The organism is Arenibaculum pallidiluteum, assembly GCF_017355985.1.
Classification (GTDB): Bacteria; Pseudomonadota; Alphaproteobacteria; order Azospirillales; family Azospirillaceae; genus Arenibaculum; species Arenibaculum pallidiluteum.
Genome location: NZ_JAFIQU010000006.1, coordinates 221,828 through 276,519, shown reverse-complemented (window position 1 = coordinate 276,519; position 54,692 = coordinate 221,828). Strand labels below are relative to the sequence as shown.

Below are 54,692 nucleotides of genomic sequence, written 5' to 3'. Positions count from 1 at the left end.
CGCTCCGGCGAGAAATGGCCGAGGTCGATGCCGCGGTGGATCAGCCGGATGCGCCCGGGGTCGACGGCGTAGTTGGCGAGGATGTGGTCCCGGATGAACTCCGAGATCGCGATCACCCGCTCCCCCAGCGCCATCACGGAGTTGTACCGGCGCTTCAGCTCGCCCTTGAAGTTGTAGGGCGCGTGGAAGGTCGTCATGAAGGGGACGGAGGCCCGGCGCGCGGCCAGCCAAGCGCTCCAGGCCGGCGCGCGCGAGCGGGCATGGACGATGTCCACGCCCTCGTCACGGATCAGCGCCTCGAGCTTGCGGGCGTTGCGCAGCATGGCGACGGGGTTCTTGGCCTTCAGCGGCAGCGTCACGTGCCGCACGCCATGGCGCTCCAGCTCGCGCACCATGGGACCGCCGGCCGAGGCCACGAGCGGGACGGCACCCGCCTGGGACAGCGCGATCGCCACGTCGACGGCGCCGCGCTCGGCGCCGCCCGTCACCAGGCTCGGCAGCACCTGGAGGATGACCGGGCGCCGGCCGGGCGCCGGCTTGCCGGCCTGTCCGCCCGTGATATGGTGCGCGGCCTCGCTCATGGATGGGTTCTCATGACAATGGGATCGGAAGCGCCGGGTTCGGGAAAGGCGGCGGAATTTACACTCAAGCGCGGCGATGCGACCATAGCCTTCCGCAGGACCCCCGGGCGCGGGCCCGGCCTCGTTTTCCTCGGCGGCTACCGGTCCGATATGACCGGGACCAAGGCCCTGGCGCTGGAGGCCCACTGCCGCGCGCGCGGACGCGCCTTCCTCCGCTTCGACTACCAGGGCCACGGCGCCTCGGGCGGGCGGTTCGAGGACGGCACGATCGGAAGCTGGACCGAGGATGCGCTGGCCGCGCTCGATGCCGAGACCGAGGGGCCGCAGATCCTGGTGGGATCGTCCATGGGCGGCTGGATCATGCTGCTGGCAGCGCTCGCCCGCCCGGAGCGGGTCGCGGGGCTGGTCGGCATCGCCGCCGCGCCCGACTTCACAGAGGACCTGATTTGGGACCTGCTGCCGCCGGACCAGCGCGCCCGCATGCTGGCCGAGGGCCGGATCGAGGAGCCCTCCCAGTACGGCGAGCCGCTGGTCTACACGCGCGCGCTGGTCGAGGACGGTCGCCGGCGCCTGCTGCTGCGCGCGCAGATCCCCTTCGCGGGCCCGGTGCGGCTGCTCCATGGCCAGCGCGATCCCGACGTGCCCTGGCAGACCGCGCTCCGCCTCGCCGAGCGCCTGGACGGCGAGGACGTCACGACCGTCCTGGTCAAGGACGGCGACCACCGCCTCTCCCGCCCCCAGGACCTCGACCTGCTGTGCCACACCGTCGACGAGGTGCTGGGCCGCGTCGGGGCCGGCTGAGGGCGTCGACGGAGCCACCATGCCATCCGCAATCCTGCCGGCCCTTCAGGGCTTCTCCCTGGGCGCCGGCCTGATCGTCGCCATCGGCGCGCAGAACGCCTTCGTGCTGCGCCAGGGGCTCAAGCGCGAGCACGTGCTGCCGGTGGTCCTCGTCTGCATCCTGGCCGATGGGCTGCTGATCGCGCTGGGCTGCGCTGGCTTCGGTAGCCTCGTGGCGGCCCGTCCCGAGCTGCTGGCCGCGGTCGGGCTGGGCGGCGCGGCGTTCCTGGCCTGGTATGGGCTGCGGGCGCTGCGCAGCGCGATGCGCCCGGGCACGCTCGTCGCGGGCGGGCCGCAGCCCATCGGGCTGGGCCGGGCGCTCGCCACCGTCTCGGCGCTGACGCTGCTGAACCCGCATGTCTATCTCGACACGGTGGTGCTGCTGGGCGGCATCGCCGGGCGCTTCGCGCCGGCCGAGCGGGTGTCCTTCGCGGGCGGGGCCGTCGTCGCCTCGACGGTCTGGTTCCTGGGGCTCGGCTTCGGCGCGCGGCTGCTTGCGCCCGTCTTCGCCCGGCCTGCCGCTTGGCGCGTCCTGGACCTCGTGATCGCCGCGGTGATGCTGACGCTGGCGGCACTCCTTCTGGCCGATACGCTCTCCTGACGCGTGCTGCGCCGCCGTTCCACGCCTCTTGTCGGACGGGGCGGGCGACCCCATCTCGGTTGCCACCCCCGGTCCGGGCCCCTCTGGCACGCGCGCCCCGTCCAGCGCGCCTGTGATGTCGGACTGCTCCACGAACCGTTGGTTCCTTCGCCGGCGGGGGCGAAGACCGTGAAGCAGGAACCGTCCCGATGGACGTCAATCTCATGCTCTGGCTCGGCTTCGCCGCATTCATCGGCGTGCTGCTGGCCTTCGACCTCGGCGTCTTCACGAAGAAGGCGCAAGCGATCTCGGGCCGCGAGGCCCTGATCCGCTGCGGCGCGTATTTCGCGCTGGCCATGATCTTCAACGCCGGCCTGTTCTGGTTCCAGGGTTCCGAGAAGGGCCTGGAGTTCATGACGGGCTACCTGATCGAGTACAGCCTCAGCCTCGACAACATCTTCGTCATCGTCCTGATCTTCTCCCACTTCGCGGTGCCGGCGCGCTACCAGCACCGCGTGCTGTTCTGGGGCATCCTGGGTGCCCTGGTGATGCGCGGCGTGCTGATCGTCGCGGGCACGGCCCTGATCCAGGAGTTCCACTGGGTCATCTACGTCTTCGGCGCCTTCCTGGTGTTCAGCGGCATCAAGATGCTGCGCTCGGTGGACGACGAGCCCGACATCGAGAACAGCCGCGTGGTGCGCTACGTCCGGCGCCGCTTCCGGATGACCGAGGGCTACGAGGGGCAGAGCTTCTTCGTGCGGCGCAACGGCCTGCTCTACGTGACGCCGCTGTTCCTGGTGCTCGTGATGATCGAGCTCACGGACCTCGTCTTCGCGGTCGATTCGATCCCGGCGATCTTCGCCGTCACCACGGACCCCTTCATCGTCTGGACCTCGAACGTCTTCGCGATCCTGGGCCTGCGGGCGCTGTACTTCGCCCTGGCCTCGATCATCCACCGCTTCCACTACCTGAAGTACGGGCTTTCGCTGGTCCTGGTGGCCATCGGCGTCAAGATGCTGCTGGCCGATGTCTGGGCGGTGCCGACGGCGCTGGCACTGGGCATCACGGCGACGCTGATCGGCGGGTCGATCGTGCTGTCGCTGGTCAAGACGGCCGGCGAGGGATCCGCGTCGCGGCACGCCTCACCGCCTACCTCCCGGCTCGGCCGGGAGGCGCATGGCGAGGCCGCCGCGGAATAGCCCGCGGCGCAGGCGGTGGCTCAGCGCCGCCGCCTGCGCCCGCGCCGCCGCCCCGGGCCGGCAGGCACAGCTTCAGAGAAGCCCGAGCCGGGAGAGTTCCATGCGTAGCGCCTCGGGCAGCTCGTCACCGCCGACGGCGCCCGTGTCGGGCGGCGCTGCCTCGGCGGAGAGATAGCGCCAGCCCTGGAACGGCCGCATGGGCCGCAGTGCCGTCGCGACCAGCCCCGCATGGTCGAGCACCAGCCGGCAGCGCCCGATGCCGTCGGCGCCGACCACCGGCCGGATCGCGGTGATGCGCTGGCGGACCTGGATCGCCCCGCGGATCACCCAGTAGAGCGAGCCGCCCTCCAGGATCTCGGCGGAGCGCCTCGGCGTCGAGCGCGTGGTATGTGTCTGCTCGTAGGTCTCGCCGCGCGCCAGGGCGGCGTCGCGGTTCTCGGCGATCCAATCCCTGAGATCGGCGATGGAATCGCAGCCGACGCAGAGCTTGACGAGGTGGAGTGGCATGGCGGAGCGGCAGCGTCGCGGCCCGGGCACCGCCTGTCAACAGCGCGGGCGCATGGATGCTTGATCGCGCCTTGATCCCGAGGGGCCCGCCCTATATGGTGCCGCTCCTGCGCGGGAGGGGTGGCCGAGTGGTTGAAGGCGCTCGCCTGGAAAGCGGGTATACGGTGTTGAGCCGTATCGTGGGTTCGAATCCCATCCCCTCCGCCACATCATCACCATGACCGGCGGTGCTTCGGCACCATGAACGGCCGTATTCCGGCAGCGGGCTCCGCCGCCTCTTGATCGGTCGCGCCGACTGGGCGAGAAACGGGCATTGGTTCCGATGCCTGCGAAGAAGCCCCTGGTCGCCGTTCCCGCCCCAATCGACAGCCTGTCCGCCGCCGAGGCACGCCGCGTGGCGATCGCCGCGCAGGGGCTGGCCGAGGCACGTCCGCGCGGCGCCCCGGGCGCCCGGCACCTGCGGCGCGTGCTGGCGCGCATCGGCCTGCTGCAGATCGATTCCGTCAACGTGCTGGCGCGGGCCCATTACCTGCCGCTGTTCTCGCGCCTCGGCCCCTATGCCCAGCAGGTGCTGGACGAGGCCGCCTGGGGGCCGCGCCGCCGGAGGCTGCTGTTCGAGTACTGGGCGCACGAGGCCTCGCTCCTGCCGCTGGAGACGCAGCCCCTGCTGCGCTGGCGCATGGAGCGCGCGGCGCGCGGCGAGGGCATCTATGGCGGTCTGGCACGGTTCGGGCGCGAGCGCCCGGACTACATCGCCGCCGTGCTGGCCGAGGTCGCGGCGCGCGGGCCGTTGAGCGCCGCCGACCTGTCCGAGGGCGGTCGCGCCTCGGGATCGTGGTGGGGCTGGAGCGACGGCAAGCGGGCCCTGGAATGGCTGTTCTGGGCGGGGCAGGTCACCACCGCCACCCGGCGCGGCGCCTTCGAGCGCGTCTACGACCTGACGACGCGCGTGCTGCCCCCCGCGATCTCGGCCGCGCCGACCCCGCCGGTCGAGGAGGCCCAGCGCGCCCTGCTGCGCATCGCGGCCGGCGCCCTCGGGATCGCCACGGAGCGTGACCTGCGGGACTATTTCCGGATGGAGCCCGCCGAGACGCGGGCGCGCCTGGCCGAGCTGGTCGAGGCCGGCGCCCTCCTGCCGGTCCGGATCGAGGGCTGGGACCAGCAGGCCTATCTGGACCCCGGCGCGCGGGTGCCCCGCCGCGTCGCGGCGCGGGCCCTGCTGGCGCCCTTCGACCCGCTGGTCTGGGAGCGCAGCCGGGCCGAGCGGCTGTTCGGCTTCCGCTACCGGCTGGAGATCTACACGCCGGCGCACAAGCGCGAGCACGGCTACTACGTCCTGCCCTTCCTGCTGGGCGAGCGGATGGCGGCCCGGCTCGACCTCAAGGCCGACCGGGGCGGGCGGCGCCTGCTGGTCCATGCCGCCCATGGCGAGCCCGGTACGCCGCCGGCGCGGACCATCCCGGCCCTGGCCGGGGAGCTGCACGCCATGGCGCGCTGGCTCGGGCTCGAGACCGTCGTGGTCGCCGATGCCGGCGACCTCGCCCAGCGCCTGCGCGCGGCCGTCGCCGCCCCGGCGGTGCTCGCGGATCCCGCGATCCCCAGCGGGGCGTAGGCCCGTCCGGCGCGTCTACTTCGGGACGCCTCGGGCCTCAGGCCGCCCCAGGCGTCAGGATGCCTTGCGCGCCGCCAGCGCGATGCGCCGGGCCGAGCCGCTGGCCACCACCTGGCCGCCATAGCTGCGCACGAATTCCCGGCCCGCCGGCAGGGCCGGCTCCTCCCCCTCGACCAGCACGTCCGGCCGCAGGGTCCAGATCGCCTCGGCCGAGCCCTCCTCGTCCAGGAGGAGCACGCGATCCACGAGATCGAGCGCCGCGAGCGTCGCGGCACGCACCTCCTGCGGCTGCACCGGCCGCATGGCGCCGCGCCGCCGGCGCTGCGCCGCGTCGGCCTCGACCCCGACGACCAGGAAGTCGCAGGCGGCGCGGGCGCGCTGGATGCGATCGACCTGGTCGGCGTCCAGCAGGTCGAACCCGCCCTCCATGAAGCCGATCCGCCGTCCGGCGGCTCGGCAGCCCTCGGCCAGGGGGCGCAGGGCGCCGGCCGCCACGAGCTTGGCCCCGTCCTCGATCCGTCCGGCCCGGCGCAGCATGCCGAGGATGTCCTCGGCCGAGGCCGCGGCCATGCCGCGCCGGCCACCGGCGCAGGCGGCGGCGGCACCCGCGATCACGGCCGCATCGGAGGCGTCGGCGCCGATCGCGAGGGCGGCCGCCATGGCCGCCGACGCGGACTCGCCGGCGCCGGTCGCATCGAACAGCGCGTCCGGATCGGGGGCGATGCGCACCGGTTCTCCCTCGCGCGGGACGTAGAGGGTGCCGCCGTCCCCATGGGCGACCATCACCGCCTGAACCGCATGGCCGGTCATGACCAGCCGGGCGGCGGCGGTCAGGTCCGCCTCGGTCTCGATCGCGAGGCCGCTCGCCCGCCGAAGGGCCGCCGGCGAGGTGCGGAGGACGCGGCAGGGGGAGTAGAGGCCGAGTTCGGCCCCGTGGGGCTCCGCGATCACCGGGCGCTCGGCCGCGGTTGCGATCACCATCAGGCGCGCCAGCACGTCCCGGCCGAGAACGCCGAGGCCGCGGTCTGCGATGACGACGGCGTCGAAATGGACGATCACCCGGGCGACCCAGGCGATCAGGCGTTCGGCCGCGGCCGACGGAACCTCGCCGCCGCCGTGGTCGATGCGGAGCAGTGTCTGGCTGCCCGATAGGACCCGTTCGCGCACGGGCGTCGCATAGCGCTCGTGCTGCACGACGCCGTCGGTGTCGATGCCGCGCGCGCCGAGGGCGGCCAGCAGCTCGCGCCCGGCGGCGTCGGTGCCGGTGACGGTGGCCAGCGCGCATTCCACGCGCAGCGCTTCCAGCGCGCACAGGATCGCCGCCGCCCCGCCGGGATGCGCCTGGGACGAGACCCGGTTCAACAGCGGCACGGGCGCCTCGGGCGCAAGCCCCGCCGGCGCCCCCGTGACCTCGCGCTCCAGCGGCGCGTCCCCGATCACGAGGACCCTGGCCGAGGCCAACGCGTTGACGAGAAGGGCGAAATGGGCGGCGCGGTGGGACATGGTTCGACCCTGCGGACAGATCACCGCCGAATCTTAAGTGGGACCGCCCCGCAGGCGCGCGCGCGCAGCCGGGCGAGCACCGGGTGCGCCGCGCCGCTGCCTCGAAGGATAGCGCACCTATCCGGCCGTGCCGCACCGGAACCGAAGGGGGGTGGCGGTCCGGCCCCTTCCCGTCGCCGGGTGCGGGATCGTTTCGAAACTTGAACGAGTGGCCGCGCTCGCCATATGTCTGGCGGGAGCGCCGGTCCTTTCCGGGCTTCCGGATCCCTCGCGGGACCCCTGCGGTCCCAGTCGGAACCCTCCCGTCTCCGGCCTGCTGCCGCGCCGCCGTTTCCCCCCTCGGTGCGCAGGCGCTGCCGGCGGCGGGAGGGGGATCCCTTCGGCGCCTCTTCGAGCCCCCTTCGAGCACGTGGGCCCGCGCAGATCCCCTCAGCCGCCCTTGCCGCCGGGATCCCGGCGGCCTGCCGGGACCGACAGCAGCGCCAGGACCTCCGGCAGCATGGACCGTAGGAAAGCGTCCCGGCCATCCTCGCCCGCCAGGCCGTCGAACTCGCCTTCGAGCGCCAGTTGGGCAAAGCCGTGCACCATCGACCACGCGCCCAGCACGCCGGCCAGGCCGGGAGCGTCCAGCGGCCGGTCCGGGCCGAGGCCCGTGATCTCGCGGATCGTGGATTCGAGCGTGGCGAAGGCCGCGCGCCCGGCCGTCTTGAGCCGCGGGTCCTCGGTGCGCAGCCGCCCGTTCCGGAACATCAGCTGGAAGCGGGCGGGGTAGGCCAGGGCGAAGCCGACATAGCCGACGCCCTGCTCGCGCAGGCGCGCCTCGGGATCCGCGCCACCGCGCCGGTTCCCTTCCTCGAGGCGCCGGGTCAGCTCCTCGAAGCCGAGGATCGCGACCTCTGTCAGCAGGCCGGCGACATCGCCGAAGTGGTGCGCGGGCGCCGCCGGCGAGACGCCGATGCGCCGGGCCGCCTCGCGCAGGGTGAACCCTTCGACGCCCTTCTCGCCCAGGATCTCCTCCGCTGCGCCGACCAGAGCGGCCCGCAGATCGCCATGGTGATAGCGCTCCCGCGGGCGGCCGGGGCCGCTGCCGCTCTGTCGGCCGGAGCCTGTGCGCCCGCCCGGGTCCGAAGGGGGATCAGACCTGTCCATCGGATATCTTGACGCTGTTCAGTTTCGTCACCAGACTGATCCTGACGCTGTTCAGATAGCGGAGGGATCATGCTAGCGGATCTGTTCCAGGCGGGAAACGTGCTCGCCCTGCTCGGATGGTCGGCGCTGATCATCGCACCGCTGTTGCCCCGGTTCCGCCTCCGCCTGCAGCAGGCCGCGGGGCTGGTCCTGCCGGCGCTGCTCGGCCTTGCCTACCTGGTCCTGGTGGCGGCGTTCTGGTGGCGGGCCGAGGGCGGCTTCGGCTCGCTCGCCGAGGTCCGCAGCCTCTTCGATACGCCGGGCATGCTCGTCGCGGGCTGGTTCCACTATCTCGCCTTCGACCTTTTCGTCGGCGGCTGGATCGTGCGGGAGGGGGCGCGCTCCGGCATCCCCCACCCGATCCTCGTCCCGAGCCTCGCCCTGACGTTCCTGTTCGGGCCCGCCGGCTTCCTGCTGTTCCTGCTGACCCGCTCCGTCCTCCCCCGCAGCGCCGCTCCGCAAGCGCAAGGAGGCTGACCCATGTTCCCGTCAACGTCCCCGTCCGTCCTCGCCGGCACGGCGCCGCGCGCGCTCCTGCCGGCACAATGGGCCCGGCTCACGGCCGAGATCCTCCGCCGCCAGCGCGTCCTCGGCTGGTTCGGCCTGGCGCTCCTGGCGCTGCTCCTTCCCGCCGCCGTCGCGTGGCTCCTGGACGGGCGCACGCTGGATGGCGTCGCCGTCTGGACAAAGCCGATGAAGTTCCTGGCCTCGGTCGCCCTGTTCTCGCTGACCATGGCCTGGTTCTTCGGCTATCTGCCCGAGGAGCGGCGGCATAGCCGCACCATGCGCCTCCTTGTCGGCGTGCTCGTCGCGACGGCCAGCTTCGAGATCGCCTACATCGCCCTCCAGGCCGCGCGGGGCGAGGCGTCCCACTTCAACCGCAGCACGCCGTATCACACGGTCATGTACGCGCTGATGGGCATGGCGGCGCTGCTGCTGACGGCGACGGCGCCCCTGCTCGGCCGCGAGATCGCGCGGCATGGCGACCGCAGCCTGGCTCCTGCCTTCCGCCTCGCGGTCGTCCTGGGCCTCGTCCTGACCTTCGCCCTGGGCGCGACCGAGGGCCTGTTCATGAGCGCGCAGCCGGGCCACGGGATCGGACCCTCATCCGCGGGAGCGGCGCTGCCGGTCGTCGGCTGGTCCACGGTCAGCGGGGACCTGCGTGCCGCGCATTTCCTCGGCATCCACGCGCAGCAGATCGTGCCCGTGGCAGGCGCCGCCTTCGCGCGGCTCGTCCCGCGCCATGCGGTTCCGGCGGTCTGGGCCTTCGCCGCCACCTACGCGGTTCTGACGGTCCTGGTCTTCGTCCAGGCGCTGATGGGGCTGCCGCTGTTCGCCATTTGACGGCGCGGGCGCCTGCGCTGCCTAGCCGTTCGCTCCGCCCGCCGGCAGCGCGGGCGCGGCGCCGGGCGCGAAGGCCGGCGGGTCGCGGCGCACCAGCACCGTCAGCACCAGCAGGGCGGGAAGGGCCAGCGCCGCCGAGAGCGTGAAGAAGCCCGGCCAGCCGAGCTGCTCGGCGGCAAGGCCGCTGGTTGCCGCCACGCTGTGCAGGCCGAGCGCCGCCAGCGAGGAGAGCAGCGCGTACTGGGTCGCCGTATAGGCGGCGTTGCACAGGCTCGACAGGTAAGCGACGAAGGCCGCCGTGCCCATCCCGCCGGAGACGTTCTCCACCAGCACCGTCGCGATCAACCAGGGAATCTCCGGGCCGGCATGGGCCAGCAGCACGAACATCATGTTCGAGACCATCTGCAGGAGCCCGCAGAGCATCAGGCTGCGCAGGATGCCGATGCGCCCCACCAGCAGGCCGCCGACCACGCCGCCGCCGATGGTGGCCCAGATGCCGAAGACCTTCGTCACGTTGGCGATGTCGATCTTGGTGAAGCCGGTCTGGATGTAGAAGGTCGCGCTCATCACGCCGGCATAGGCGTCGCCGAGCTTGTAGAGCGCGATGAAGAGCAGGATCAGCACCCAGTTCCTGCGGGTCATGAACTGCCGGAACGGCGCCACCACCGCCGAGTGCAGCCAGGCCAGCGTTTCGGCGCGCCGGCCGCGCAGGGCCGGCCGGGCCGCGAGCCAGTCCGCCACCCCGGCCTCGATCGCGCGGGATTCCGGCGTCGCGGCGGCGCCGGGCTCGCGGTTCAGCAGCATGGTCAGGACGCCGATGCCCATCAGCGCCGCCATCACGGCATAGACCGTTGACCACGGCAGCACCGAGGCCAGGTAGAGCGCGCCTGCGCCCGAGGCCAGCATGCCGAAGCGATAGCCCAGCACCACCGCGGCGGCGCCCGCGCCGTATTGCGGCTCGTCCAGGATCTCGACCCGGAAGGCGTCGACCACGATGTCCTGGCTCGCCGACAGGAAGGCGACGACCAGCGCCATGGCGGCCGTCCACCACAGGCCCGCGACCGGGTCGGTCTGCCCGATGGCGAGCAGCGCCGCCGCCAGCAGCACCTGGATCAGCACGGCCCAGCCGCGCCGGCGGCCAAGCGTCGCCGTCAGCCAGGGCAGGCGCAGCCGGTCGATCAGCGGGGCCCAGACGAACTTGAAGCTGTAGGGGATCGAGATCAGGGCGAAGAGCCCGATCATGGCCCGGCTGACGTTGCTCTCGGTCAGCCAGACGTTCAGCGTCGCGCCCACCAGGGCCAGCGGCAGGCCGCTGGCGAAGCCCAGGAACAGGATCGCCAGGATCCGGCGGTCGAGATAGACGGCGGCACTCTGGCGCCAGGCTCGGAACGACAAGGCGGGCCCTCTTGGCGGGATTAGCCGCCGAGCCTAGCCCGACATGGTTAAGGATTTCCAGACGGCGCGCGGAGGCGCCGGCCTATTCGGCAGGCGGGACAGGGCGCGCCCCGGCGGGCTGCATCGCCGCCCGGTCGCGAAGGAGGTCCCGGATCTCCGCCAGCAGCACCTCGCCCCGGGGCGGTGCCGCCGGGGCGGCCTCCTCGGCCCGGCGGAAGCGGTTGACCTGCCTGACCAGGATGAACAGCGCCGCCGCGACGATCAGGAAGTTGATCACGGCGTTGATGAACTTGCCGTAGTTGATGGTGGCGGCGCCCGCGGCCTGTGCGGCGGCGAGGCTGTCGAAGGTCCCGCCCGAGAGGTTCACGAAGTAGTTGGAGAAGTCGACGCCGCCCAGGATCCAGCCGATGGGCGGCATCAGGATGTCGGCCACCAGCGAGTTCACGATCCCGGTGAAGGCCGCGCCGATGATGATGCCGACCGCCAGGTCGATCACGTTGCCGCGTGCGATGAAGTCGCGGAACTCCTTGAGCATGCGTGCCTCCCCGCGGTGTCTGGCGGAAAGGGTATCATGGTCGTCCCGGGGCTGCCCCGGCTCAGGCGAACAGGTCCCGGTGCTCTTCGCGCAGGAGGTTCTTCTGGACCTTGCCCATGGTGTTGCGCGGCAGCTCCTCCGTGAAGAATACGCGTTTCGGCACCTTGTAGTTGGCGAGCTGCTCCTTGCAGGCGGCGATCACGCCGGCCTCGGTCACATCGCCGCGGCCGGGCCGGCGCAGGACCACCGCAACGACAGCCTCGCCGAAATCCGGATGCGGCACGCCCACGACCGCGCTCTCGACGACGCCGTCGAGCGCGTCGATCACGGTCTCGACCTCCTTGGGATAGACGTTGTAGCCGCCGCAGATCACCAGGTCCTTGGCCCGGCCCACGATGTGGACATAGCCCCGGGCATCGACCTTGCCGACATCGCCCGTGATGAAGAAGCCGTCCGGGCGGAACTCGGCCCGGGTCTTCTCGGGCATGCGCCAGTAGCCGCCGAAGACGTTGGGGCCCTTCACCTCGATCACGCCGATCTCCTCGGGGCCGAGCACGCGCGCGGTCTCCGGGTCGGCGACGCGCAGCTCGACCCCGGGCAGCGGGAAGCCGACGGTCCCGGGGATCCGCTCGCCGTCCAACGGGTTGGAGGTCAGCATGCCGGTCTCGGTCATGCCGTAGCGCTCCAGGATCGCGTGGCCGGTGCGCTGCTGGAACTCCCGGTGCGTGTCGGCCAGCAGCGGCGCCGAGCCCGAGATGAAGAGCCGCATGTGCGCCGCCGCGGCGCGGTCGAGCCGCGAGTCGCCCAGCATGCGCGTGTAGAAGGTCGGCACGCCCATCATCACGCTGGCGCGCGGCAGCAGCCGGAAGACCTCGTCAATGTCGAACTTCGGCAGGAACAGCATGGCGGTGCCGTTCAGCAGCACGCAGTTGGTGGCGACGAACAGACCATGGGTGTGGAAGATCGGCAGGGCGTGCAGCAGCACGTCCTCCGGGCGCCAGCCCCAGTACCGGTGGAGCGTCAGCGCGTTCGAGGCCAGGTTCGCGTGGCTCATCATGGCGCCCTTCGAGCGCCCGGTGGTCCCCGAGGTGTAGAGGATCGCCGCGAGATCCGAAGCGGACGCGGCGACGGTCGGGAATTCGGGGGCGAGCCCCGCGGCGCCCTCGGACAGCGTCCCGCCGCCGTCCGGGCCGAGCGTCAGCACATGGGCGACGCCCGCCTTCGCGGCCGTGGCGGCGAAGCCTTCCTCCTGGCCGGGCGGGCAGACGAAGACGCGCGGCTCGGCGTCGGTCAGGAAGTACTCGATCTCGGCGCGGGTATAGGCGGTGTTGAGCGGCAGGTAGATGGCTCCTGCGCGCAGGCAGGCGAGATAGAGGAAGACGGCCTCGGGCGACTTCTCGACCTGCACGGCGACCCTGTCGCCTTTGGCTACGCCGAGCTCGGCGAGCAGGCGCGCGTAGCGCCCCGAGATCGCCTCCAGGTCGGCATAGGCATAGGCGCGGCCGTCTCCGGTCTCGATGAAGCTGCGGCCCCGATCGGCCGGGAACCGGCTGCGGAACAGGTCGTAGAGATTGTCGCTCATCTCATCCTTCTCCGGGACGCGGGCGCATGTCCTCCGCCGCGGCGACGTTAGTGCGAGATCGAACCGGACGGAAGCCCGTCCGGATCGGCAGGGCACCCGCTCTCTCCAAGCTCCCTTGTCCCCAACCTGCCTTGTTCCAATCTGCCTTGCCCCAACCTGCCTTGCCCCCAAGTGGTCACGCCGGGCGGCGACGGGGCGGGACTAGGGTCCGGCACTTTTCCGGTCGCAAAGGCAGCATCCTCCCCCATGTCCCTGTCCATGCCCCGTTCCGCCGCGTCTCCGAGCCCCGTCCTCGCGCTCGTCCCGCTCCTGTCGAGCCTGGGGCTGCTGGTGCTGGGCTCGGGCCTGCTGGGCACGCTGCTGGCCGTGCGCATGGACCTGGAAGGCGTTCCCGTCGCGCGGATCGGCCTCGTGATGGCGTGCTACTCCGTCGGCTTCGTCGCCGGGACCCTGACGGGTCCGGGGCTGATCGGCCGGGTCGGGCATGTGCGCGCCTTCGCGGCACTGGCCGCCGTCTTCGCCTGCGTCGCGCTCGCTCATCCGCTGCTCGTCGACGAGTTCGCCTGGGCCGGCCTGCGGGCGCTCGGCGGCTTCGCCGCGGCCGGGCTCTTCACCACGGTCGAAAGCTGGATAAACGGCGGCGCCACCAATGCGGACAGGGGGCGCCTGCTGTCGATCTACATGACCATCAACTATCTCGCCTATGCGGGCTCGCAGCTCCTGCTCGGCTGGGTCGATCCGGCGGGGATCGCGGCCTTCAGCGGGATCGCGATCCTGGTGGCGCTGTCCCTGGTGCCGCTGGCGCTGGCCCGCGGCGACGGCCCGCGCGAGGAGCGGCCCGTGGGCCTGGGGCTCCGGCGGCTCCTGCGGATCTCGCCCCTGGGCGTCGTCGGCTGCTTCGGCGCCGGCCTGATCGGCGGCGCCTTCGGCGGCCTCGCCCCGGTCTACGCGCGGACGCTGGGCGGCGGCACCGGCGACGTCGCCGGCTTCATGGCGACCGCGATCGTCGCGGGCTTCGCGTTCCAGATCCCGGTCGGACGCCTGTCGGACCGGTTCGACCGGCGCAGCGTGTTCCTGGCGCTCGTGATCGGCGTGGCGGCGGCCTCGGCCGGGCTCGCGCTGCTTGGCCCCGCGCAGAGCGGCTGGCTGCTGCCGCTCCTGGCGGTCTATGGCGGGCTGGCCTACTGCGTCTATCCGACGGCGCTCGCCCATGCCAACGACTTCATGCGTCCGGCCGAGATCGTTCCGGCCTCGGCCGGGCTGCTGCTGACCTTCGGCGCCGGATCCGTGCTTGGGCCGCCGGTGGCCTCGGCCGCCATGGCCCTGCTGGGGCCCGCCGGGCTGTTCTGGAATGCCGCCGCGACGGCGGGGCTGCTGGCCGCCTGGACACTCTGGCGCATGACGCAGCGCGCGGCCCTGCCGCTGGAGGAGCAGGGGCCATTCATCCCGCTGCCACCCGCGGCCACGGCGCCCGCGCTGGAGCTGACGTCCCGTGCCCCCGCCGAGCCCGTCGACCCGTCCGATCCCACGGATCCCTCCGACCCCACCGATCGCGGCGACGACGGGGATCGCCGTGGCGACGATCTCCTGCGCGCGGCCGAGTAGGCCCGCTCGCACCTGTTGCGGATCGGCCACGATCGGCGGGTGAGACGGAACCGGCGCGCCGCGCGTTGTCCCGTCTTAAATCCTTGCGCGCTATGCTTCGAAGGCCGGGTCCGGGTTTCACAGGGCACCCGGCGAAAGGACGGCCGGCCGTGCGATGCTCACCGATCCTTCGCGGGACGCGGATCCCAGGAACCGTGCTTGTCCTGGTGGCGCTGCTTTGGGCGGTGCTGCCTGGTCTGGGCGCTGGGCTCGCGGCGGCCCAGGACATCCGGTTCTTCCGGATCGGAACCGGCACGACCGGGGGCACCTACTTCCCCATCGGCGGTGTGATCGCCAACGGCATCAGCAATCCCCCAGGCTCGCGCCCCTGCGAGCGCGGCGGAAGCTGCGGGGTGCCGGGCCTGATCGCGGTGGCGCAGGCCACGGAAGGCTCGGTCGAGAACATCTCCCTGATGACGCGGGGAACGCTGGAATCCGCCCTCGTCCAGGCCGATATCGCCTACTGGGCGCATACCGGGACCGGACCCTACAAGGGGCGTCCCCCGGCCTTGGAGCTGCGCACCATCGCCAGCCTCTATGCCGAGGCCGTCCATCTGGTGGTGCGCGCCGACGGGCCGATCCGCACCGTCTCCGACCTCAAGGGCAAGACCGTCTCGGTCGGCGAGGAGGGGTCGGGGACCCTGGTGGACGCACGGCTGGTGATGCAGGCCTATGGGGTCGCCGAGAAGCAGCTCAAGGCCCGGTACCTGCGCCCCGGCCCGGCCGCCGACGAGCTTGCCGAAGGACGCATCGACGCCTTCTTCCTGGTGGCGGGACCGCCCGCCGCGGCCATCGCCGACCTGGCCCAGCGCATTCCCATCCGCCTTGTTCCGATCTCGGAGAAGCCGGCCGACGAGCTGCTTGCCAAGCAGCCCTTCCTGGTGTCCAGCACGGTGCCCGAGGGCACCTACGAGGGGGTGGCGGCGACGCCGACAGTGGCGGTCTCGGCGCAGTGGATCGTGCGTGCCGATGTCAGCGATGAGGTCGTCTACGGCCTGACCAAGGCGCTCTGGCATCCCAACATGGCCCGGCTGCTGAGCAACGGCCATCCCAAGGGCCGGCAGATCATGATCGCCGGCGCGACCGCCGGGCTCGGGGTGCCGCTGCACCCCGGGGCCGAGCGCTACTACCGCGAGGCGGGAATCCCCATGGACACCGATTCCGCCGTGCCTGCGGGCCCGGGCGAGCCGCCGCCGGCCAAGCCTTGATCCTTCCGGGATCCCGCGGGGCCGCCACCCGGCCCCGTGCCCGGCGTCACTTCGCGCGCTTGAGGGCCGCGACGCCCGGCAGGTCCTTGCCCTCGAGCCATTCCAGGAAGGCGCCGCCGGCGGTCGAGACATAGCTGAAGGCCTCCTCGACGCCGGCGCCGGCCAGTGCCGCGACCGTGTCGCCGCCGCCCGCCACGCTGAGCACGCGGCCCGCCCGGGTCAGGGCGGCCACGGTCCCCGCCACCGCGTTCGTGCCGGCATCGAAGGGCTGGATCTCGAAGGCGCCGAGCGGGCCGTTCCAGACCACGGTCCGGCAGCCCTGGAGCTTCAGGGTCAGGTACTCGACCGTCGCCGGGCCGACGTCCAGGACCATGGCGTCGGAGGGGATTTCGTCCACGGAGACGGTCTCGCTGGGGGCGCCCGCCTCGAACTTGCGCGCGACCACGCCGTCCCGCGGCAGCACCACCTCGCAACCCGCCGCCTCGGCCGCGCGCATGATGGCGCGGGCCTGGTCGGCCATGTCCTTCTCGGCCAGCGAGGCGCCGACGTTCACGCCCTTGGCGAAGAGGAAGGTATTGGCCATGCCGCCGCCGAGGGCGAGCAGGTCCACGCGCTTCACCAGGTTGCCGAGCAGGTCCAGCTTGGTCGAGATCTTGGCGCCTCCCACCACGGCCGCCACCGGGCGCTCGGGCTTCTCGAGGGCGGCCGAGAGGGCCTTCAGCTCGGCCTCCATCAGGCGGCCGGCGGCGGCCGGCAGCACATGCGCCAGACCCTCGGTCGAGGCGTGCGCGCGGTGCGCGGCCGAGAATGCGTCGTTGACGTAGAGATCTCCCAGCGACGCCAGGGCCTTGGCGAAGGACTTGTCGTTGGCCTCCTCCTCGGGATGGAAGCGCAGGTTCTCGAGCAGCAGCACCTGCCCGTCCTTCAGCGCCTTCACGGCCTTCTCGGCATCGGGGCCGATGCAGTCGTCGGCGAAGGCCACGTCCTGGCCGACCGCCTTCGACAGGGCCGGAACGACGGGGCGCAGGGAATACTTGTCGTCGCGGCCGCCCTTGGGCCGACCGAAATGGGACAGGACGACGACCCTGGCGCCGCGGCCCGCGAGCTCGGTCAGGGTCGGGGCGAGCCGGTCGATCCGGGTCGTGTCGGTGACCTTGCCGTCCTTCGTCGGAACGTTCAGGTCGGCACGCACCAGGACCGTCCGTCCGGCCACGTCGAGGTCGTCGATCGTCTTGAAGTCGCTCATGCGCGCCGTCCTTCGTTCGGTCCGGGCCGCCGCGCCCGGCGGGCGCAACCAACCACAGGCCGCGCAGGTTTTCAACCGGGCGGGAGGGAGTTCGTGCACCCGGGCCGGACGGCGCGAAGGGGTTGCCACCGGGCCGGTGCAGCCCGCATCGGAACACGAGAGGGAGGCGGCATGATTGGTCCGTCGGAGCGACTCGCCTATCGGGTAGGGCAGGCCGTCCGGGTGTCCTGGTTCCTGGGTCAGTACGCGCTCGCGGCCCGCTTCGGCGGGGCCGAGTCGGTGCCACCGGCGTCTGGCCCGGCTCCCGGCGCGGGGACGCTGCTCGCCGAGCTGCGTGCGCTGCTGGCGCGCGACCTCGCCAATGTGGAGGCGGGCTACTACCGCATGCCCCACGACTTGGTCGTCTCGCCGCTGAAGGTGCTGCGCGAGACGGCGCTGTTCCTGGGAGACCTGCCCGCGGTGGCGCGGCGCCGGCGCGCGCGGGACGGGCTAGAGCTGCGCGCCGAGGATGCCGGGCGGGGGCTGCCGGCCTATTACCGGCAGAACTTCCACTTCCAGACCGACGGCTATCTCAGCGACCGCTCGGCCGAGCTCTACGACCATCAGGTGGAGGTCCTGTTCGGCGGCGGCGCCGACGCCATGCGCCGGCAGGCGCTGCCGCCGATCGCGCGCTGGCTGGAGGGGCGCCGCTCGTCCGACCTCGTGCTGCTCGACGTTGCGGCGGGCACTGGGCGCTTCCTGACCTTCGTGAAGGACAACTGGCCGCGGCTCGGCACGGTCGCGCTCGACCTCAGTCTGCCCTACCTGCAGGCCGCACGGCGCAACCTGGCCCCGTGGCGCAGGGCCGGCTTCGTCCAGGCCCCGGCCGAGGCGATGCCGCTGGCCGACGCCTCCGTCGACATCGTCACCTGCATCTTCCTGTTCCACGAGCTGCCGCGGGGGGTCCGGATCCGGGCGGCAGCCGAGATCGCGCGCGTGCTCAGGCCGGGCGGCCTCGCCGTGATCGTCGACAGCATCCAGACCGGCGACCGGCCGGAGATGGACGGCCTGCTGCGGCGCTTCCCCACGGCGTTCCACGAGCCCTACTACGCGGAATATCTCGGCCATGATCTCGCAAATATGTTCACTGAGCTTTCACTTGAGCAGGCCAGCTCGGACATGGCCTTTCTTTCGAAGGTCCTGACGTTCGTGAAGACGAGCGGGGGCGGGGGACGGCACCCGGCTTGACGATGATCTGAAGAAGCCACAGATTCCCGCCCGGGCCGGGCAAAGGTCGGCGCAGGGACGGAATCCGAATGACCGACAAAGAGGTCGAGCTGAAGCTCCGCGTCCGGCCGGACGACCTGGGGAAGCTGGCGGGCGTGCCCGTGCTGGCCAGTGGCGGGCCCGGCTCCAGCGGCAAGCTGCACAGCACCTATTTCGACACCGAGGACCTGCGGCTTCACCGCCGCGGCGTCTCGTTGCGGGTGCGCCGCCAGGGCCGCCGCTTCGTCCAGACGGTTAAGCTCGGCGGTGCGCCGACCGGAACCCACCTCGCGCGCGGCGAATGGGAGACGCCGGTGCCCGGGCCCGCTCCCGACCTGGGCCTGCTGCCGGAGGGCGCGGCCCGCGCCGAGCTGGCGCTGGTGACCGCGGACGAGCTGCGCCCCGTCTTCACCGCGGAGGTTCGCCGGACCACCCGGACGCTGAGCGGCAACGGGGCGGAGATCGAGGCGGCCATCGACCGTGGCGAGATCCGGCGCGCGGACGGCGCGGCCGAGCCGGTGGCCGAGCTGGAGCTGGAGCTGAAGGCCGGGTCGGCGCTGGACCTCTATGCCGTCGCGATCGCTGTCGCCGAGTCGGTGCCGGTCCGCGTCGAGACGCGGACGAAGTCTGACCGCGGCTATGCGCTGGCGGCGGACGCGCGGCCTGCGGCCGTGAAGGCGCGCCCGGTGGAGATCGCCGCCGACGCCTCGGTCGAGCAGGCCTTCGAGGCCATTCTCCGGAACTGCCTTTCGCAGGTGCTCGCGAACCAGCACGCGGCCGAGGCCGGCGCGGCCGAGGGCATTCACCAGATGCGGGTCGGGCTGCGCCGCATGCGCTCGGCGCTGGTGCTGTTCAAGCGCTTCCTGCCGCCCCAACAGCTTGCCGAGCTCGGGGCGGAGGTGAAGTGGCTCGCGGGCGAACTCGGCGGCGCGCGGAACTGGGACGTCTTCCTGGATCAGCTCCTGCCCCCGGTGGAGGAGGCGCTTCCGGGCAACCCCGCCCTGGCCGCGCTGCGCGCCGAGGCCGTGGCCGCGCGCGAACGCGGCCATGCGCGGGCGCGCGCGGCGATCCTGTCCCAGCGCTGCACCTTGCTCCTGCTCCGGTTCGGCGCCTGGCTCGAGGCGCGGTCCTGGCGCCGCCAGGAGGTTTCCGAGGATTCTGCCACGCTGATGCAGCCGGTCGGTGTCGTGGCCGAGGCACTGCTGTCCCGCCGCCAGCGCGCAGCCCGGCGCCGAGGCAAGGGCTTTGCGCGGCTGGCGGCGGGCCCGCGGCACGAGCTGCGGATCGCCCTGAAGAAGCTGCGCTATGCCACCGAGTTCTTCCGTCCCCTCTATTCCGAGGACGGCAGGGCCGTGAGCCGGTACCTGCGCCAGCTCTCCGCCCTGCAGGACGCGCTGGGGCACGCCAACGACGTCGCGACGGCAGGCGAGCTGCTGGCCGAACTGGAGGCCGCCTCGGGCGATCGGCTTCCGCTTCCGGCGCGCACTGGCAGCGGACTTGTGGTCGGATGGCACGCACGCGGCCTCGTCGACGGCGAGCCGGAGCTGCGCGCCGCCTGGGACGACTTCGCGGATGCGAGGCCCTTCTGGTCGCGCCACAGGACGTAGGATAGGCTCGGCCGATGTTCACGATCCTTGTCGCCAACATCAAGGGTGGCTGCGGGAAGACGACCATCGCGACGCACATCGCGGGCGCCTTCGCCAATGCCGGGCATGCGACGCTGCTCGCCGACGCCGACCGCCAGCGCTCCAGCCTCGGCTGGATCGAGCGGCGCCCGGCGACGGCGCCGCCCGTCCGCGGCCTCGACTGGTCCAAGGAGACCGTCGAGACCCCCCGTGCGGCGCGGCTGGTGATCGACGCGCCTGCGGCGCTGCGGACCCGCCAGATCGAGGAACTCGTCGACCTCGCCGACGTGGTCGTCCTGCCGGTGCTGCCCAGCGCCTTCGACGAGCAGGCGACCCGGCGCTTCCTGCGGAAGCTGGACGAGCTGAAGGCCATCGCGAAGCGGCGCAAGGGCGTGGCGGTCGTCGGGAACCGGCTGCGTGCCAACACGCGCTCGGCCGAGCGCCTGGACCGGTTCCTGGACGGCGTCGGGCACGGCGTTGTGACGCGGATCCGGGACGCGCAGCTCTATGCCGAGCTTGCGGCCAGCGGCCTCACCCTCTTCGACCTCAAGGCGAAGCGCGTTCAGGAGCCGCGTGCCGACTGGCAGCCGCTGCTGGCCTGGATCGACGACGCGGCGGGATGAGCCTCCGCCGCGCCATCGCCCCGCCCGCGAAGCCCGCCAGCGCCGCAAGCAACGGCCCCACCGGCAGGTCGGCCAGGGCCGAGGCGCCGAAGCCGCCATGAACGACATCGCCCCGGGAGGGCTCGAACAGGTTTCCTTGCCGTGGCGCGGTGCGCGGCGAGCGGCCGAGCCCGTACTCCATCACCATGGCCGTGAGCCGGTCCGTGATGTCCGGGGCGATGCCGCTCGCGAGCCGTGCGGCCTCGATGCCCAGGCCGATGCGCAGCGACGGGCGCGGGGCCTCGGCGAGCGATACCATGGCTTCGGCCACCCTCTCCGGGTCCAGGACCGGGCCCCCGGGGCGCAGCTCGCGCCCGGTCCGGTTGCCGGCATGGCGCAGGCCCGGCGAATCCACCACCGTGGGATAGAGGCCGCAGATATGGACGCCCCGCATATGGGCGAACTCCTGCCGCAGGCTGCGCGTGAACCCGTCGAGCCCGAACTTGGCCGCGGCGTAGGAGGCGGCGTAGGGCGGCGCCAGCCAGGCGCCGACCGAGACCATGTTGATCAGCACGCCCTCGCCGCGCTCGGCGAAATGGGGCAGCACCGCATGGGCGCCGTACATGGCGCCCAGCAGGTCGATCTCGACCACGCGCCGGTGCTCCTCCATCGGCGTCTCGTGGAAGCGGCCGATCAGCCCCGTCCCAGCATTGTTGATCCAGACGTCGACGGTCCTGAAGGTGGCGAGCGCCGTGCGCATCAGCCTGCGCATGTCGGCGATCTCGGTCACGTCGGCGGGCACGGCAATGGCCCGCGCCCCCAGGCGCGTGCAGTCCTGAGCGGCCTGCTGCAGCGGTGCCGCCCTGCGCCCCGCCAGCACCAGCCGCGCGCCGCGGGCGGCGAAGGCCAGCGCCGCCGCGCGGCCGATTCCGCTGGAGCCGCCGGTGATCACCACGGTCCGATTCCTGAGGTCGCGCATGCCCGTTCCTTTCCTCGCCCTTGGCGCTCACCCTGGGCCCTCTGCCCGGGCACGCGTGCCCGGCCTGCTGCCGTCTGGCGTCCAACAGGCCAGGCGTGCAAAGGGTGCCGCGCGCTCAGGCGGCGGCGATCAGGAACAGGCGGCGGAAGGGGAAGAGGGTCGTGCCGTCGGGACGCTGCGGATACGCCGCCCGCAGGCGCGCGCGCAGCAGGGTCGTGAATGCCTCGAACTCGGCCGGGGCGAGCGCCTCCTGGACCGGGACCAGCGTCGTGCCCAGCATCCAGGTCAGGACGGCATCCTCGCCCTCGAGCACCTGCAGGTATTCGGTCTCCCAGATCTCCAGCCGGCGCGCCAGCGGCGCCAGCGTGTCGTAGTAGAATTCCGGCGCGTGCACCGGCGCGGGGCCGCCGAACTCGCCGGCAAGCCGGTCGCGCCAGCGCGGATCCTCGGCCACCGTGCGGACGGCCTGGTGCGAGGGGGCGGCGAAGTTGCGCGGCATCTGCACGGCCAGCACGCCACCCGGCGGCAGCCAGCCCATCATGCGCGGAAAGAGCGTGCCGTGGTCCGGCAGCCAGTGCAGCGCCGCATTGGAGACCACGAGGTCGGGCGGAGCCTCGGGCGACCAGCCGTTCAGGTCGGCCTGGATCCAGCGGACCCGCGAGGGGACCGCGGCGGCCTGGGCGAGCATCGCGGGCGAGGCGTCGATGCCGGCCACGGCGGCCGCGGGCCAGCGCTCGGCCAGGCTGCGGGCGAGCGCGCCGCCACCGCAGCCGAGGTCGAGCACCTGCCCGGGCGTGACCGGCGGCAGGGCCGCGACAAGGTCCTGCGCCGGACGCGCGCGCTGGGCGCGGAACCGGTCGTAGGTCCCAGGATCCCAGGCCAAGCTCAGTGCCCGCCCTGCTCGGCTTCGTCGAACGCGCGGCGCATCACGTAGAAGACCGCCAGTACCGCGATCACGAAGACGGCAAGCCCGGTGTAGTAGAAGGTCGTGTCAGCGGCGTGCGAGGCCATGATCAGTCCCAGCAGCGCCAACAGGCCCAGAAGGACTCCCGCGATCCACTTTCCCATCTTCATCTCTCGTTCCCCCGTCTGTTTCGGCCGACCTTTTATGAGATAGCGGCTGCGCTGGCAATGGATCCGCCCCGAGGCGTTCCGTCGCGGGAAGCTCCAGCGCGAAGACCGTGCCGCCGGCCCCGCTGGCGACAAGGCGCAGCTCGCCGCCATGGGCGCGCAGGATTTCTCGCGCGATGGCGAGGCCCAGCCCGACGCCGCCCTTGCGGGCCGAGCCGGCGAAGGGCGTGAACAGGTTCTCGCGCGCCCGGGGTGGGAGACCGGGGCCGTCGTCCTCGACCGTCAGCACCGTGCGCCCATCGACGCCGGGTCGGATCCCCACGGCGACCCTGTGCGCGCCGGCCTGGAAGGCGTTGCGCCCGAGGTTCAGCAACGCGCGGTGGAGCTGGCCGCGGTCGGCCGGGAGCACTGTGCCGGGCGGCGCCGCGACCTCCCAGCTCCGGTCGGGTTCCTCGCGGGGAAGCAGCTCGGTCCCGACCTCGCGGGCGAGCTCGGCCAGGTCGACCGGGCTCAGGGACAGCGGCACGGCGCCGTCGCGGGTATAGGCGAGCGTCTGCTCGCACAGCTCGGCCGCCTGGTCCAGCGCGCGCATCAGGCGGGGCGTCACGCGCCGGACCTCCGGGTCCTCGCTGATCGCCAGCCGCTCCGAGACGATCGCCGCGGTGGCCAGGATGTTTCGGAGATCGTGGTTGATCTTGGTGACGGCCGTCCCCAGCGCGGCCAGGCGCGCCTGCTGGCGCAAGGCGGTGCGCACGGCCTCCTGCATGGAGGCCAGCTCGCGTTCGGCCGTGCCGACCTCGTCGCTGCGCCCGCTCGGCACCGGTGTGGCCGCGGGGTCGTCGGGCGCCTCGCGGAAGGCCACCAGGCTCGCCGTGATTCGGCGCATGGGGCGCACCAGCAGGGCGTTCAGGCTCAGGAACACCAGCGAGGCCGTGATCAGCGAGATCACGATCGAAAGCAGCAGGATGCGCCCCGAGAAATCGAGCAGCGCCGTCGCCAGCGGCGCCTCGTCGAGGGTCAGCGTCACGGTCGCCCGGCTGTCCTTGGGAGACTGGCCGACGACGCGGATCAGGCTCCGCTCGGGCTGGCTGACCAGCACCAGGACCGCGTCGGCGATCAGCCGGACCGCGCCCGCCGTCCGCAGGTCGACCAGCCGCGGCTCTTCGCGCGCCGCGGTCTCTCCCGAGGTCTCGCCCAGCATCAGGACGCGGTCGCCGGGAAGCTGCAGGTCGACCATGCGTGCGCCCGCGATCGCCAGGAGCTGCATCTGCAGCTCCTTGGTGACCATGTTGCCCGGCGCGGCCTGGACAGTCAGCGCGGCCAGGTGCCCGGCCGCCAGCCGTTCCTCCAGCCAGCCGACCCGGAAGCGCGCGATGGAGGGCAGGAAGATCAGCACCTCCGCCAGCATGACGAAGGCGATCGTCAGCAGCAGCAGCTTGGCTGACAGGCTGCGCGCGGGCAGGGGCGGGGTCATGCGCGGGATCGTAGCAGAACCTTCCGGCCCTATCCCAGGCGCGCGAGCAGGCGGACGAGGCCGCGGACGCGGGGCCCGAACAGGCGGTCCTCGAAGAAGGTGCCTGCCGCCTGCCGCGAGGCCTCGCCCAGGGTCGGATAGGGCGCGAAGATCTGCGCCATGGCGCCGATCCGAAGCCGGTTCTGGATCGCCAGTACCCAGGGCTGGATGTCCTCGCCGGCATGCTCGCCCAGGATCGATGCGCCCAGGATCCGCCCGCGTGGCGTCACCACCGCCTTGACCCCGCCATGGGCTGCTCCCTCGGCGCGGGCGCGGTCGTTCCCGGCGAAGGACGCACGCAGCACGCGCACCGCGCCATGCTCGGCCCGGGCGCGCGCCTCGGTCAGGCCGACCTGCGCCAGCTCTGGTCCGGTATACGTGACCCAGGGCAGGGCGCGGTAGTCCACGCGGGCCGGAAGTCGGAACAGCGCGTTGCGGATCACGATGCCCGCATGGTAGCCAGCGACATGGGTGAACTGGGGCCCGCCGGCGACGTCGCCGACCGCGAAGACGCGTCGGTTCGTCGTGCGCAGCCGGTCGTCGACCCGCACGCCCCTGGCGGCCAGGGCGATCCCCGCGGCCTCGAGCCCGAGCTCCTCGACATTGGGGCTGCGGCCCGCCGCCACCAGGAGATGGCTGCCCTCCACGGCCTCGCCGCCGGGCAGGTGCACGGCGATGGCGCCCGCCCGCCCTGCGACGCGCGTCGCCCGGGTCCCCTCCAGGATGCGGATGCCCTCCGCCTCGAGCTGAGTCTTCAGGGCCGCCACATGCTCGGGCTCGTCTCGGGGCAGCAGCGTGCCGGACTGGATCACCGTCACCCGCGAGCCCAGCCGGCGGTGCGCCTGGGCCATCTCGAGCCCGACGGGGCCGCCGCCGATCACCACCAGATGGTCCGGCAGGTCGGGGTTCCCGAAGACCGTCTCGTTGGTCAGGAAGGGAACGGCGTCCAGGCCCGGGATGTCCGGCACGGCCGCCCGGCTGCCGGTCGCGATCACAAAGCGCCGGGCCTGGATGGCGAGGCCCCCGGCCTCGACCCTGTCGGGCGCCGTGAAGCAGGCGCGCGCCCGGATCACGCGCACGCCGAGGCCTTCGAAACGCTCCTGGCTATCATGGGGCGCGATGGAGGCGATCACCCCCGCCACATGCCGACGCACCCGCGCGAAATCCACCTCCGGCGGGCCCGCATCGATCCCCAGCCGGGCCGCCTCGCGTACGGACCGTGCCGCCTTCGCCGCGGCCAGCAGGCTCTTCGAGGGGACGCAGCCGGTGTTCAGGCAGTCGCCGCCCATCTCGCCCTTCTCGATCAGGACGACCGATGCGCCCAGGCGCGCAGCTCCTGCGGCCACGCTCAGCCCTCCCGAGCCGGCCCCGATCACGCAGAGATCGCATCGCACTGCAGTGCTCACGGAGCACTCCGGCCGGCCTTTAGCCTGCGGTAGAGGATCGGGACCAGCGCAAGGGCCGCGAGGCCCAGCAGGGGCAGCAGCACGCCGGGCCGCAGCAGGATGCCCGCATCGGGCGTTTCCCCGGCCTCGAAGACAGTGCCGAGGCCGGCGCCAGCCGATGCGAAGGCCAGCGTACCCGGCACGATGCCGATCGCGGTCGCCGCCGCATAGGTGCCGAGCCGCACGCCCAGGAAGGCGGGGACAAGGTTCACGAGCCAGAACGGAAACAGCGGCACCAGCCTGAGGACCAGGAGGTAGGAGAAGGCGTCGCGCCGGAAGCCCTCGGCGAAGCGGTCCAGAGAGGGGCCGGCACGCCGGCGCAGCGCGCCGCCCAGGGCGGTGCGCGCCGCCAGGAAGACGGCGACCGCCCCGAGCGTGCCGCCGATCACCGAGCAGGCCGTGCCCGCCGGGATTCCGAAGAGGAAGCCGCCCGCCAGCGTCAGCACCGTCCCGCCCGGCAGCGACAGGGCGGTGGCCGCGGCGTAGGTCAGTACAAAGGCCCCGGCGGCCAGCGGCCCGTGGGCCTCGACCCAGGCGAGCAGGGTTCCGCGATGCGCCGCCAGCGCCTCGAAGCTCAGGAGCCGGTGGAGGTCGAGCGCGAAGACGACCGTGACGGCCGCCGCGGCGGCCAGCAGCGGCCAGAAGCGGATCCAGCCCGCCCGGCGCTGCTTCCTGTGCCCCTCCTCGGCCGCGATCATTATCTGCTCCGTCCTGCGTCCCCGGGCCTTCCCTGGGATGGTGGGATCCCCGATGCGCCGACGCCAGTCACCTTCCCGTGAGGAACGCGGCCCGGAGGGTCGGCTTGGCGGGCAGGGTTCGGTTGACTCGGGGGGCTGCCCCCCGTATACAGCGGGCTTCCTTCGAGAAGACCCTCATCCGGAGTAGTGTGCCGTGAAGCGCACCTATCAGCCCAGCAAGCTCATCCGCAAGCGCCGTCACGGCTTCCGCGCCCGCATGGCGACCGTCGGCGGCCGCAAGGTCCTGGCAGCCCGCCGCGCCAAGGGCCGCAAGCGCCTGTCGGCCTGACCTCCGATGCCGCCGACCCCGCGCCGGCCTGTCCTGGGGCGGCTCAAGCGGCGGCCGGAATTCCTTGCCGTCGCCGGGGCCCGCCGCAAATGGGCGGCGCCCGGCCTGATCCTTCAAGCCCGCGCCCATGACGATCGCCAGCGCCCCGAGGCCGGCGAGCCGTCGATCCGCGTCGGCTTCACGGCCAGCAAGAAGGTCGGCAACTCGGTCGAGCGCAATCGCGCGCGCCGCAGGCTGCGCGCCGCTGCGCGCGAGGTCCTGGCCAGCGAGGCCGCGCCCGGGCACGACTATGTCCTGATCGCGCGCGGCGAGACGCTGCGCCGCGGATTCGCCGATCTCAAGGCGGATATCGCCAAGGGCCTGGAGCGCCTGCGCGCCCGCAAGCCCGCAGCCCAGGCGCCCGATGGCGCGGCCGGGACCCTCCGGGGCGATGCCTCGGGGGAGCGCGGGACGGACGGGAGCGAGGGGCAGGGCCGGCCGGCACCGAAGCCCGCCGAGGCGTCATGAGCCCCGCCGCCCGACTGATGTGGCTCGCCGTCACGCTGTACCAGTGGACGCTGTCGCCCTTCATCGGCCGGCAGTGCCGATACCTGCCGACCTGCTCGGCCTACGCCAAGGAGGCGCTGGAGCGACACGGCGCCTTGCGCGGAGGCTGGCTGACCGTTAAACGGATCGGGCGCTGCCACCCCTGGGGCGGGCACGGCTACGATCCGGTGCCGCCTGCAGGCGGTGCGACCCCATCCGACACGTCCGGGACCGCCGCGGCCCGATGACGGAACACCCCGCGATCCGGCCCCCCGGCCGGGCCGCTGCCAGGGACGAGACCGTATTCCCATGACCGACCAGCGCAACCTGATCCTGGCGATCGTCCTATCGATCCTGATCCTGCTGGGTTTCCAGTGGTTCTACGAGGCGCCGCGCCAGGCGCAGCAACAGGCCCAGCAGGCCCAGCAACAGGCGACCGAGGCCCCGACCCCGGGCGCGAGCGGACAGGCAGCCGCGCCGGCCGGCGCCCCCGCGGCATTCGCGCCGCGCCCGCGAGCCGAGGTGCTGGCCGCGTCCGAGCGCGTGCGCATCGACACGCCCCGGCTCCACGGCTCGATCTCCGCGACGGGCGGCCGGATCGACGACCTGACGCTGGCGGACTACAAGGAAACGACGGAGCCCGGCAGCCCCGAGGTCACGCTGCTCTCGCCCTCCGGCACTGAGCACCCCTACTACGCCGATTTCGGCTGGGTCCCCGCCGGCGGCTCCGCCGCGCCTGCGCTGCCCGGCCCCGAGACGCGCTGGACGGTCCAGGGCGGCCCCCTGGGGCCGGAGCGGCCGGTCACCATGACCTGGGACAACGGCCAGGGGCTCGTCTTCGAGCGCACGGTTTCCGTTGACCGCAACTTCATGTTCACGGTGGTGCAGAGGGTGCGCAACACCGGCGGCCAGCCGGTCGCGCTGCACCCCTACAGCCTGGTCAGCCGCCACGGGACGCCGCACACCTCGGGCTACTACATCCTGCACGAGGGGCCGCTGGGCGTGATCGGCGGCACCCTGCGCGAGGTTAAGTACAACGATCTCGCGGCCAAGGAGGCGCCCCAGCCCGCCGAAACCACCGGCGGCTGGATCGGCATCACGGACAAGTACTGGCTGGTCTCGCTGGTGCCGCCGCAGGACCAGCCCTCGACCCTGCGCTTCGTGCACAGCCAGCGCGACGGCACCGACCGCTACCAGGTCGACATGCTCGGCCAGGCAACGACCGTGCAGCCCGGCGCCACCGCCGAGTTCACGACCCGCGTCTTCGCGGGCGCCAAGGAGGTCCGGCTTCTGGACGCCTATGGCGACCAGCTCGGCATCCCGAACTTCGACAAGGCCGTCGACTTCGGCTGGTTCTACTGGCTGACCAAGCCCTTCTTCTATGCGCTGGACTATCTCGCGCGGCTGTTCGGGAACTTCGGCATCGCGATTCTGGTCTTCACCGTCTTCGTCAAGGCCGTGTTCTTCCCGCTGGCCAACAAGAGCTACCGGGCCATGAGCCGGATGAAGGCGCTGCAGCCCCAGATGAAGGAGCTGCAGGAGCGCTACGCCGACAACCGCGAGCGCATGAGCCAGGAGCTGATGGCGCTCTACAAGCGGGAGAAGGTGAACCCAGTCAGCGGCTGCCTGCCGATCGTGATCCAGATCCCGGTGTTCTTCGCGCTCTACAAGGTCCTGTTCGTCACCATCGAGATGCGGCATGCGCCGTTCTTTGGCTGGATCCACGACCTCTCGGCTCCGGACCCGACCTCGATCTGGAACCTGTTCGGGCTGCTGCCCTGGGGCACCGGGCCCGCCATGATCGCCATCGGCCTGTGGCCGCTGATCATGGGCGTCACCATGTGGCTGCAGCAGAAGATGAACCCGGCGCCGCCGGACCCGATCCAGGCGCGCGTCTTCATGCTGCTGCCCATCATGTTCACCTTCATGCTGGCGTCCTTCCCGGCCGGGCTCGTGATCTACTGGTCCTGGAACAACCTGCTCTCGGTCGCCCAGCAGTGGCTGATCATGCGCCGCGAGGGCGCCCGCACGGCCCGGGCGGCGACCTGACGGCATGGCCAAGCCGACCGGCATCGTCCCGAGCCTGCAGCCCGGGGCCACGGGCGAGGGCAGCGACGGGATCGAGGCCGGCCGGCTGCTCTTCGCGGCGCCCTGCGACTTCTTCTGGGGCGCCGCGACCCTCGAGCACATTCCGGAGGCTCGGCTGCCCGAGGTCGCGTTCTGGGGCCGTTCCAACGTCGGCAAGTCGAGCCTGATCAACGCCCTCACCGGGCGCAAGACGCTGGCGCGGACATCGAACACGCCGGGCCGCACCCAGCAGATCAACTTCTTCGACCTCGGCGGGCGGCTCGCCTTGGTGGACCTGCCGGGCTACGGCTACGCCAAGGAAAGCAAGACCAAGGTCGCCGACTGGAACGAGCTCGTGCGCGATTACCTGCGTGGCCGCGTCGAGCTGCGCCGGGCGCTGGTGCTGATCGACTCCCGGCACGGGCTCAAGCCCAACGATATCGAGATGATGGGCATGCTCGACAAGGCGGCGGTGCCCTACCAGATCGTGCTGACCAAGGCCGACAAGGTGAAAGCCTCGGCGCTGGCCAAGGTCCGCGAGGAGACCGCGGCAGGTCTGCGCAAGCACACCGCAGCCCATCCCGAGGTGGCGGTCACCAGCGCCGAGAAGGGGCTCGGCATCGCCGAGCTGCGCGCCAGCCTGGCGACCCTGGCCGAGCCCGCGCCGAAGCCCCAGGACGCCGGCTGAGGCAGGTCGCCACCGGCGCCTCGTCCTAGCTGAACACGCCGTCGATCACCTGGGCGATCAGGTGGCTCGCGATGCCGACCAGGACCAGCTCGGTCCCGATCCGGATCCACTCATGCCCGTCCACCACGGGAAGGCGCACCAGCAGCGGCTGCGGCACGGACTGCCTGGCGATGCCGGGAGGCAGCGGCTTGCCCCGCGCGAGATTCTTCCGGATGCCCGGCGGCAGGGGCTTCGCTCCGACGGAAAGGGTTTGCGTCTGGCCGCCCAGCAGGGCTGCGATTACGGCCGCCGATGCGCCGCTGCCGAGGATCCGGTCGGCATCGGGCCCATATGCCCCCGCCTTCGGCTCGATGCGTCCGCCATGGGCCGGCAGCGTCGCGGCGCCCTCGGGCCCGCCCTTGCCGCCTCTGCCGGGATTGCCCTTCCCGGAATTCCCCTTTCCGGGGTTCCCGTTGCCGTGGCTGCCCTTGCCTTCCACGAAGTCGGGACGGCCGGCCCCGTCGGGCTTGGCCAGCGACGGCGAGGCGGACAGGGCAACGGACACGGCCAGAACGGCTGCGAGGCAGGCTCGTGCCGCGGGCCGGTTTTGGTAGGGCATGCGATCTCCTTCGACGCGCCGGCGCGTCGCCGGCTGCTTGCACCATACCCGAAAGTACGGGCACGGCCGCGACAGCCGTCACATCCCTAGGGATGAAATGCGCCTGTCCGCCCTGCGTCAGTTGATGGACCCGGCGTCAGTTGAAGGCCTTGTGCAGCCAGAGGTGCTGCAGGTTCACGGAATAGAGCGGCTGGTATTGCCGCAGCCCGTCGAGGGAGGCGACCTCCGGCACCAGGTTGTCCAGCACCAAGGTGCCCCGGGGCGTCCGGACCGCGAGGACGGCGTGGATGAGGTCGCGGCCGGTGTCGTTGACCACCAGGATCCGCATCTGCTCGGCCGCGACCCCCAGTCGCAGCAGCGAGAAGAACTTGGTGATCGCGTAATCCTCGCAATCGCCGCCGCGCGCCAGGAACTGCCCCGGCGTTGCCCAAAGGTCGGAGACGCCGTAGTTGTCCTCGTCGCTGACCCAGGGAGCGGCGTTCACGAAGGCGTTGACGGCCTCGATCTGGTCCTCCAGCGGCTTGCCGCGCAGCCGGTTCACGGCCTTGTGCCATGCCCGCAGGGCGTGGCTCGGCGGGGTGGAGGCCTCCTGGTCCAGGCGGACGGTCAGCGAGGACCACTGCGCCAGCCTGTCGGCGGCCCAGACCCGCGGGGCCCCGGTCTCGGCGCGGCCGTCGGGCGGGTCGGGCACCACCACGCCCAGGGCGACCTGTTCGGCAGCGCCGGCGTCCGGTCGCACGGCCAGGGCGGCGCACAGCAGCGCTGCGCACAGCATAATTCCGCCCCGAAGGACCCTGCGCATCCTTCCGCCCCCGAAAACGACACAACCGGTAGCGGCACAACGCACAGGAAGGGCCTGAAGATCGGCTATCCCCCGAGAGGGTAGATCCGGCGCCTGCGGATTACGCGCCGCCACATGGCCCCCCTAGCGGGGGAGGGGGCTTTCAACTAGAGTGCGCCGCCATGAGCGCACCCATGGAAACGATCGCCAACGTGTCCAGAGATGAGTGGCTGGCGAAGGCCCGGACCCTGTCCGAGGCGCTTCCCTATATGCGCCGGCATGCCGACCGGACCTTCGTCATCAAGTATGGCGGGCACGCCATGGGCGATGACGGGCTGGCGGAGCTGTTCGCCCGTGACGTCGTCCTGCTGAAGCAGGTCGGGATCAACCCCGTGGTCGTGCACGGCGGGGGGCCGCAGATCGGGCAGATGCTGGACCGGCTCAAGATCCAGAGCTCGTTCATCGACGGGCTGCGCGTCACCGACGCCGCGACCGTCGAGATCGTCGAGATGGTCCTGTCGGGCTCCATCAACAAGCAGATCGTCGCCGCCATCAACAAGCAGGGCGGCTGCGCGGTCGGCCTGTCCGGCAAGGATGGCCGCCTGATCGTCGCGCGCAAGCTGCAGCGCACGGTCCGCGATCCCGACAGCAACATCGAGAAGCTGCTGGACCTCGGCTTCGTCGGCGAGCCCGCCGAGATCAACCCGGGGATCCTCGGGACCTTCGGCCGCTCCGACCTGATCCCGGTGATCGCCCCAATCGGGCTCGGCACCGACGGCGAGACCTACAACATCAATGCCGACACCGCCGCCGGGGCCATCGCCGGCGCCGTGGGCGCCACGCGATTCTTCCTGCTGACCGATGTCGCCGGCGTGCTCGACAAGCAGAAGAACCTGATCCCCGAGCTCTCGCTGTCCGAGGCGCGCCGCCTGATGCAGGACGGCACCATCAGCGGCGGCATGATCCCGAAGCTCGAGACCTGCATCCAGGCGGTGGAGCAGGGAGTCGACGCGGCGGTGATCCTGGACGGGCGCGTCCCGCACGCGCTGTTGCTGGAGATCTTCACCGAGGGCGGTGCCGGCACGCTGATCCGCCGCGGCTGAGGCCGCGGCAGGAGGCGGGCAGGGCAGCGCAGGGCAGGGGCGGGGAGGCGCGGCACGGTCCAGCCCATGCCGCGCCGGGCCGGCTACTGCAGGGATGCCGTCACCTTGCGGCCCGAGGCGCGCTCCAGGATCTCGACGATCACCTGGTCCTCGGTCCTCCGGGTCAGCCCGGCCTGGGTGCGGATCAGCGCATCAGTCATCTGAAGCGTCGGGGAGAGGTCGAGCTTCCAGCGCCCCTGCTCCTTGACGAAGTTGGCGGGCACGATCTGGGGCTTGTTGTCGATCACCAGCGTGCCGCTGGCGCGGTCGCCCTGAACGCGCACGCGGCTGAGGCCCGCCCGGCCGATGTCCCGCGGGTCGAGCCAGCGCTGGTCCAGCGCGTATTCGGCGAGCCCCGCGGCATCGCGCCGCTTGATGTCGGCGGGCTTCATGTAGTGCCGCAGGCCCAGCGCCGCGAAACGCTCGGACGGGCCGAGCGCCGAGAGGCCCTTGCCCTCGCCGGCCGCGGCGCGAATCCGGTCCAGCCGCTGGCGGTCCTCCTGGGACAGGGATGCCAGCACCGCGGCCCCGTCACGGTCGCGCAGGGCGGCCCGGACGCCGACGAAGGCCTCGCCGACGGCGGTCTCCTCGGCCCGCTGGCGCGCCTCCGCGGCGGAATCGGGAGAGCCCTGGGCCTGCCCCATGGCCGGCGTCAGGGCGCCGGCAGCCAGTCCGCCCGCGACAAGGCAGGCCCCCAACAAGGTTCCGAAGCGCACCGGTCCTCCTCGTCCATGTCCCGTGGGTCGTCCGATCCCAGCATATGGAGGCGGATCGTGGCGTACCCAAGGCGTAGCTGACCCGGCGGGCGCTCCCGCCTCCTGCCGGCGGGCTTGCGGGGCCGGGTGCGCAGGGCCATTCTGCCGGCCATGAGCCTTCCACCTGCCATCACGACGCCCGACCCTGCCGCCTTCGCCCATGTGCGGACCTGGGTCTTCGACCTCGACAACACGCTGTATCCAGCCGCCTGCAATCTCTTCGCCCAGATCGACGAGCGCATGACCGAGTTCATCTCGCGGCGCTTCGACCTGGAGCCGGCCTCGGCGCGCGAGCTGCAGAAACGGTACTACCGCGAGTACGGCACGACCCTGCGCGGGCTGATGATGGATCACGACATCGATCCCGCGGCGTTCCTGGACTTCGTGCACGATATCGACGTGACCCCGGTGCCTCCGGCGCCCGCGCTGGCCACGGCGCTGTCGCGCCTTCCCGGCCGCAAGCTCGTCTACACCAACGGCTCGGAGCGGCACGCCGCGAACGTCCTGGGGCGGCTGGGCATCGCCGATCGGTTCGAGGCCGTGTACGACATCGTCGCGGCCGACTACCTGCCCAAGCCCGACCCGCGCCCCTACGCCGCCTTCATCGAGCGCCACCAGGTGGACCCGGCCGGCGCGCTGATGGTGGAGGACATCGCGCGCAACCTGGCGCCGGCGGCGGCGATCGGCATGACCACGCTGTGGGTCGTCAGCGAATCCGACTTCGCGCGCCCGGACATGGGCGGCGTCGGCGCCGGGCGGCATATCCACCACGCCACCGACGACCTTGTGGCCTGGCTCGTCCATCTTGCCGAGGGGCTCGCGGGCGACGGCCCTGGCGCCAGACCGGGCGCTCGGCCGGGCACCGGCGCTTGACAGGGGGGACGGCGGCGCCCATCGTCGCCGCCGGCCAGCCGCGCCCTTTCCGTCCCACTCCAGCACGCCGACGAGCCGCCATGACCGCCAAGCTGCAGTCCACCATCGATGCCGCCTGGGAGGCGCGCAACGACCTTACGCCCGCGACCACGGGCTCCGTCCGCGACGCCGTCGAGGCCGCTCTAGCCGGGCTGGACGACGGCTCGCTGCGGGTGGCCGAGAAGGGGCCCGAGGGCTGGATCGTCCACCAGTGGCTGAAGAAGGCGGTGCTGCTGTCCTTCCGGCTCAACGACAACACGCTGATCCCCGGCGGCCCAGGGGAGGGCGTCTGGTGGGACAAGGTGCCGAGCAAGTTCGCGGGGTGGAACGAGGCCCGATTCCGCGAAGCCGGGTTCCGCGCCGTTCCCGGCGCCATCGTCCGCCGCTCCGCCTTCGTGGCGCCGGGCGTGGTGCTGATGCCGAGCTTCGTGAACGTCGGCGCCTATGTGGACCGCGGCACCATGGTGGACACCTGGGTGACGGTCGGCTCCTGCGCCCAGATCGGCCGCAACGTCCACCTGTCGGGCGGTGTCGGCATCGGCGGCGTGCTGGAGCCGCTCCAGGCGAACCCCGTCATCATCGAGGACGACTGCTTCATCGGCGCGCGATCCGAGGTCGTCGAGGGTGTCGTCGTCGAGCGCGGCGCCGTACTCTCGATGGGCGTCTTCATCAGCTCGACCACCCGGATCGTCGACCGCGCCACCGGCGAGGTCTTCTACGGCCGGGTGCCGGCCTATTCTGTGGTGGTCCCGGGCAGCCTGCCCGGCAAGCCCCTGCCCGACGGCTCGCCGGGGCCGAGCCTCGCCTGCGCGGTGATCGTGAAGCGCGTCGACGAGCAGACCCGCGCCAAGACCTCGATCAACGACCTGCTGCGGGACTGACGCGGTGGCGCCGGCTCCTGCCCTCGACGCGCTGGACCTGACGCGCGAGCTCGTCCGCTGTCCCAGCGTGACGCCGGCGGAGGCGGGCGCGCTGGACCTGCTGGAGCGGGCCCTCAGCGGGCTCGGCTTCGCCTGCCACCGGCTCCGTTTCGAGGAGCCGGGGACGGAGCCGGTCGAGAACCTCTACGCGCGCCTCGGCACTGCCGGTCCCCACTTCTGCTTCGCCGGGCACACCGACGTGGTCCCTCCCGGCGATCCCGCGGCCTGGTCGGTCGACCCCTTCGCGGGGGAGGTCCGCGACGGAAGGCTGATCGGCCGCGGCGCTGCCGACATGAAGGGCGCTGTCGGCGCCTTCGTCGCCGCCGTCTCGGAGCTGCTGGCGGCGGGCGGCCCGCCGGCCGGGTCGATCAGCCTGCTGATCACGGGGGACGAGGAGGGCGTCGCGGTGAACGGCACCCGCAAGGTGCTGGACTGGCTGGCCGCCCGCGGGGAGCGCATCGACGCCTGCATCGTCGGCGAGCCGACGAACCCCGAGATGCTGGGCGAGATGATCAAGATCGGCCGGCGCGGCAGCATGAACACGGTCCTGCGCGTGATGGGCACCCAGGGCCATGCGGCCTATCCGCATCTCGCCGACAATCCTTTGCCACGGCTCGTGCGCATGCTGGCGCTGCTGACCGAGAAGCCGCTCGATGCGGGGACGCCGCACTTCCCGCCCTCTACGCTCGCGCTCACCACCATCGACGTGGGCAACCCCGCCAACAACGTGATCCCCGGCGAGGGGCGCGCCCATTTCAACATCCGCTTCAACGACCTGCACTCCTCGGCCTCGCTCCAGGCCTGGATCCGCTCCGTCTGCGACAGCGTGGGCGGGCCGTTCAGCCTGGACTTCCGCGTCAGCGGGGAGGCCTTCCTGACGGCGCCGGGTCCGCTGAGCGACCTGGTTGCCGGGGCGGTGGCGCGCGTGACGGGCCGCCAGCCGGAGCTCAGCACCACGGGGGGCACCTCGGACGCCCGGTTCATCCGCTCCGTCTGCCCGGTCGTCGAGTTCGGGCTGGTCAGCCGGACGATCCACAAGGTCGACGAGGAGGCCGCCGTGGAGGACCTGTACCGCCTGTGCGCCGTCTACCGCGAGGTGCTGGCGGACTTCTTCTCCAGCGGCGGCCTGGCCCAGGCGTGACTCTCCCGTCCTCACAGGAAGCCTCGCGCGCGCTCTACGGGACGATCAGACTCGCACGCCTGGACCGCACCGGTGCCGAATTCTTCGGCTCGACGCCCGAGGCGGCGCTCCGCTCCTTCTACGTGGCGGCGCTGGTGGCGCCCGCCCATCTCGTGCTGATGCTGCTGCGGCTGGTCGACGTGGTGGAGGAGATCAACTATCTCCGCTACTTCGCGGTCGAGACGATTGCCTACGTGATCTCCTGGACGGCCTTCCCGCTGCTCCTGTGGCATCTCGGGCCGCTGCTGGACCGGCGTGAGCAGGTCTTCCGGGCGATCGCGGCACAGAACTGGTCGGCGGTCCTGCAGATCGCCGTGCTGCTGGCCGTGTCGGGGCTTGGTGCCGCCGCCTTCGTCCCCGAGGCGCTGGTGGCCGGCCTCGCCATCGCGATCAGCTTCGCGCTTCTGTGCTACCAGTGGTTCATCCTGCGCAGCGCGCTCGATATCGGCGGACTGCCGGCCTTCGGCCTACTGATCGGCGGCGTGCTGATCGAGGTGATGGTGCGCCAGGCCGCGGACGGCCTCGTCTTCGGCATGTGAGCGGGCCCGGGCGCGCCAGGGGGCGCGCCCGGAATCCCGTCGGCTCGCCCATGGGCGAGCCGGTCAGCCGCGGTCGCCCCCGGATGGCGTGCGGCTGCCGAGTCCCGTCCCGGGCCCGACATTGCCTCCGCCCGATCCGATGCTGCCCTGCCCGGCCGGGGACCCGCCATGGGGCTTCATCGCGCCGGGCTGCAGCCCCGAGCCGATCCCCTGGCCGCCCGAGACAGCGGGCCCATGCTTCTCGTCCGCCAGGGGATCGCCCCGGGGCCTTTCGTGCCCGGCGGTTCCGGACGTGTCCTGTCGCTGTTCGGCCATGAAGAAACTCCTCGACGGTGCCATCGGGCACCGGTCCGCCTGCAACAGGCCGCCGGATCCAGCGGTTCCACGATTGCTGCCGGGCTGGAGTACATAAGGTGAAAGGCCTAGGCCATTGGATGGACTTCATGGCCTGTGAAGCCCGTGCTACCCGGGACATGTTCGGTCTTGGCGCTTGATCGGAGATGACCAGGGCCATCGACTTTTCTTCCGCTTCGGGTGGGGTGTCCTCGGACCATGCAGGATCCTGAAATCCAGATCGCGGCAGAGGGGGCGTGCCGGAACGTCGCTGCGCCCGGCGAAGCTTCGCCCGCCGCCGGGCTCGACGGTCTGGTGCCGCCGATGCCCGTCCTGGCGCGACGCGAGGTGGCCTGGCTCGTCGCCCATCCCGAGCTGGCGGGACTCGACGAGACGGCGGCCAATGCGATCGTCGCTTCGCCTTGCTACCGGGAGATCCTGCAGCGCGAGGCGCGCGCGAGCGCCGCGGGCGGTGCGCACGAGCCTGCGGAATCCCTCGTTCTCGCCGATATCGCGGATCCGCGCGCCCTTGCCAGCGCGCGAAAGATGGTGCGCGCCTGCCCCGCCGAGAGGCTGCGCGAGATGGCCGGCGCCGCGCGCCGCCTCGTGGCCCAGGAGCCGGCCGGGGCCGCCGCCGGCGCGGTCGTGGGCGGGTTCCTCGTGGTCCTGATGGAGCTCGCGGAGCGCGGACGGGACGCCGCGGAGGAGGCTGCGGCGGCCGGGGGCGCCTCCGGCCCGACCGGGCTCAGTATACCACGTCGGTGAAGAAGAGGCCGTCCGCCGGCGCCGTCGGCCCGGCGGCGGATCGGTCGCGCGCTTCCAGCGCCGTCCGGACGTCGTCGGCGGTCCACCGCCCCTCGCCGACCTGGGCCAGCGTCCCCACCATGTTGCGGACCTGATGATGCAGGAAGGAGCGGGCGCGGGCGGTCACCCGGACCTCGTCGCCGTCGCGGACGACGTCCAGCCGGTCCAGCGTCTTCAGGGGCGATTTCGCCTGGCAGAGGCTGGCGCGGAAGCTCGTGAAGTCGTGATGGCCGACCAGGAGCTGGGCCGCAGCATGCATCGCCTCGGCATCGAGGGGCTTGGCGATGTGCCAGGCCCGCCCGGCGTCGAGAGCCAGCGGCGCCTTGCGGTTCACGATCCGGTAGAGATAGCCGCGCTGGCGGGCGGAAAGGCGGGCATGGAAGGTCTCGTCCACCGCCTCGGCCGTCAGGATCGCCACCGGCTGCGGCCTCAGGTGGTGGTTCACGGCGTCGCGCACGGCACGCGCCTCGAGCGGCTTCGCGCAGTCGAAATGCGCGACCTGCCCCCGCGCATGCACGCCGGCATCGGTGCGGCCGGCCGCGAACAACGTGACGGTCTCGCCGCAGAAGCGCTGGATCGCCGCCTCGATGGCGCCCTGGACGGATGGCCCGTTGTCCTGGCGCTGCCAGCCGACGAAGGGGCGGCCGTCGTACTCGATCAGCAGGCGCCAGCGCGTCGGGCCGCCCGCGCCCGCACTCGTCCCGGTGGCGCTCATTCCAGCACGGTGCCCGGCGGCAGCGGGAATCCGTTCAGCAGCGCCGCCGCGTCCACCGGGCCCTTTCCGGGGCGCTGGACGCGCAGCAGGCGCACCGCGCCGGTGCCGCAGGCAACGCTCAGCCGGTCGTCGAGGACCGTGCCCGGCGCGCCGGTCCCGGCGGCCGGCTCGGCCTCGAGCAGCTTGATGCGCTCGCCTCGTGCCTCGAACCAGGTGCCGGGCCAGGGGTTCAGCGCCCGGACCCGGCGCAGCAGCGCCTCGGCCGGCTCGTCCCAGGCGATCCGGCCTTCCTCGCGCTCGAGCTTGCGGGCGTAGGTGACGCCCTCCTCCGGCTGGGGTCGTGACGCCAGCGTGCCGGTGGCAACACCCTCCAGCGCAGGCAGGATCAGCCGGGCACCCGCGGCGGCCAATGCGTCGTGCAGTGCCGGTGCGGTCGTGTGCGGGCCAATGGGGATGCGCTCCTCCAGCAGCATGGGGCCGGTATCGAGCCCTTCCTCCATCTGCATGATGGTGACCCCGGTCTCGGCATCGCCGGCCAGGATCGCCCGCTGGATCGGCGCTGCGCCGCGCCAGCGCGGCAGCAGCGAGGCGTGGACGTTCAGGCAGCCCAGCCGCGGCGCGTCCAGCACCGGCCTCGGCAGGATCAGGCCGTATGCCGCGACCACCGCCGCATCCAGCTCCAGTGCCGCGAACTCGGCCTGGGCCTCCGGCGTGCGCAGGGTCCTGGGCGTGCGCACCGGGATGCCGTGGCCCTCGGCCGCGCGGTGCACGGGCGAGGGCTGGACCTGGTGGCCCCGGCCCGCCGGGCGGGGCGGCTGGCTGTACACGCAGGCGACCTCGTGCCCGGCGCCGACCAGCGCCTCCAGGATCGGGACGGAGAAGTCCGGCGTGCCCATGAAGGCCAGGCGAAGCTTCGTCATGGTGCTGATCCCTCCGGGCTCGGCTCCTTGCGGAGGAAGGCCACCAGGCGCCAGGCGCGGTCGGGATCCGACGCCGGCACGTCGGGCTCCAGCGCGCCGTGCCAGGCGGCAGGCACCAGAGCGCCGCCGGCGAGCCGGGCCAGGGCCGCGATCTCGGGCGCTGTGTAGTGGCGCTGCAGCGCGCGGTCGCGCAGCACCCGCTTCCGTCCGCCCTCCCACACGGTCAGGGTGGTCGTCACCTCGCCGAGCTGGGTCACGGGATCGAAGCTGTCCCCCTCGCTGCCCCAGGCGACCCGGACCCGGATCCCGTCCTGCTCGACCTCCCAGCCGCCGGGCTCGCGCAGCCAGATGTCGCGGGGATGCGGCAGCTCGATGCAAAGGATCCCGCCGGGGTTCAGCGCCGACGCGCAATGTTGCAGCATCGCGATGAAATCGCCCTGGGTCTCGATGCAGCCAGCGGTGTTCAGCAGCATCAGGGCCAGGTCCACTGTCCGGGGCAGCGCGAATTCGCGAATGTCGCCCTCGGCATAGGCGATCGACACGCCTGCGGCCGCGGCCTTTTCGAGGCCGTAACGGACCATGGCCGGCTCCAGGTCGACGGCCTGGACGGCCAGCCCACGGCGCGCCAGCTCGACCGCATGGTTCGCCGGGCCGGCGCCCAGCTCCACGGCGCTGGCAGGGGGACTGCCCGATAGCCGGGCGGCCTCGTCCAGGAGGAAGGTGCATTCGCCGGGCACGTCGCGGTAGCCGAAGGCGACGTCGTACCAGCGCGGCTCGGCGTAGGTGCGGAGATGCCGGGTCCGGTCGGTTTCGGCCCGGTCGGCCTTGGCCCGGCCTGGCACGGGCGGCCGCGGGGCGGGCGAGGAGCGCGCCACTGGTTCAGGCCGATGCCTGGCCGCGCTTGGCCTTCTGCAGCTTGCGCATGATCATGTTGCGCTTGAGCATCGACAGGTGATCGACGAAGAGGACGCCGTCCAGGTGGTCGATCTCGTGCTGCAGGCAGGTCGCCAGCAGGCTGCCGGCCTCGACCTCGCGCGTCTCGCCGGTCTCGTCCTGGTAGCGCACCTTGACCCGGGCCGGCCGGGTCACGTCGGCGTAGTGCTCGGGTAGTGACAGGCAGCCCTCGTTGTAGGTCGAGAGCTCCTCGCTTCGCCACGTGATCTCGGGATTCACGATGCGCATGGGCGCGGGCGGCTCGCCCTTCTCGGCGACGTCGATCACGATCAGCCGCTCCAGCACCCCGATCTGCGGGGCCGCGAGGCCGATGCCGGGCGCGTCGTACATGGTCTCGAGCATGTCGTCGAGCAGGCGGCGGATGCGGTCGTCCACCTTCGCCACGGGCGAGGCCCTGGTCTTCAGGCGTGGGTCGGGGGCGATCAGGATCGGCAGCTTTGCCATGGCGGCGCACGGGTCCGGATTGGGTGATCGCTCCACATATGGGCTCGCGCGGGGCCCGTCAAGCGCAGGGCGGCTGCGGCGTGGCAGCGGTGTGGCGGCGCCATGGCGGGGCGGCGGGAACCGCCCGGCGCCGGCCGCGCGGCTCAGGGTACGGGCTTCGCGAAGGTCGCCTTGGTATAGGCGAGACGGAAGCCCGCCCGCTCGGCGTTGCGGGCGCTGGCGTTCCATGGCCGTGCCGTGATGCTGGCGAGGTCGGCGCCCGCAGCGGCTGCGGCGGCCAGCCGCGCGTGGATCAGCGCCGCCTGGACCCCCCTGCCCCGGTACCGGTCCAGAGTGCCGGCAATGTGCAGGTGCCCGGTCAGCCCGCCCGGGACCGGCAGCAGCGCCAGCGCCGCGGCGCCAGCGGGCTCGCCGTCCACGGTTGCGATGAAGGCCAGCGTGTCGGTCCGTTCCAGCGCAACCAGCGCCAGCAGCTCCAGCAGCGCCGTCGGGCGCGCGCGCGCCTGGGCGGCGAAGGCCGCGACCGAGAGCCGGACGAACTCCCCGTCCCCTCCGCTGGCAAGCTGGCGCACCGCGACGCCCGGGGGAGGGGGCGACGACGGAGCGGCCCCCGTCTCGGCGGCATAGACATTGGTGTAGGCGTTCACCGCGTAGCCCCGCGTGGCGAGCAGCGGCAGCACGGAGCCGTCGGCATGGGGGGACAGGTCGATCTCGGCGGGCACTCCGCGCCCATGGCAGAGCCGCTCGACCTCAGCCAGCACCGCGTCCGTCAGCGGCTCGTCGATGCCCAGTCCCGTCGCGTGATTCAGCTTGCGGTCGAAGCTCGGTCCCGCGACGGCGACGGTTCCCCCGGCCAGCCTCGCCACCCGGGCGTCGAGCCCGGGCCGCAGGGCCGCGACGGCCTCCATCTGCCGCGCGAGATTCAGGGCCTCGGCCCGTTCCAGGCGCCGGGCTATCTCGGGCGTGGTCACCAGCATGGCCGGTCTCAACCCTCGGCAAGCGCCGTCAGCCCGGAGGCTCGCCCGGCCGCGGTCAGCTCGGCCGAGGTCGGCTCGGGCGCGGTCAATTCGGGCGCCTGCAGCGTGCGCGGCGCCGTCTCGATCGGCTCCGGCTCGGGCAGCTCCGTCCCGTTGGCCGCATGCAGGTCGCGGAAGCGACGCGCGCTGACGAGCACACGGCTTTCCAGCGTGCCCACGGCGCGGTTGTAGCTGGTGACCGCCTCGCCCAGCCGCCCGCCCAGCCGGTCCATGTGCCCGCCGAGGTCCGACAGGCGCTTGTAGAGGTCCGCGCCGAGCTCGCTGATCTGCCGGGCGTTCTGGGCCAGCTTCTCCTGGCGCCAACCATAGGCGACCGCGCGCAGCAGGGCGATCAGGGTCGTCGGGGTGGCGACGATCACGCCGTTGTCGATGCCGGCCTCGATCAGGCCGGGGTCGTGCTCCAGCGCCGCCGAGAAGAAGTTCTCGCCGGGCAGGAACAGCACCACGAACTCCGGCCCGTCCTGGAACTGGTCCCAGTACGCCTTGCCGCCGAGCTGGCGCATGTGCTCGCGGACATGCCGGGCATGGCGGGCCAGCGCCTCGCGGCGCGCGGGCTCCTCCGCCGCCATGCAGGCGTCGAGATAGGCCTCCACCGGCGCCTTCGCGTCCACGACGATGGACTTGCCGCCGGGCAGGCGGACCACGAGGTCCGGGCGCAGGCGGCCGGCCTCGGATTCGACCTGGACCTGCTCGCGGAAATCGCAGTGGTCGAGCATGCCGGCAAGCTCCACCACGCGGCGGAGCTGCATCTCGCCCCACCGGCCGCGGGCCGACGGCGTGCGCAGGGCGCGCACCAGGTTCCCGGTCTCGCTGCGCAGCTCGCGCTGGGTCTCCAGCAGCGCCGCGACCTGCTGCCGCAGGCCTTCATAGGCGCCCGTTCGCTCCTTCTCGATGGCCTGGATCTGCTGGTCGACCTTCTCCAGCGACTGGCGCACCGGCGAGACCAGGTCAGAGATCGCGGTCTGGCGCTTGTCCATCTCGTTGCGCGCATGCTCCTGGAAGGCGGACATGGCGGTCCGCGCAAGCTCCAGGAAGCTCTGGTTGTTGGCCTGAAGCGCTTCCGCCGATAGCGCCTTGAACGTGTCGGAAAGGCGCGCCTCGGCGCGCTCCAGCAGCACCGCCCGCTCGGCCGACTGGACTCGCTCGCGCTCGAGCAGGGCCGCGAGCTCGGCCGAGCGGGCGGTCAGGCGCAGCAGCTCGGCCCGGTCCAGCTCGGCCTGGCGCTGGCGCTCCGCCAGCTCGGCGCGCGTCGCCTCGGCCCCGCGCTCCGCAAGGTCGATCTCCGCGAACAGGCGCAGACGCTCGGCCTCGGCGGAGCGGGCCATGGCCACATAGGTCAGCAGCCAGCCGAGCAGCAGCCCCGCCAGCCCTCCGAGGGCCGCGAGGCCCAGCGTCGTCTGATCAAGCGTCGTCTGATCCAGCCCGAACGGCATGCGCATTTCCCCGGCGGCCCTGCGGAATCCTAGCGCAGGACCGCACGCGCGGGAACGGCGCTCAGCTCGTGGGCGCCTGCGTGCCGGGCGGGTCCTGCAGGAACTGGATCAGCGGCTGGTCCAGCAGCGACAGGCAGTCCGAGCGGATGGCGGGCGCCGGTTTGGCAGCCTCGCCGGCCGGCCAGATCCGCGCGAACCAGGAGGTGGAGGGGGCGTCCTTGAGCGACGCCCAGAGCCGGACCAAGTTGGACCTGCAGGTGAATTCCGCCTCAGACATCGGGGCGCCGGGACCGGTTCCCGACTGTGCAACCTGTGCCTGTGCCCCGGTCACGGTCAGCAACGCAAGGAAGACGCCCAGTGAAACAGTTCGCATCGTAAACAAAATCCGCCTCCCGCTTTGGTTCCGACTTCCCTTACCGCGACGTTTGGATGGTGCCAATCCTACAACCAGCACTGCCCGTTCCCCTTGCTCCGCACGGCGATTCGGAGTACGTAGCCGGCCGGATGGCGCGGGCCCGCGGCAGGACCGGCTGGCTGCGCCTTCCCAAGTCTACTCCGCGACCAGACACTTGGGGAACGCAATGGCACGCAAGAAGATCGCGCTCGTCGGCGCCGGCCAAATCGGTGGTACGCTCGCCCTGCTCGCGGGGCTGAAGGAACTGGGCGACATCGTCCTGTTCGATATCGCCGATGGCATGCCGGACGGCAAGGCGCTGGACATCGCGCAGGCCTCCCCGGTGGAAGGGTTCGACGCCGGCCTGACCGGCGGCAGCGACTATTCGGTGATCCAGGGCGCGGACGTCGTGATCGTCACCGCCGGCGTGCCGCGCAAGCCCGGCATGAGCCGCGACGACCTGATCGGCATCAACACCGGTGTCGTGAAGACGGTCGGCGAGAACATCAAGAAGTACTGCCCCAACGCCTTCGTGATCGTCATCACCAACCCGCTCGACGTGATGGTGTGGGTGATGCAGCAGGCCTCGGGCCTGCCGGCGGAGCGCGTGGTCGGCATGGCCGGCGTGCTCGACAGCGCCCGCTTCCGCTACTTCCTGGCCGAGGCCTTCAACGTCTCGGTCGAGGACGTGACGGCCTTCGTGCTGGGCGGCCACGGCGACACCATGGTTCCGCTGGTCCGCTACTCGACGGTCGCCGGCATCCCGCTGCCCGACCTCGTGAAGATGGGCTGGATCACGCAGGAGAAGCTGGACGCGATCGTGCAGCGCACGCGCGATGGCGGCGCCGAGATCGTGAAGCTGCTGAAGACCGGCTCGGCCTTCTACGCCCCGGCCGCCTCGGCCATCGCCATGGCCGAGAGCTACCTCAAGGACAAGAAGCGCGTCCTGCCCTGCGCCGCCTACCTGACCGGCCAGTACGGCGTGAAGGACCTCTATGTCGGCGTGCCGGTGGTGATCGGTGCGGGCGGCGTCGAGCGGATCGTCGAGATCTCGCTGGATGCCGAGGAACAGAAGATGTTCGACAACTCCGTCGCCGCCGTCCGCACGCTGTGCGACGTCGTCCGGAAGCTGGAAAGCGACAAGGCCGCCGGTTGACCGGCGGCCTTCTTTCTACCCGCCCCCCGCGCGACGGCGCGAGACGCCCATCACAAGGATGGAACGCCTATGAACATCCATGAGTACCAGGCCAAGACCCTGCTCAAGAAGTACGGCGTCGCCGTGCCCCGGGGCGGCGTGGCCTACACCCCGACCGAGGCCGAGCAGATCGCAAAGGACCTGGGCGGCCCCGTCTGGGTCGTGAAGTCCCAGATCCATGCCGGTGGCCGCGGCGCCGGCCGGTTCAAGAAGGCGGACGGGTCGGTCGACACCGCCGGCAAGGGCGGCGTGCGCGTCGTCAAGTCGGTGGCCGAGGTCGGCGAGAACGCCAAGGCCATGCTGGGCCACGTCCTCGTCACCAAGCAGACGGGCGTGGCCGGCAAGGAGGTCAAGCGCGTCTACATCGAGGAAGGCTGCGACATCAAGCGCGAGCTCTACCTCGGCCTGCTGATCGACCGCGCGACCTCGCGCGTCACCATGATGGCCTCGACCGAGGGCGGCATGGAGATCGAGGAGGTCGCCCACAACACCCCCGAGAAGATCCTGAAGGTCGACATCGACCCGGCCCAGGGGATGCAGGCCTACCATGCGCGCCAGCTCGCCTTCGGCCTCGGCCTCGAGGGCAAGCAGGTGGGCGCCGCGGTCAAGTTCATGCTCGCGATGTACCAGGCCTTTGCGGACCTGGACGCCTCGATCGTCGAGATCAACCCGCTGGTCGTGACCGGCGCCGGCGAGGTGCTGGCGCTCGACGCCAAGATGAATTTCGACGACAACGCGCTCTTCCGGCACAAGGACATCGAGGAGCTGCGCGACACCGCCGAGGAGGAGGCCTCCGAGCTGGAGGCGACCCGCCACGGCCTGAACTACGTGAAGCTCGACGGCAACATCGGCTGCATGGTCAACGGCGCGGGCCTCGCGATGGCGACCATGGACATCATCAAGCTCTACGGCGGCGAGCCCGCGAACTTCCTGGACGTCGGCGGCGGCGCCACGAAGGAGCGCGTCACCATCGCCTTCAAGCTGATCCTGTCCGATCCCAACGTCGAGGGGATCCTGGTCAACATCTTCGGCGGCATCATGCGCTGCGACGTCATCGCCGAGGGCGTCGTCGCCGCGGCGCGCGAGGTCAGCCTGCACGTGCCGCTGGTTGTCAGGCTCGAGGGCACGAACGTCGAGCTCGGCAAGAAGATCCTGGCGGAGTCCGGCCTTCCCATCCTGTCCGCGGACAATCTCGCGGATGCGGCGGAGAAGGTCGTCAAGGCGGTGAAGGAGGCGGCGTAACCATGGCTGTCCTGGTCAATTCGAACACGAAGGTCATCTGCCAGGGGTTCACGGGCGCCCAGGGGACGTTCCACTCCGAGCAGGCGATCGCCTACGGCACCAAGATGGTGGGCGGCGTCACCCCGGGTAAGGGCGGCACCACGCATCTGGACCTGCCGGTCTTCGACACGGTCGCCGACGCGGTCGAGAAGACGGGCGCCAACGCCTCGGTGATCTACGTCCCGCCGCCCTTCGCGGCCGACGCGATCCTGGAGGCGATCGACACCGAGATCCCGCTGGTGGTCTGCATCACCGAGGGTATCCCGGTGCTCGACATGGTCCGCGTGAAGCGGGTCCTGCAGGGCTCCAAGACGCGCCTGATCGGCCCGAACTGCCCGGGCGTGATCACGCCCGACGAGTGCAAGATCGGCATCATGCCGGGCCATATCCACCGGCGCGGCAAGATCGGCATCGTCTCGCGCTCGGGCACGCTGACCTACGAGGCAGTGGCCCAGACGACGGCGGCCGGCCTTGGCCAGACGACCTGCATCGGCATCGGCGGCGACCCGGTCAACGGCACGAACTTCATCGATTCGCTCGAGATGTTCCTCGCCGACCCGGAGACCGAGGGCATTATCATGATCGGCGAGATCGGCGGGTCCGCCGAGGTCGACGGCGCCGAGTTCCTGCGCGCGAGCAAGACCCGCAAGCCCGTGGTCGGCTTCATCGCCGGCCGCACCGCCCCGCCGGGCCGCCGCATGGGCCATGCCGGCGCCGTCATCTCGGGCGGCAACGACACGGCCGATTTCAAGGTGGAGGCCATGCGCTCCGCAGGCATCGTAGTGGCCGACAGCCCCGCCAGCCTCGGCAGCACGATGCTCAAGACCTTGAAGGGCTGAGGCGAAAGCTCCAGTTCTGGCCCAGTCCACCCATCAGAGGGCGCGGGCGCAACGCCCGCGTCGGATCAATGCCATCCACGCACGAGCAGAACTCGTTCCTCTTCGGCGCCAACGCCACCTTCATCGCCGAGCTGTACGCCCGCTTCCTCGAAGACCCCAACTCGGTCGACCCGAGCTGGACCGGATTCTTCAGGGATCTCGACGACGATGCGCGCGCCGTCCTGGGCGAGCTGCGCGGCGCTAGCTGGGCTCCCAACGACGCGGCGGTGATCGGGAACGGGGCTGCCGCCCCGGCGCCCGCCCCCGCGGCGAAGGGCGCCTCCAAGGCCAACGGCTCGGCCGCCCCCGCCGCGGCGGTCGCCGGCGGGGCGGCAGGGCTCAGCGCCGAGCAGGTTCGGCAGGCCACGCTCGACAGCATCCGGGCGCTGATGCTGATCCGGGTGTACCGGGTCCGCGGGCACCTGCAGGCGACGATCGACCCGCTGGGGCTGAACCCGCCCCAGCCCCATCCCGAGCTCGATCCCCGGACCTACGGCTTCACCGACGCCGACTGGGACCGGCCGATCTTCATCAACAACGTGCTCGGAATGGAGTACGGGACGCTGCGCCAGATCGTGGAGGTGCTGCAGCGCACCTACTGCGGCAAGATCGGCGTCGAGTTCATGCATATCCAGGACCCCGAGCAGAAGGCCTGGATCCAGGAGCGGATCGAGGGGCCGCGCAACCAGACCGACTTCACGGTCAACGGCAAGCGCGCGATCCTGGAGCGGCTGACGGCCGCCGAGACCTTCGAGCGCTTCCTCGACAAGAAGTACACGGGCACCAAGCGCTTCGGCATCGACGGCGGCGAGGCGCTGCTGCCGGCCATGGAGCAGGTCCTGAAGCGCGGCAGTCAGCTCGGCCTGCGCGAAGTCGTGCTCGGCATGGCCCATCGCGGCCGCCTGAACGTGCTCGCCAACTTCATGGGCAAGCCCTTCTCGGCGATCTTCTCGGAGTTCCAGGGCAAGCCCGCGAGCCCAGAGGACGTCCAGGGCTCGGGCGACGTGAAGTACCATCTCGGCACCTCGTCCGACCGCGAGTTCGACGGCAACACCGTCCACCTGTCGCTGAGCCCGAACCCCTCGCATCTCGAGGCGGTGAACCCGATCGTGGTCGGCCGCGTCCGCGCCAAGCAGGTGCAGATCTGCGGCACCACGCCGCCGACCGACGAGGCGCGCGACGCGGTCCTGGGCATCCTGCTGCATGGCGACGCGGCTTTCGCGGGCCAGGGCCTGGTGGCCGAGACGCTGCTGCTGTCGGAGCTGCGCGGCTACCGCACCGGCGGCACGATCCACTTCATAATCAACAACCAGATCGGCTTCACCACGATGCCAGCCTTCTCGCGCTCGGGGCAGTATTCCTCGGACGTGGCGAAGATGATCCAGGCGCCGATCTTCCACGTGAACGGCGACGATCCCGAGGCGGTCGTCCACGTCTCGCGCATCGCGGTCGAGTTCCGCCAGCGCTTCCGGAAGGACGTGGTGGTGGACATGGTCTGCTACCGTCGCCACGGCCACAACGAGGGTGACGAGCCCGGCTTCACCCAGCCGCTGATGTACAAGGCGATCCGCAACCACCCCTCGACGCGCGAGATCTACGCCCGCCAGCTCGTCTCGGAGAACGTGGTGACGGCCGCCGAGGCCGACCGGATCGTCCAGGAGTTCCAGGATCGCCTGGAGAAGGAGTTCGAGGCCGCGACCAACTACAAGCCCAACCGAGCGGACTGGCTCGAGGGCAAGTGGTCGGGCCTCGAGGCCGGCCGCGGCGACGAGCGCCGCGGCGAGACCGCCGTGCCGCTGGAGGTGCTGAAGGAGGTCGGGCTCTCGATCTCCAAGGTGCCGCAGGGCTACAACATCAACTCGAAGATCGTCCGCCAGCTCAAGGCGAAGCAGCAGATGATCGAGAGCGGCGAGGGCATCGACTGGGCGACCGGCGAGGCGCTGGCCTTCGGCACGCTCTGCGTCGAGGGCACGCCCGTCCGCCTGTCGGGCCAGGACGTCGGCCGCGGCACCTTCTCGCAGCGCCATTCGGTGCTGATCGACCAGGACAACGAGAGCCGCTACGTCCCGCTGAACGCGATCCGGCCGGGCCAGCAGGCCCCGTACGAGGTCCATGACAGCCCGCTCTCCGAAGCGGCCGTCCTCGGCTTCGAGTACGGCTGCTCGCTGGCCGAGCCGCACGCGCTGTTCCTCTGGGAGGCCCAGTTCGGCGACTTCGCCAACGGCGCGCAGGTGATCATCGACCAGTTCATCAGCTCGGCCGAGAGCAAGTGGCTGCGCATGTCCGGCCTGGTGATGCTGCTGCCCCACGGCTACGAGGGCCAGGGGCCCGAGCACAGCTCGGCCCGGCCGGAGCGCTACCTCCAGCTCTCCGCTGAGGACAACTGGCAGGTCTGCAACCTGACGACGCCCGCGAACTACTTCCACGCGCTGCGCCGGCAGGTGCGCCGGAATTATCGCAAGCCGCTGATCATCATGACGCCGAAGAGCCTGCTGCGGCACAAGCTCTGCGTCTCCTCGCTTGCCGATTTCGGGCCTGGCACCAGCTTCCATCGGGTCCTGCCCGAGACCGACAAGCTGGTCGCCGACAAGGAGATTCGGCGCGTCGTGCTGTGCACGGGCAAGGTCTACTACGACCTCTACCAGGCGCGCGAGGAGATGGGCGCGAAGGACGTGGCGCTGGTCCGCGTCGAGCAGCTCTATCCCTTCCCGCACAACTCGCTGGTCACGCAGCTCAAGCGCTACCCCAACGCCGACGTGGTGTGGTGCCAGGAGGAGCCCGAGAACCAGGGCTACTGGTTCTTCATGGACCGCCGGATCGAGGCCTGCATGGTAGAGGCCGGCATGAAGAGGGCGAACCGTCCGGTCTATGTCGGGCGTGCGGCGGCCGCCGCACCGGCGACCGGGCTCTACAAGCGCCACAACACCGAACAGGCCGCGCTGCTCGAGGCGGCCCTGACGGTCAAGGCGACCGCCCCGGCCGCCCCCGTGAAGTGACGGCGACGCCGCCGAATCCGCCCAAGGACGCGATAGAACAGAAGAAAAGGTAGACGATGGCGACGGACATCATGGTTCCCACCCTCGGCGAGTCGGTCAGCGAGGCGACCGTCGCCCGGTGGCTGAAGAAGGTCGGCGACACGGTCAAGGTCGACGACCCCCTCGTCGAGCTCGAGACCGACAAGGTCACGCTCGAGGTCAACGCCACCGCGGGCGGAACCCTCGCGGAGGTCCTCGCCGATGAGGGCAGCAACGTCGAGGTGGGCGCCGTCCTGGGCCGCATCTCCGACGGCGCCGCCCAGGTGAACGTCGCCGAGCCCGCCAAGAAGGCGGCCGCGCCCGCCCCGGCGGCAACTCCCGCCCCGGCTGTGGCGTCCGCGCCGGCGGCCGCGCCCGTCGCGGCGCCTTCTGCGGCGAACGACGTGCTGGCGCCAGCCGTGCGCAAGATGATTGACGAGAACGGCCTGGATCCCGCCCGGATCCCGGCCACCGGCAAGGACGGCCGTCTGACCAAGGAGGACGTCGTCAACTTCATGCAGGGCCAGGCGGTGCGGCCTGCGGCGGCCCCAGCCCCGGCTCCTGCTCCCGCTCCCGCTCCTGCCGCGCGTCCGGCCCAGCCCTCGGGTCCGCGCCTGCGCGCCGACCGCGAGGAGCGGGTGCGCATGACCCGCCTGCGCCAGCGCATCGCCGAGCGCCTGAAGGAGGCGCAGAACACCGCCGCCATGCTGACCACCTTCAACGAGGTGGACATGTCGAACGTCATGGCGCTGCGCAACGAGTACAAGGACTACTTCGAGAAGAAGCACGGCGTGAAGCTGGGCTTCATGTCGTTCTTCGTGCGCGCGTGCATCCAGGCGCTGAAGGAGATCCCGGCCGTCAACGCCGAGATCGACGGCAGCGACCTCGTCTACAAGAACTACTATGACATCGGCGTCGCGGTCGGCACGCCGAACGGCCTCGTCGTGCCGGTGGTGCGCGACGCGGACCAGATGAACTTCGCCGCCATCGAGAAGCAGATCGCCGAGTACGGCCGCAAGGCCCGCGACGGCAAGCTCACGATGGAGGAGATGACCGGCGGCACCTTCACGATCTCGAACGGCGGCGTCTACGGCTCGCTGATGTCGACGCCGATCCTGAACCCGCCGCAGTCCGGCATCCTGGGCATGCACAAGACCATGGAGCGGCCGGTCGCCGTGAACGGCAAGGTCGAGATCCGGCCCATGATGTACCTGGCGCTGTCCTACGATCACCGCATCATCGACGGCCGCGAGGCCGTCACCTTCCTGGTGCGGGTGAAGGAGTGCATCGAGGATCCGCGCCGGCTGCTGCTGGACGTGTGATCGCGGCCGCCCCAGGCTTCCGGGGCAGGCCCACGCATGACCCCCGCCGGTCCCGGACCGGCGGGGGTTTTCGTTTTCGCTGCAGGCAATCTTTCGTTAACCATAACGCGGCACCGTTTCCCGGAAATCCAGGGAAGGGAAGACCGACGTGACCATCGCCGTCCTGCGCCTGCCGCGGGCGCTGCGCCTCCTGCCGCTCGCCGTCCTCCTCGCGACCGGAACCGTACTTTCCGCCGGTCCCGCCCCGGGCCAGGAGCCGCCGGCCACCGTCTCCCCGTCAGCAGGGGATCCGACCGCCGCGCCTCCAGTCGTGCTGCGCGGGGCCGGCGGCGATGCTTGGACCTTCGAGAAGGCGGTCGAGGGCACCGCCAGGTCCGCATGCGAATCCGTGCTGCTGCGCTCGCCCGCTGGCACGGTTCCCGCCTGGCGCCTGGGCGAGCGCTTCGGTGGCGAGGTGCCGCTGGCCGAGGGCGCCAACCCGGTCACCGCCGTCTGTGTCGCCGGCGGCGTCGAGACCGCCTCGGCACCGCAGACCTGGACGCTGCGCTTGGCGGACCGCCCGCGCGCCTGGGTCCGCACCGGCGTCGCCGGCTCGGTGATCCGTCTGGACGCCGGCCGCAGCGAGCCGAGCCCCGGCCGGGCCGCGCCGATCGTCGAATGGCGCTGGGCCGCGCGGCCCGGCAACCCTGCGCCGCTGGCGATCCCGGACGGCGCGGGACCCGCGCTGGAGCTGCCGACCCCCGCCGCGGACGGCGAATACCAGGTCGGTCTCTCCGTGACCGACGCGCTCGGCCGCACCGACGAGGCCGTGGGGACGTTCCGCGTCGCGGGCGGGCGGCCGGTCGAGGTCGACCTCATGCGCGAGCGGCCCTCCTGGACCGAGGGTGCGGTCGTCTACGGGGTGGTGCCTTCGCTGTTCGGCCCGCGCGGGCTGCCCGACGTCACCGCGCGGCTGGACGAGATCGCGGAGCTCGGCGCCTCGGTCCTCTGGCTCGCCCCGGTCAACAGCGCGCCGCCGGGCGACTTTGGCTATGCCGTGACGGACCATTTCTCGCTGCGGCCCGAGGCCGGAACCGAGGAGGACCTGCGCACCCTCGTCCGCGAGGCCCATGCCCGCGGCATGCGGGTGATCATGGATTTCGTTCCGAACCATGCGGCCGACGGGCACCCCTACTGGCTGGACGCGCAGGCACGAGGCCCGGATAGCCCCTATGCCGGCTATTTCGACCGGCAGCAGCCCTACTACTTCACCTGGCAGAACCTGCGGAACCTCGACTACGACCAGCCGGAGGTCCGGCGCTACATGCTCGAGGCCTTCACCCGCTGGGTGCGGGAGTTCGACATCGACGGCTTCCGCGTCGACGTGGCCTGGGGCGTGCGCGAGCGCGCGCCCGAGTTCTGGCCGGAATGGCGGGCGGCACTGAAGCGCATCAAGCCGGACCTGCTGCTGCTTGCCGAGGCCTCGGCCCGGGATCCCCATTACGTCGGCAACGGCTTCGATGCCGCCTACGACTGGACCGCCGAGCTCGGCCAGTGGGCCTGGCATGACGCCTTCGGCGCCGGCGTACCGACGCCGCGCAAGCTTCGGGCGGCGCTCGACGTGCCTGGCGCGACGCCGGTCGGGCAGGTCATGCGCTTCATCAACAACAACGACACCGGGCCGCGCTTCGTCACCCGGCACGGGCCCGGGCGCACGCGCGTGGCGGCGGCGCTGCTGATGACCCTGCCCGGCCTGCCGCTGGTCTATACCGGCGACGAGGTCGGCGCAGAGTACGAGCCCTACAAGGGGCCGCGGCCGCTGAACTGGGTCGACCGCCACGGGCTGCGCGCCCATTATCGCCGCCTGATCGCCCTACGCGCGTCCGATCCGGCCCTGCGCGGCCCGGGGCTGCGCCTGGCCGAGGCGAGCCCCGACGACCGGGTGCTGGCCTATTGGCGCCTCGGCCCTGCGCCGGGGCAGGAGCGTCTGGTGCTCCTGAATTTCGGCGACCGTCCCGTGCGCGCCCGGCTCGCCGCGGACGGGTGGCGGGGCACGGGCTTCCGCGACCTCATGAACGAGGGCGTCGTCGTCGTCGACCCGGCGGCCCCGGCGGTCGACCTGCCGGCTTTCGGCATCCGCATCCTGGCGCCCGACGCAGCCGACCAGGAAGGGCCCTGAGCCGCGCGCCGTCAGAGGAGGCCGAGACCCAGGCAGCCGAAGGAAAGGCCCGCGGCCCCCATGGCGCGCGCGCCCGGCAGCGCGGCCTCCACTGCGCCAGGTCGCGCCCCCCGGGGCAGGTCCAGGATCCAGACGCGTCCTTCGGGGTTGTTGCCGACCACCCGCCCGTCGAGCGCCGCGACCGCCGTGAGGATGGCGGTCGGGCTGGTTCCGTCCGGGACGGCGACGGCGATGCGGCTGCCCTGGGCCGCCGGAAGCGCCGCGCCGAGGCCCGCCGCCACGACGACGACGGTCGCCACGGTCGGGCCGGGTCCCGCCCGCCGGACGCGCAGGCCCAGCAGCAGGGCCACAATGCCGATCGCGAAGAAGACGAGATCCCAGAGCACGAGGTTGCCGTCCATGCGGATGTGATGCAGGCCCAGGATCCAGTGGGCCAGCACCGCGTCCAGGATGTGCCAGACGCCGAACCCGGCAATGAAGGCGCCCAGCGAGGGGCGCGCGCGGCTGGGGGACGATCCGCGCCTCCAGGTCATCCAGAGCCCTGCCGCCGCCACCGCGTACATGGCGGCGTGGAAGATGCCGTCCGCCAGGGTCTGCACGCGCAGATCGTCGTAGGGTGGGCCTTGAAGGCCGCTCAGCAGATGGTGCCACTGCAGGATCTGGTGCAGCAGGATTCCGTCCAGGAATCCCCCCATGGCGAAGCCCAGGAGGAATCCGGGCAGAGGGGACGTGTGATACGCAGACGTGTGATACGGGGCGGCCATGGGCGTCCGCGATCGCTGGGAACGAAGGGGAAACCACAGCGGACGGGGGCGGTTCCGCGACTGGCGGCCCGAAAGGACAATTGCCGGTCTGGCGAGCAAAGTGCCTCGCAATGCACGTTAACGGCTGCGCAATCTTTATGCATTCTGGTGGGACGACTTTCCGCGATCTCCGAAGCCCCACATGCGCGCAGACTCCGTTCCCGCCTTCCCTGCCGGCCGCCGTGCCGTTGCTGCGGCCGCGACGGCATCCGCCTCGGCTCACGCGGATACCGCCCCGGGCGTGCCCTGAGCGCCGCCCGCTGAACGCGGCCGGGAGGCGGAAGCAGCGACGAGAAAGGCGTTCTCAGAGGTATCATGGAGCTCGACGTCCGCACGCTTTTCGTCGTCCATACGATCGTCACGAACTCGCTGGCCGTTCTGCTGGCGATCTACTGGCGTGCCCAGCCGCGCGCGCTCGGCGTCGGCCTGT

General features: G+C 71.8%; 55 protein-coding genes and 1 tRNA gene (2 of these 56 running past the window's edge). 30 read left to right on the top strand and 26 right to left on the bottom strand.

Features of this window, described 5'->3' with window-relative positions:
- Positions 1–581, bottom strand: partial view of a glycosyltransferase family 4 protein gene (locus tag JUB13_RS15125; protein ID WP_207480315.1) — the beginning only. It extends 634 nt beyond the left edge of the window; the window shows 581 of its 1,215 coding nt (coding positions 1–581); the start codon lies at positions 579–581; its stop codon lies off the left edge, out of view.
- Between the two features lie 12 nt (positions 582–593).
- Between JUB13_RS15125 and JUB13_RS15120 the strand changes: the two genes are divergently transcribed.
- From JUB13_RS15120 to JUB13_RS15110, 3 genes are all read left to right on the top strand, one after another.
- A complete protein-coding gene (locus JUB13_RS15120) occupies positions 594–1,382 on the top strand; it encodes an alpha/beta fold hydrolase (RefSeq protein WP_407928144.1) in 789 nt (262 codons plus the stop codon).
- Positions 1,383–1,401: 19 nt separating this feature from the next.
- Entirely contained in the window at positions 1,402–2,022 is a 621-nt protein-coding gene (locus tag JUB13_RS15115; RefSeq protein ID WP_207480314.1) for a LysE/ArgO family amino acid transporter, read from the top strand.
- A 188-nt stretch (positions 2,023–2,210) separates the two neighbouring features.
- Positions 2,211–3,200 carry a TerC family protein gene (locus JUB13_RS15110; RefSeq protein WP_207480312.1) on the top strand — a complete coding sequence of 330 codons (990 nt, stop codon included), beginning with the start codon at positions 2,211–2,213 and terminating at the stop codon, positions 3,198–3,200.
- A 72-nt stretch (positions 3,201–3,272) separates the two neighbouring features.
- On the opposite strand, the gene JUB13_RS15105 is transcribed toward JUB13_RS15110, so the two are convergent.
- On the bottom strand, positions 3,273–3,707 hold the full coding sequence (locus JUB13_RS15105; RefSeq protein ID WP_207480311.1) for a DUF1489 family protein: 435 nt from the start codon (positions 3,705–3,707) through the stop codon (positions 3,273–3,275).
- Positions 3,708–3,821: 114 nt separating this feature from the next.
- Here JUB13_RS15105 and JUB13_RS15100 point away from each other — a divergent pair.
- Both JUB13_RS15100 and JUB13_RS15095 read left to right on the top strand, forming a co-directional pair.
- Positions 3,822–3,914: transfer RNA gene (locus JUB13_RS15100), tRNA-Ser, on the top strand.
- A gap of 115 nt (positions 3,915–4,029) precedes the next feature.
- Positions 4,030–5,319: a winged helix-turn-helix domain-containing protein gene (locus JUB13_RS15095; RefSeq protein ID WP_207480309.1), complete on the top strand. Its 1,290-nt coding sequence runs from the start codon at positions 4,030–4,032 to the stop codon at positions 5,317–5,319.
- A 54-nt stretch (positions 5,320–5,373) separates the two neighbouring features.
- On the opposite strand, the gene JUB13_RS15090 is transcribed toward JUB13_RS15095, so the two are convergent.
- Positions 5,374–6,822 carry a PfkB family carbohydrate kinase gene (locus tag JUB13_RS15090; protein ID WP_207480307.1) on the bottom strand — a complete coding sequence of 483 codons (1,449 nt, stop codon included), beginning with the start codon at positions 6,820–6,822 and terminating at the stop codon, positions 5,374–5,376.
- Positions 6,823–7,251: 429 nt separating this feature from the next.
- The gene (locus JUB13_RS15085; RefSeq protein ID WP_207480305.1) at positions 7,252–7,971 is read right to left on the bottom strand and encodes a TetR/AcrR family transcriptional regulator; all 720 of its coding nucleotides are present in this window, start codon (positions 7,969–7,971) and stop codon (positions 7,252–7,254) included.
- 69 nt (positions 7,972–8,040) lie between these two features.
- On the opposite strand from JUB13_RS15085, the gene JUB13_RS15080 reads away from it, so the two are divergent.
- Together JUB13_RS15080 and JUB13_RS15075 are read left to right on the top strand one after the other, a co-directional pair.
- Positions 8,041–8,487: an ABA4-like family protein gene (locus tag JUB13_RS15080; protein WP_207480303.1), complete on the top strand. Its 447-nt coding sequence runs from the start codon at positions 8,041–8,043 to the stop codon at positions 8,485–8,487.
- A 3-nt stretch (positions 8,488–8,490) separates the two neighbouring features.
- Positions 8,491–9,354, top strand: coding sequence for a hypothetical protein (locus JUB13_RS15075; RefSeq protein ID WP_207480301.1), 864 nt, complete (start codon positions 8,491–8,493; stop codon positions 9,352–9,354).
- Positions 9,355–9,375: 21 nt separating this feature from the next.
- Here JUB13_RS15075 and JUB13_RS15070 read toward each other — a convergent pair whose 3' ends face one another.
- From JUB13_RS15070 to JUB13_RS15060, 3 genes are all read right to left on the bottom strand, one after another.
- Entirely contained in the window at positions 9,376–10,749 is a 1,374-nt protein-coding gene (locus JUB13_RS15070; protein ID WP_207480300.1) for an AmpG family muropeptide MFS transporter, read from the bottom strand.
- A gap of 82 nt (positions 10,750–10,831) precedes the next feature.
- Positions 10,832–11,284, bottom strand: a complete 453-nt coding sequence (gene mscL, locus JUB13_RS15065; RefSeq protein WP_207480299.1) for a large conductance mechanosensitive channel protein MscL — start codon at positions 11,282–11,284, stop codon at positions 10,832–10,834.
- Positions 11,285–11,345: 61 nt separating this feature from the next.
- Positions 11,346–12,866, bottom strand: coding sequence for a malonate--CoA ligase (locus JUB13_RS15060; RefSeq protein WP_207480298.1), 1,521 nt, complete (start codon positions 12,864–12,866; stop codon positions 11,346–11,348).
- 246 nt (positions 12,867–13,112) lie between these two features.
- Here JUB13_RS15060 and JUB13_RS15055 point away from each other — a divergent pair, with 246 nt between their 5' ends.
- Together JUB13_RS15055 and JUB13_RS15050 are read left to right on the top strand one after the other, a co-directional pair.
- Positions 13,113–14,471: an MFS transporter gene (locus tag JUB13_RS15055; RefSeq protein ID WP_207480297.1), complete on the top strand. Its 1,359-nt coding sequence runs from the start codon at positions 13,113–13,115 to the stop codon at positions 14,469–14,471.
- Positions 14,472–14,665: 194 nt separating this feature from the next.
- Positions 14,666–15,718 (top strand): TAXI family TRAP transporter solute-binding subunit, encoded by a 1,053-nt coding sequence (locus JUB13_RS15050; protein ID WP_328702937.1) that lies wholly within the window; start codon positions 14,666–14,668, stop codon positions 15,716–15,718.
- A 46-nt stretch (positions 15,719–15,764) separates the two neighbouring features.
- Here JUB13_RS15050 and JUB13_RS15045 read toward each other — a convergent pair whose 3' ends face one another.
- Positions 15,765–16,964: a phosphoglycerate kinase gene (locus JUB13_RS15045; protein ID WP_207480295.1), complete on the bottom strand. Its 1,200-nt coding sequence runs from the start codon at positions 16,962–16,964 to the stop codon at positions 15,765–15,767.
- A 171-nt stretch (positions 16,965–17,135) separates the two neighbouring features.
- On the opposite strand from JUB13_RS15045, the gene JUB13_RS15040 reads away from it, so the two are divergent.
- The 3 genes from JUB13_RS15040 to JUB13_RS15030 all read left to right on the top strand — a co-directional run bounded on the left by JUB13_RS15040 (position 17,136) and on the right by JUB13_RS15030 (position 20,457).
- Positions 17,136–18,191, top strand: a complete 1,056-nt coding sequence (locus tag JUB13_RS15040; RefSeq protein WP_207480294.1) for a class I SAM-dependent methyltransferase — start codon at positions 17,136–17,138, stop codon at positions 18,189–18,191.
- A 68-nt stretch (positions 18,192–18,259) separates the two neighbouring features.
- Positions 18,260–19,816 carry a CYTH and CHAD domain-containing protein gene (locus tag JUB13_RS15035; protein WP_207480293.1) on the top strand — a complete coding sequence of 519 codons (1,557 nt, stop codon included), beginning with the start codon at positions 18,260–18,262 and terminating at the stop codon, positions 19,814–19,816.
- A gap of 14 nt (positions 19,817–19,830) precedes the next feature.
- A complete protein-coding gene (locus JUB13_RS15030) occupies positions 19,831–20,457 on the top strand; it encodes a ParA family protein (RefSeq protein WP_207480292.1) in 627 nt (208 codons plus the stop codon).
- Here JUB13_RS15030 and JUB13_RS15025 read toward each other — a convergent pair.
- The 6 genes from JUB13_RS15025 to JUB13_RS15005 form a co-directional block, all read right to left on the bottom strand.
- Positions 20,381–21,415, bottom strand: coding sequence for an SDR family oxidoreductase (locus tag JUB13_RS15025; RefSeq protein WP_207480291.1), 1,035 nt, complete (start codon positions 21,413–21,415; stop codon positions 20,381–20,383). The two genes, JUB13_RS15030 and JUB13_RS15025, sit on opposite strands and share 77 nt — an antisense overlap.
- A 115-nt stretch (positions 21,416–21,530) precedes the next feature.
- Entirely contained in the window at positions 21,531–22,298 is a 768-nt protein-coding gene (locus JUB13_RS15020) for a methyltransferase domain-containing protein (RefSeq protein WP_207480290.1), read from the bottom strand.
- A gap of 2 nt (positions 22,299–22,300) precedes the next feature.
- On the bottom strand, positions 22,301–22,426 hold the full coding sequence (locus tag JUB13_RS31830) for a hypothetical protein (RefSeq protein ID WP_268914370.1): 126 nt from the start codon (positions 22,424–22,426) through the stop codon (positions 22,301–22,303).
- A complete protein-coding gene (locus JUB13_RS15015) occupies positions 22,407–23,960 on the bottom strand; it encodes a sensor histidine kinase (RefSeq protein ID WP_207480289.1) in 1,554 nt (517 codons plus the stop codon). Before JUB13_RS15015 ends, JUB13_RS31830 begins: the two co-directional genes overlap by 20 nt.
- A gap of 29 nt (positions 23,961–23,989) precedes the next feature.
- Positions 23,990–25,405, bottom strand: coding sequence for a dihydrolipoyl dehydrogenase family protein (locus tag JUB13_RS15010; protein WP_207480288.1), 1,416 nt, complete (start codon positions 25,403–25,405; stop codon positions 23,990–23,992).
- Positions 25,402–26,142 carry a TVP38/TMEM64 family protein gene (locus JUB13_RS15005; protein ID WP_207480286.1) on the bottom strand — a complete coding sequence of 247 codons (741 nt, stop codon included), beginning with the start codon at positions 26,140–26,142 and terminating at the stop codon, positions 25,402–25,404. Before JUB13_RS15005 ends, JUB13_RS15010 begins: the two co-directional genes overlap by 4 nt.
- 193 nt (positions 26,143–26,335) lie before the next feature.
- On the opposite strand from JUB13_RS15005, the gene rpmH reads away from it, so the two are divergent.
- The 5 genes from rpmH (at position 26,336) to yihA (ending at position 29,750) form a co-directional block, all read left to right on the top strand.
- Positions 26,336–26,470, top strand: coding sequence for a 50S ribosomal protein L34 (gene rpmH, locus JUB13_RS15000; RefSeq protein ID WP_207480284.1), 135 nt, complete (start codon positions 26,336–26,338; stop codon positions 26,468–26,470).
- A gap of 6 nt (positions 26,471–26,476) precedes the next feature.
- Positions 26,477–26,977 (top strand): ribonuclease P protein component, encoded by a 501-nt coding sequence (gene rnpA, locus JUB13_RS14995; RefSeq protein WP_207480282.1) that lies wholly within the window; start codon positions 26,477–26,479, stop codon positions 26,975–26,977.
- Positions 26,974–27,243, top strand: coding sequence for a membrane protein insertion efficiency factor YidD (gene yidD / locus JUB13_RS14990; protein ID WP_207480280.1), 270 nt, complete (start codon positions 26,974–26,976; stop codon positions 27,241–27,243). The genes rnpA and yidD overlap by 4 nt, the downstream gene beginning before the upstream one ends.
- Before the next feature lie 61 nt (positions 27,244–27,304).
- The gene (gene yidC / locus JUB13_RS14985) at positions 27,305–29,044 is read left to right on the top strand and encodes a membrane protein insertase YidC (RefSeq protein ID WP_207480278.1); all 1,740 of its coding nucleotides are present in this window, start codon (positions 27,305–27,307) and stop codon (positions 29,042–29,044) included.
- A 4-nt stretch (positions 29,045–29,048) separates the two neighbouring features.
- The gene (yihA, locus tag JUB13_RS14980) at positions 29,049–29,750 is read left to right on the top strand and encodes a ribosome biogenesis GTP-binding protein YihA/YsxC (RefSeq protein WP_207480276.1); all 702 of its coding nucleotides are present in this window, start codon (positions 29,049–29,051) and stop codon (positions 29,748–29,750) included.
- A 25-nt stretch (positions 29,751–29,775) separates the two neighbouring features.
- Here the strand turns inward: yihA and JUB13_RS14975 are convergent, their stop codons facing one another.
- Both JUB13_RS14975 and JUB13_RS14970 read right to left on the bottom strand, forming a co-directional pair.
- On the bottom strand, positions 29,776–30,348 hold the full coding sequence (locus JUB13_RS14975; protein WP_207480274.1) for an anti-virulence regulator CigR family protein: 573 nt from the start codon (positions 30,346–30,348) through the stop codon (positions 29,776–29,778).
- 136 nt (positions 30,349–30,484) lie between these two features.
- On the bottom strand, positions 30,485–31,150 hold the full coding sequence (locus JUB13_RS14970; RefSeq protein ID WP_207480272.1) for a transglutaminase-like cysteine peptidase: 666 nt from the start codon (positions 31,148–31,150) through the stop codon (positions 30,485–30,487).
- Between the two features lie 161 nt (positions 31,151–31,311).
- On the opposite strand from JUB13_RS14970, the gene argB reads away from it, so the two are divergent.
- Positions 31,312–32,232, top strand: a complete 921-nt coding sequence (gene argB, locus JUB13_RS14965) for an acetylglutamate kinase (protein ID WP_207480270.1) — start codon at positions 31,312–31,314, stop codon at positions 32,230–32,232.
- 83 nt (positions 32,233–32,315) lie between these two features.
- On the opposite strand, the gene JUB13_RS14960 is transcribed toward argB, so the two are convergent.
- On the bottom strand, positions 32,316–32,987 hold the full coding sequence (locus tag JUB13_RS14960) for a hypothetical protein (protein WP_207480268.1): 672 nt from the start codon (positions 32,985–32,987) through the stop codon (positions 32,316–32,318).
- A 150-nt stretch (positions 32,988–33,137) separates the two neighbouring features.
- Between JUB13_RS14960 and JUB13_RS14955 the strand changes: the two genes are divergently transcribed.
- The 4 genes from JUB13_RS14955 to JUB13_RS14940 all read left to right on the top strand — a co-directional run bounded on the left by JUB13_RS14955 (position 33,138) and on the right by JUB13_RS14940 (position 36,577).
- On the top strand, positions 33,138–33,899 hold the full coding sequence (locus JUB13_RS14955) for a pyrimidine 5'-nucleotidase (protein WP_207480266.1): 762 nt from the start codon (positions 33,138–33,140) through the stop codon (positions 33,897–33,899).
- 80 nt (positions 33,900–33,979) lie between these two features.
- Positions 33,980–34,819 (top strand): 2,3,4,5-tetrahydropyridine-2,6-dicarboxylate N-succinyltransferase, encoded by an 840-nt coding sequence (dapD, locus tag JUB13_RS14950; protein WP_207480264.1) that lies wholly within the window; start codon positions 33,980–33,982, stop codon positions 34,817–34,819.
- Positions 34,820–34,823: 4 nt separating this feature from the next.
- Positions 34,824–35,999 carry a succinyl-diaminopimelate desuccinylase gene (gene dapE, locus JUB13_RS14945; protein ID WP_207480262.1) on the top strand — a complete coding sequence of 392 codons (1,176 nt, stop codon included), beginning with the start codon at positions 34,824–34,826 and terminating at the stop codon, positions 35,997–35,999.
- Entirely contained in the window at positions 35,996–36,577 is a 582-nt protein-coding gene (locus tag JUB13_RS14940) for a hypothetical protein (protein WP_207480260.1), read from the top strand. Before dapE ends, JUB13_RS14940 begins: the two co-directional genes overlap by 4 nt.
- A 63-nt stretch (positions 36,578–36,640) precedes the next feature.
- On the opposite strand, the gene JUB13_RS14935 is transcribed toward JUB13_RS14940, so the two are convergent.
- Entirely contained in the window at positions 36,641–36,892 is a 252-nt protein-coding gene (locus tag JUB13_RS14935; RefSeq protein ID WP_207480258.1) for a hypothetical protein, read from the bottom strand.
- A 237-nt stretch (positions 36,893–37,129) separates the two neighbouring features.
- Here JUB13_RS14935 and JUB13_RS14930 point away from each other — a divergent pair, with 237 nt between their 5' ends.
- A complete protein-coding gene (locus JUB13_RS14930) occupies positions 37,130–37,675 on the top strand; it encodes a hypothetical protein (protein WP_207480256.1) in 546 nt (181 codons plus the stop codon).
- Here JUB13_RS14930 and truA read toward each other — a convergent pair.
- From truA to JUB13_RS14895, 7 genes are all read right to left on the bottom strand, one after another.
- On the bottom strand, positions 37,656–38,429 hold the full coding sequence (truA, locus tag JUB13_RS14925; RefSeq protein WP_207480254.1) for a tRNA pseudouridine(38-40) synthase TruA: 774 nt from the start codon (positions 38,427–38,429) through the stop codon (positions 37,656–37,658). The genes JUB13_RS14930 and truA overlap by 20 nt on opposite strands.
- Complete coding sequence (fmt, locus tag JUB13_RS14920; RefSeq protein WP_207480252.1) at positions 38,426–39,349, bottom strand: methionyl-tRNA formyltransferase; 924 nt, start codon at positions 39,347–39,349, stop codon at positions 38,426–38,428. The genes truA and fmt overlap by 4 nt, the downstream gene beginning before the upstream one ends.
- Positions 39,346–40,191: a class I SAM-dependent methyltransferase gene (locus tag JUB13_RS14915; RefSeq protein WP_207480251.1), complete on the bottom strand. Its 846-nt coding sequence runs from the start codon at positions 40,189–40,191 to the stop codon at positions 39,346–39,348. Before JUB13_RS14915 ends, fmt begins: the two co-directional genes overlap by 4 nt.
- Positions 40,192–40,228: 37 nt before the next feature.
- On the bottom strand, positions 40,229–40,747 hold the full coding sequence (def, locus tag JUB13_RS14910; RefSeq protein ID WP_207480249.1) for a peptide deformylase: 519 nt from the start codon (positions 40,745–40,747) through the stop codon (positions 40,229–40,231).
- Between the two features lie 143 nt (positions 40,748–40,890).
- Positions 40,891–41,724, bottom strand: a complete 834-nt coding sequence (locus tag JUB13_RS14905; protein ID WP_207480247.1) for a GNAT family N-acetyltransferase — start codon at positions 41,722–41,724, stop codon at positions 40,891–40,893.
- 8 nt (positions 41,725–41,732) lie between these two features.
- Positions 41,733–43,217 (bottom strand): DNA recombination protein RmuC, encoded by a 1,485-nt coding sequence (gene rmuC, locus JUB13_RS14900; RefSeq protein WP_207480245.1) that lies wholly within the window; start codon positions 43,215–43,217, stop codon positions 41,733–41,735.
- Positions 43,218–43,278: 61 nt separating this feature from the next.
- Positions 43,279–43,590, bottom strand: coding sequence for a hypothetical protein (locus JUB13_RS14895; protein WP_207480243.1), 312 nt, complete (start codon positions 43,588–43,590; stop codon positions 43,279–43,281).
- Positions 43,591–43,798: 208 nt separating this feature from the next.
- On the opposite strand from JUB13_RS14895, the gene mdh reads away from it, so the two are divergent.
- The 6 genes from mdh (at position 43,799) to JUB13_RS32045 (ending at position 53,459) form a co-directional block, all read left to right on the top strand.
- On the top strand, positions 43,799–44,767 hold the full coding sequence (mdh, locus tag JUB13_RS14890) for a malate dehydrogenase (RefSeq protein ID WP_207480241.1): 969 nt from the start codon (positions 43,799–43,801) through the stop codon (positions 44,765–44,767).
- A 69-nt stretch (positions 44,768–44,836) separates the two neighbouring features.
- On the top strand, positions 44,837–46,048 hold the full coding sequence (gene sucC, locus JUB13_RS14885; protein ID WP_207480239.1) for an ADP-forming succinate--CoA ligase subunit beta: 1,212 nt from the start codon (positions 44,837–44,839) through the stop codon (positions 46,046–46,048).
- Positions 46,049–46,050: 2 nt separating this feature from the next.
- Complete coding sequence (gene sucD, locus JUB13_RS14880; RefSeq protein ID WP_207480237.1) at positions 46,051–46,926, top strand: succinate--CoA ligase subunit alpha; 876 nt, start codon at positions 46,051–46,053, stop codon at positions 46,924–46,926.
- A gap of 68 nt (positions 46,927–46,994) precedes the next feature.
- The gene (locus JUB13_RS14875) at positions 46,995–49,961 is read left to right on the top strand and encodes a 2-oxoglutarate dehydrogenase E1 component (RefSeq protein WP_207480235.1); all 2,967 of its coding nucleotides are present in this window, start codon (positions 46,995–46,997) and stop codon (positions 49,959–49,961) included.
- Between the two features lie 56 nt (positions 49,962–50,017).
- Positions 50,018–51,301 (top strand): 2-oxoglutarate dehydrogenase complex dihydrolipoyllysine-residue succinyltransferase, encoded by a 1,284-nt coding sequence (odhB, locus tag JUB13_RS14870; protein ID WP_207480233.1) that lies wholly within the window; start codon positions 50,018–50,020, stop codon positions 51,299–51,301.
- A 148-nt stretch (positions 51,302–51,449) separates the two neighbouring features.
- Positions 51,450–53,459: an alpha-amylase family glycosyl hydrolase gene (locus JUB13_RS32045; RefSeq protein WP_207480231.1), complete on the top strand. Its 2,010-nt coding sequence runs from the start codon at positions 51,450–51,452 to the stop codon at positions 53,457–53,459.
- Positions 53,460–53,470: 11 nt separating this feature from the next.
- On the opposite strand, the gene JUB13_RS14860 is transcribed toward JUB13_RS32045, so the two are convergent.
- Complete coding sequence (locus JUB13_RS14860; RefSeq protein WP_268914369.1) at positions 53,471–54,223, bottom strand: DUF2243 domain-containing protein; 753 nt, start codon at positions 54,221–54,223, stop codon at positions 53,471–53,473.
- A 354-nt stretch (positions 54,224–54,577) separates the two neighbouring features.
- On the opposite strand from JUB13_RS14860, the gene JUB13_RS14855 reads away from it, so the two are divergent.
- Positions 54,578–54,692: the start of an ATP-binding protein gene (locus JUB13_RS14855; protein ID WP_207480227.1), read on the top strand. 2,177 nt of this gene lie beyond the right edge of the window; only the first 115 of its 2,292 coding nucleotides appear in the window; it begins with the start codon at positions 54,578–54,580; its stop codon lies off the right edge, out of view.

What these genes read in the sequence shown, in the direction of transcription:
- dapD (WP_207480264.1), top strand. Translation starts at nt 33,980, where the DNA reads ATGACCGCCAAGCTGCAGTCCACCATCGATGCCGCCTGGGAGGCGCGC.
- JUB13_RS15105 (WP_207480311.1), bottom strand. Translation starts at nt 3,707, where the DNA reads ATGCCACTCCACCTCGTCAAGCTCTGCGTCGGCTGCGATTCCATCGCC.
- JUB13_RS15110 (WP_207480312.1), top strand. Translation starts at nt 2,211, where the DNA reads ATGGACGTCAATCTCATGCTCTGGCTCGGCTTCGCCGCATTCATCGGC.
- rmuC (WP_207480245.1), bottom strand. Translation starts at nt 43,217, where the DNA reads ATGCCGTTCGGGCTGGATCAGACGACGCTTGATCAGACGACGCTGGGC.
- JUB13_RS15095 (WP_207480309.1), top strand. Translation starts at nt 4,030, where the DNA reads ATGCCTGCGAAGAAGCCCCTGGTCGCCGTTCCCGCCCCAATCGACAGC.
- JUB13_RS15035 (WP_207480293.1), top strand. Translation starts at nt 18,260, where the DNA reads ATGACCGACAAAGAGGTCGAGCTGAAGCTCCGCGTCCGGCCGGACGAC.
- JUB13_RS15120 (WP_407928144.1), top strand. Translation starts at nt 594, where the DNA reads ATGACAATGGGATCGGAAGCGCCGGGTTCGGGAAAGGCGGCGGAATTT.
- JUB13_RS14895 (WP_207480243.1), bottom strand. Translation starts at nt 43,590, where the DNA reads ATGCGAACTGTTTCACTGGGCGTCTTCCTTGCGTTGCTGACCGTGACC.
- JUB13_RS15040 (WP_207480294.1), top strand. Translation starts at nt 17,136, where the DNA reads ATGATTGGTCCGTCGGAGCGACTCGCCTATCGGGTAGGGCAGGCCGTC.
- argB (WP_207480270.1), top strand. Translation starts at nt 31,312, where the DNA reads ATGAGCGCACCCATGGAAACGATCGCCAACGTGTCCAGAGATGAGTGG.
- JUB13_RS15085 (WP_207480305.1), bottom strand. Translation starts at nt 7,971, where the DNA reads ATGGACAGGTCTGATCCCCCTTCGGACCCGGGCGGGCGCACAGGCTCC.
- JUB13_RS15025 (WP_207480291.1), bottom strand. Translation starts at nt 21,415, where the DNA reads ATGCGCGACCTCAGGAATCGGACCGTGGTGATCACCGGCGGCTCCAGC.
- sucD (WP_207480237.1), top strand. Translation starts at nt 46,051, where the DNA reads ATGGCTGTCCTGGTCAATTCGAACACGAAGGTCATCTGCCAGGGGTTC.
- yidD (WP_207480280.1), top strand. Translation starts at nt 26,974, where the DNA reads ATGAGCCCCGCCGCCCGACTGATGTGGCTCGCCGTCACGCTGTACCAG.
- JUB13_RS15075 (WP_207480301.1), top strand. Translation starts at nt 8,491, where the DNA reads ATGTTCCCGTCAACGTCCCCGTCCGTCCTCGCCGGCACGGCGCCGCGC.
- JUB13_RS15030 (WP_207480292.1), top strand. Translation starts at nt 19,831, where the DNA reads ATGTTCACGATCCTTGTCGCCAACATCAAGGGTGGCTGCGGGAAGACG.
- rnpA (WP_207480282.1), top strand. Translation starts at nt 26,477, where the DNA reads ATGCCGCCGACCCCGCGCCGGCCTGTCCTGGGGCGGCTCAAGCGGCGG.
- JUB13_RS15090 (WP_207480307.1), bottom strand. Translation starts at nt 6,822, where the DNA reads ATGTCCCACCGCGCCGCCCATTTCGCCCTTCTCGTCAACGCGTTGGCC.
- JUB13_RS31830 (WP_268914370.1), bottom strand. Translation starts at nt 22,426, where the DNA reads ATGGCCTCGCACGCCGCTGACACGACCTTCTACTACACCGGGCTTGCC.
- yihA (WP_207480276.1), top strand. Translation starts at nt 29,049, where the DNA reads ATGGCCAAGCCGACCGGCATCGTCCCGAGCCTGCAGCCCGGGGCCACG.
- JUB13_RS15080 (WP_207480303.1), top strand. Translation starts at nt 8,041, where the DNA reads ATGCTAGCGGATCTGTTCCAGGCGGGAAACGTGCTCGCCCTGCTCGGA.
- JUB13_RS14860 (WP_268914369.1), bottom strand. Translation starts at nt 54,223, where the DNA reads ATGGCCGCCCCGTATCACACGTCTGCGTATCACACGTCCCCTCTGCCC.
- odhB (WP_207480233.1), top strand. Translation starts at nt 50,018, where the DNA reads ATGGCGACGGACATCATGGTTCCCACCCTCGGCGAGTCGGTCAGCGAG.
- JUB13_RS14875 (WP_207480235.1), top strand. Translation starts at nt 46,995, where the DNA reads ATGCCATCCACGCACGAGCAGAACTCGTTCCTCTTCGGCGCCAACGCC.
- def (WP_207480249.1), bottom strand. Translation starts at nt 40,747, where the DNA reads ATGGCAAAGCTGCCGATCCTGATCGCCCCCGACCCACGCCTGAAGACC.
- JUB13_RS15060 (WP_207480298.1), bottom strand. Translation starts at nt 12,866, where the DNA reads ATGAGCGACAATCTCTACGACCTGTTCCGCAGCCGGTTCCCGGCCGAT.
- mdh (WP_207480241.1), top strand. Translation starts at nt 43,799, where the DNA reads ATGGCACGCAAGAAGATCGCGCTCGTCGGCGCCGGCCAAATCGGTGGT.
- truA (WP_207480254.1), bottom strand. Translation starts at nt 38,429, where the DNA reads ATGAGCGCCACCGGGACGAGTGCGGGCGCGGGCGGCCCGACGCGCTGG.
- JUB13_RS15015 (WP_207480289.1), bottom strand. Translation starts at nt 23,960, where the DNA reads ATGACCCCGCCCCTGCCCGCGCGCAGCCTGTCAGCCAAGCTGCTGCTG.
- JUB13_RS15005 (WP_207480286.1), bottom strand. Translation starts at nt 26,142, where the DNA reads ATGATCGCGGCCGAGGAGGGGCACAGGAAGCAGCGCCGGGCGGGCTGG.
- JUB13_RS14970 (WP_207480272.1), bottom strand. Translation starts at nt 31,150, where the DNA reads ATGCGCAGGGTCCTTCGGGGCGGAATTATGCTGTGCGCAGCGCTGCTG.
- sucC (WP_207480239.1), top strand. Translation starts at nt 44,837, where the DNA reads ATGAACATCCATGAGTACCAGGCCAAGACCCTGCTCAAGAAGTACGGC.
- JUB13_RS14905 (WP_207480247.1), bottom strand. Translation starts at nt 41,724, where the DNA reads ATGCTGGTGACCACGCCCGAGATAGCCCGGCGCCTGGAACGGGCCGAG.
- JUB13_RS14975 (WP_207480274.1), bottom strand. Translation starts at nt 30,348, where the DNA reads ATGCCCTACCAAAACCGGCCCGCGGCACGAGCCTGCCTCGCAGCCGTT.
- JUB13_RS14955 (WP_207480266.1), top strand. Translation starts at nt 33,138, where the DNA reads ATGAGCCTTCCACCTGCCATCACGACGCCCGACCCTGCCGCCTTCGCC.
- mscL (WP_207480299.1), bottom strand. Translation starts at nt 11,284, where the DNA reads ATGCTCAAGGAGTTCCGCGACTTCATCGCACGCGGCAACGTGATCGAC.
- JUB13_RS15055 (WP_207480297.1), top strand. Translation starts at nt 13,113, where the DNA reads ATGTCCCTGTCCATGCCCCGTTCCGCCGCGTCTCCGAGCCCCGTCCTC.
- JUB13_RS15115 (WP_207480314.1), top strand. Translation starts at nt 1,402, where the DNA reads ATGCCATCCGCAATCCTGCCGGCCCTTCAGGGCTTCTCCCTGGGCGCC.
- fmt (WP_207480252.1), bottom strand. Translation starts at nt 39,349, where the DNA reads ATGACGAAGCTTCGCCTGGCCTTCATGGGCACGCCGGACTTCTCCGTC.
- JUB13_RS14930 (WP_207480256.1), top strand. Translation starts at nt 37,130, where the DNA reads ATGCAGGATCCTGAAATCCAGATCGCGGCAGAGGGGGCGTGCCGGAAC.
- JUB13_RS14935 (WP_207480258.1), bottom strand. Translation starts at nt 36,892, where the DNA reads ATGGCCGAACAGCGACAGGACACGTCCGGAACCGCCGGGCACGAAAGG.
- yidC (WP_207480278.1), top strand. Translation starts at nt 27,305, where the DNA reads ATGACCGACCAGCGCAACCTGATCCTGGCGATCGTCCTATCGATCCTG.
- JUB13_RS15045 (WP_207480295.1), bottom strand. Translation starts at nt 16,964, where the DNA reads ATGAGCGACTTCAAGACGATCGACGACCTCGACGTGGCCGGACGGACG.